This window comes from Allobosea sp. CCNWLY174, assembly GCF_037120455.1.
Taxonomy (GTDB): Bacteria; Pseudomonadota; Alphaproteobacteria; order Rhizobiales; family Beijerinckiaceae; genus Allobosea; species Allobosea lupini.
On the sequence record NZ_JBBBBQ010000004.1, the window covers coordinates 334,538 to 386,797 of the forward strand.

A 52,260-nucleotide genomic window follows, 5' to 3' on the forward strand; every position below is an offset into this window, starting at 1 on the left:
TCGGCTCGATGGACCGCTCGGTCGAGACGGTGATCTCGAACAATCCGGTGATCCGCCCGGGCGACGTCTACTGCCTGAACGCACCCTACAACGGCGGCACGCACCTGCCCGACATCACGGTCTGTACCCCAGTCTTCGACAACGAGGACCAGCAGATTCTGTTCTGGGTCGCTAGCCGCGGCCACCACGCCGATGTCGGTGGCACTGCGCCGGGCTCGATGTCGCCGCTGGCCACCAATATCGAGGAAGAGGGCGTCTATATCGACAATTTCAAGATCGTCGATCAGGGCCGCTTCTGCGAGGAGGAGCTGGTCAAGCTCCTGACCGGTGCGCGCTATCCGGTCCGCAATGTCGTCCAGAACGTCAACGATCTGAAGGCGCAGATCGCCGCCAACGAGAAGGGCGTGGCGGAACTGCGCAAGATGATCCGCTCCTTCGGCCTCGACGTCGTCCAGGCCTATATGGGCCACGTCCAGGACAACGCCGCCGAGAGCGTCGCGCGCCTTTTGACCCGCCTGCATGACTCCGAGTTCACCTATCCGATGGACCAGGGCTGCGCGATCAAGGTGAAGATCACCATCGATCGCGAGAAGCGCGAGGCGACCGTCGACTTCACCGGCACTTCGCCGCAGCGCGAGGACAATTTCAACGCGCCGGCGCCCGTCACCCGCGCCGCCGTGCTCTATGTCTTCCGCGTCATGGTCGACGATGCGATCCCGATGAATGCCGGCTGCCTGCGGCCGATCAAGGTGATCGTGCCGGAGGGCTCGATGCTGGCGCCGCGTTATCCGGCCGCCGTCGTCGCCGGGAATGTCGAGGTCAGCCAAGCCGTGACCAACACGCTGTTCGGCGCGCTGGGGGCGATGTCGTCCTCGCAGGGCACGATGAACAACCTGACCTTCGGCAACGACCAGTACCAGTACTACGAGACGATCTGCTCGGGCTCGCCGGCCGGGCCGGGCTTCAACGGCACCTCGGGCGTCCACGTCCACATGACCAATTCGCGCCTGACCGATCCGGAGATCCTGGAGACGCGCTTCCCGGTCGTGCTGGAGGACTTTCACATCCGCGCCGGCTCGGGCGGCAAGGGCGAATGGAATGCCGGCGACGGCACCAGCCGCACCATCCGGTTCCTCAAGACGATGGACTGCGCCATCCTCGCCTCGCATCGCAAGGTCAGGCCTTTCGGTATGAAGGGCGGCGAGCCCGGCGAGCTCGGCAGGACGCTGGTCCGGCGGCTTTCGGGTGAGATCGAAGAGCTGAAGCCATCGGACCAGACGCTGCTGCAGGCCGGCGAGGCTGTCACCGTGATCACGCCGACGGCCGGCGGCTATGGAAAGCCGAAGACCTGACGCTTAGGTCTGCTCTCTAAGACGGAGACCGACCATGCCCCAGACCTGGATGATCACCGGTGCCAATCGCGGCATCGGCCTGGCCTTGACGATGGAATTGCTGCGACGGGGCGACCACGTCGTCGCCGCGGCGCGCGATCCCTGGGGCGGGGCTTTGGCGGAGGTCGCCGGCGGGCAGGCCGGGACGCTGACGCCGCTGGAGCTCGACGTTACCTCCGACAGGAGCGTCGCCGCAGCCAAGCAGGCGCTCGATGGCCGCCCGATCGACGTGCTGGTCAACAATGCCGGCGTCTACGGCCCGCGCGACCGGCAGTCGGCGCTCGACATGGATTTCAACGCCTGGCGCGAGGTCTTCGAGGTCAATGTCTACGCGCCCTTGCGCGTGGCGCAGGCCTTCCTGCCCAATGTCGAGGCGGGCACCGGCCGCAAGATCGTCACGATAAGCAGCCGCATGGGCTCGATCGGCAGCAATCCCTCCGGCGCGATCGCCTATCGCTCCTCGAAGGCGGCGGTGAACATGGTGATGGTCGGTTTCGGCAATGCGGTGCGCGGCGGCGAGGTCGCGGTGCTGCTCTTCCATCCCGGCTGGGTCCGCACCGACATGGGCGGAGGCGGCGCCGACATCCCGCCGGCCGAGAGCGCCGCCGGGTTGATCGCCACGATCGACGCCTCTGGCATGCGCGAGACCAAGAGCTTCCGGAACTGGAAGGGCGACGAAATCCCCTGGTAGGGGTTCAGCTGCCGCGGGTCGAGGCGAGCCAGAGGCCGCCGCCGATCAGGAAGCCACCGCTGACCTTCGACATCAGCCGGACGCGCCGCTGCGACAGGAAGCGGCCGGCCCGGCCGGAGAGGATCGCATAGGCGCTGTCGCTGACCGCGGCGAAGAGCATGGCGGTCGCGCCCATGATTGCGATCTGGGTGGCATAGTCGCGGGCCGGGTCGAGGAACTGTGGGAAGAAGGCGCCGAAGAAGACCAGCGTCTTCGGATTGCTCAGCGCCACCAGCAGTCCCTGCAGGAAGAAGCCGCCGCGCGGCGGGCGCGCCTCGATGGCGTCGTCGGCCACTGCGCCGGCGCTGCGATACATCTTCCAGCCCAGCCAGATCAGATAGGCTGCGCCGGCGAGTCTGACCCAGTCGAACCAGTGGCCCATCGCCGCGATCACCGAGCTCAGCCCGATGCCGACGATCGCGATCATGATCAAGAGCCCGGCCTGCGTTCCTGCCATGTTGAGAAGCCCGGCGCGGCTACCATGGCGCAGGCTGTTGGCGATGATCAGCGTCACCGTCGGGCCGGGAACGATCACGATGACGAAGCAGGCGACGAGATAGGCGGCGAAGAGTTCGAGTGACATGGAGTAGCCTCCCGGCGGGCTTGGCGGTCGCCTCGCAGGCGGCGCATCATTCCTCTCCTGTTTGGGCCGGCCTGTCGAGAGAGGGAGGGGCGCTTGACAGAGACGGATTTCCGAGTCGTCCCGCTGACGCCGGAGCTTTGGCCGGCGCTCGAGGATCTCTTCGGCCCGCAAGGGCCCTGCTATGGCTGCTGGTGCAATCATTTCCGCATGCCGCCGAAATTGCGCAAGCCGTTGCTTGGCGAGGGAGCGCGCCAGCTCTTCGAGGAGCGGGTGTAGAAGGGGCCGCCGCCGGGCGTGCTAGCCTTCGCCGGCAATGTCGCCATCGGCTGGCTGCAGATCGGGCCGCGGGCGCATGTGCCCGAATGGAATAATCCGCGCCGGGCCTCGACGCCGCTGCCGGATGCGCCGGCACAGGATGAGCGCAACTGGGCGGCCTCCTGCTTCTTCGTCCGCAAGGGCTTTCGCGGCAAGGGCGTCACGGCGGTGCTGCTGGCTGGCGGGCTCGATTTCGCGCGGGCGAGCGGCGCATGTTTGGTCGAGGCCGCGCCGATGGACAACGAGGCCAGGCGCAGCGCCGACGGGCTCTATGTCGGTCCGGAGAGCGTGTTCCAGCGCGCCGGGTTCGTCGAGGTCGCCAGGCAGAAGCCGGGTCGACCGCTGATGCGCTGCGTGCTGTAGCGGAAGCGCCTTCGCAACGGTGTCGAAGGGTCGGTGTCAAGCCAAATATTTTATATTTTTTAGATACTTAGCTGGCTCCGTTAAGGATCTGTTTGTCTCGCATTTGCGAAAGCTCTGCTCGCTGACGAAGCGGTGAAGACGATGCGGCCGTTCGGGCTTACAGCCAAGATCACTGTCCTGTTCGCGATCTTCGGGGTCGCCGCTGCGCTCGGTTTGGCGAGCGCGGTCAGCGGGCTCGATTCCGTCCACGAGATCGACCGCGAGGCCTTCTCCGGACAGCAGCTCGCCAACAAGGCGGCGTTGCTGTCGAGCCGGGTCGCGCAAGCTTCGCTCCTCAGCCGTTTCGACGATGCGACGGAGCCGGGGGCGGTCGCAACCGCGCTCGACCAACTCGATGAAGCGGTCGAGCTTGTCGATGCCGCACGCGCCAATCTGCTGTCGTCGCTGCCTGCCGGCCAGCGCCAGGTCAATGCCGTGCTCGATCCTCGCATCAGGACCTTCATCGCCTTCCAGCGCGACATCGTCGATATCGGCCGGCGTGTCTCGCCCAAGGCGGCGCTGATCGAGGCCTCAGCCGCCGAGGCGCGCGAGAACGTCCGCCAGATCATCGCGGCGACGGCGCGGCTCCGCGACGATCTCGATCGCCAGGCCGGCCTCGCCGCTAGCCGCGCCCGCGCTCTGGCGCAGGAAGTCAGGCTGCGCGTGATCCTGATCGCAGCCGGTCTTCCGCTGGCGGGTGGTCTGCTCGCGATCCTGCTGCTGCGGACCTATCTGACGCGGCCCCTGCGCGTGCTGATGGAGACCATTGCGAAGGTCACCTCCTCGGATCGTGCAGTCGAGGTGCCCTACGGCAAGCGGCGCGACGAGATCGGCCAGCTTGCCCGCACCGTGCGCACGCTGAGCGAGGTCCGCGCCACTCTCGTCACCCGCGATGCCGAGGCCGATCTCGCACAGCAGCATCGGCAGCATCGGACGGAGGAACTGCACAGAATCGCCCAGGAGTTCGAGGCGCGCATCGGCCGTCTGCTCGCCGATATCGGCCGGCTGAGCGAGGGCCTGCGCGCTGCGCTGGACGCCTCCGCCCTCCGTGCAGGCCAGATCTCGCACAGCGGCAATGCCGCGGCGCAGGCCGTCGCCGGAGCCGGTGACGAGGCGATACGCATCGCCGATGCGGCGGTGCGGCTGGAAGCGGTCGTCGAGCAAATCAATCGCGAAGTCAGGCGCGTCTCCGAGACAGCGAGCCTCGCGACCCGCGACGCCTCCGGCACGGTCGGCCTGGTCGGCCGCTTGACCGAGAACGCCGGCAAGATCCGCGATGTCGTCCAGCTGATCGAGGCGATCGCGCGCCAGACCAACCTGCTCGCGCTCAACGCCACGATCGAGGCGGCTCGCGCCGGCACGCATGGCCGCGGCTTCGCCATCGTCGCCAGCGAGGTCAAGGCCCTGGCGACCCAGACCGCCGACGCGACGGCGCAGATCTCGATGCGGATCGCGACCGTCGACACGGCGCTGTCGCAGGCTGCGCAGGCGATCACCGGTATCGCGAGCCGCGCCGGCGCCGTCGAGCAGGCGAGCACCGAGATCTCGACCATGGTCGCCTCGCATACCGGCCTGCTGCAGGGGCTTGGTGAGACCATCGCGCGCATCTCGGTGGTCACCGGACAGGCGGCGGCCGCGGTGACGACGATCGCCGGCGCCGGTGTCCAGACCACGGCGCATGCCGAGCAGGGCGCGAGCGGCGCCCGCCAGCTCGACGAACGCATCTCGGCGCTGCAGGCCGAGGCCGACGAATTCGCCCGGCGCCTGCGCGCCGCCTGAACCGGCTTGCCTTGGCCGCCCGACTCGCGGCCTTGTGCGCCATGCCCAAAAGCATCTGCAACCTCCCATGAGCTGGTCGCCGCAGCAGGACGCGGCGCTCGCCGCCGTGGCCGATTGGCTGAAGGTCGGCTCGCCACAGCTCTTCCGCCTGTTCGGCTATGCCGGCACCGGCAAGACCACGCTCGCCCGGCATATCGCCGAGGGCGTCGACGGCACCGTCGTCTTCGCCGCCTTCACCGGCAAGGCGGCGCTCGTGCTGCGCAACAAGGGCTGCGAGGGCGCGCAGACCATCCATTCGCTGATCTACCGCTCGCGCGGGGTCGACGAGGAGAGCCCGACCTTCGTGCTCAATCGCGAGAGCACGGCTGCCAAGGCCAAGCTGATCATCATCGACGAATGCTCGATGGTCGACGAGGAGCTCGGGCGTGACCTGCTCTCCTTCGGCACGCCGGTGCTGGTGCTCGGCGACCCCGCCCAGCTTCCGCCGGTCAAGGGCGGCGGCTTCTTCACGGAAGGTCAGCCCAACGTGATGCTGACCGAGGTCCACCGCCAGGCGGCCGACAATCCGATCGTGCGCATGTCGATGATCGTGCGCGAGGGCGGGCGGCTCGAAACCGGCGACTATGGCGCGAGTCGGATCATAAGGCGCGCCGAGATCACGCCGGAGCTGGTGCTCTCGGCCGATCAGGTGCTGGTCGGCCTCAACAAGACGCGCCGGCTCTACAATGCCCGCATGCGCCAGCTCATGGGCCATACCGCCAATGTCCCGGCAGTCGGCGAGAAGCTGGTCTGCCTGCGCAACGACAAGAGCAAGGGCCTGCTCAATGGCGGCGCCTGGATCGTGCAGGAGCTCAAGACCTCGAAGAAGGGCCTCGTTACCATGCGGGTGACGCCGGAGGACGACACTGGCGGCAAGCCGGTCAAGGTCTCGGTCATGCCGAATTTCTTCGACGGCACCGAGGACGAGGTGCCCTGGGAACTGCGCCGCCACACCGACGAGTTCACCTTCGGCTATGCGCTGACCGTCCACAAGGCGCAGGGCTCGCAGTGGGACAACATCGTCATGTTCGACGAGGCCTTCGCCTTCCGCGAGCACCGGGCCCGCTGGCTCTACACCGGTCTGACCCGCGCGGCCGAGACGATCACGGTGGTGATGTAAGCTCTGCGAGCAGGCGGGCGCGCTCCAGATCCTTCGGGCGCCCGAACCCTGCGATGATGCGCCTGAGCTCATCCCGCTCGGGGATGTAGACGGTCGCCGAGCCGAGAGTGACGGCCTGACGCGTCACTGGCTGCACCGGATGCCAGGCATGGCCGACGCGATGCTCGAAGCCGGCCATGAGATCGACCGGCACGGGCTGCGTTGCCCATTTGGCCAGGACTTTGGACCTGAACAGCGGGCTCGGCGGCGCCGGATAGGGTTCGATCCCGATCAGCGGCAAAATACGGCCGATATCCTCGACGCTGAGCAGGACATCGACGTCGGCAACGGTGATCGGCCTGGCCCCATGCAGGGCCGCTGCGGTGCTGGCGATGATCCACCAGGGATCGCGTGCCGTTTCCATGATTCTTGCGACGGAATCGAGAGTCTCGATCAGGGGCGCGGGCAGGGGCATGAACCGCCTATAGCAGCCCTCGAGGTTCTGCGGCGAGCCCGCGCCAGACCGTCACGGTAGATGGGAATTGCGTGAAACGCTGCTGGCGGAGAAGATTTTTCTTGGTATGCGATGGTTTCGTGCTGGCCCGGCAATGCATCGGAACCTATGATGATCGCAGCTTCGACCTTTGATTTGCGCATCGACCGCCGCGGCAGCAACTGCGCCAAATGGGACAAGATGGAAGCCATCTACGGCGTGCCGGTCTCCGACGGCATCGCCATGTGGGTCGCCGACATGGATTTCCGCCCGCCGGCCTGCGTCCAGGCCGCGGTCGAAGCGATGGCCGCCCATGGCATCTACGGCTATTTTGGCCACGAGAAGACGAACAGCGACGCGATCCGCTGGTGGATGCAGGAGCGCCATGGCTGGAGCGTCGAACCGGAGGCGATCTTCACCACGCATGGGCTGGTGAACGGAACGGCGCTCTGCGTCGACGCCTATACCAGGCCGGGCGACGGCGTCGTGCTGATGACGCCGGTCTACCACGCTTTCGCCCGCGTCATTAAGGCGGCCGGCCGCCACGTCGTCGAATGCCGGCTGGCGCAGCAGGACGGCCGCTATGTCCTCGACATCCCAGCCTGGGATGCGCAGATGACCGGCAAGGAGACGATGCTGGTCCTGTGCTCGCCGCATAATCCGGGCGGGCGGGTCTGGAGCCGTGACGAGCTCCGCCAGATCGCCGATTTCTGCGTCCGCCACGACCTCGTCCTGGTTTCGGACGAGATCCACCACGACCTGGTCATGCCCGGCCACAAGCACATGGTCATGCCTCTTGCGGCACCGGAGATCGTCGATCGCCTGGTGATGATGACGGCGACGACCAAGACCTTCAACATCGCCGGCGCCCATGTCGGCAACGTCATCATCCCCGATGAAAAGCTGCGTGCCCCGTTCCGCGCCCGCATGAACGCGCTCGGCATCTCTCCGAACTCCTTCGGCATGGAGATGTCGACCGCCGCCTACAGCAAGGAGGGTGCCGCTTGGGTCGATGCGCTCGCCACCTATCTCGACGGCAATCGCCGGGTCTTCGACGCGGCGATCAACGCCATCCCCGGCCTGCGCTCGATGCCGCTGGAGGCGACCTATCTCGCCTGGGTCGACTTCTCCGGCACCGGCATGGAGCCGAAGGACTTCATCGCCCGCGTCGAAAAGCAGGCGAAGATCGCGGTCAACCACGGCAGCAGTTTCGGCGCCGGCGGCGACAGCTTCCTGCGCTTCAACCTCGCGACCCAGCGCGCCGTCGTGGTCGAGGCGGCCGAGCGCCTGAAGCAGGCCTTCGCCGACCTGCAGTGAAGGTAGCTTCGTTCAGAAATGCGCGAGATAGCCGCCGTCGACCGGTAGCGTCACGCCGGTGACATAGGCCGCTTCCGGCGAGCATAGGAAGGCGACGGCGCCGACCAGCTCGTCGGGAACGCCCCAGCGCCCGATCGAGGTCCGCCGCGCCAGCATCCCGGCGATGCCGGGATCGGCGACGAGGCCGGCATTGGCCTCTGTCGCGAAGAAGCCGGGCGCGACGGCATTGACCGTGATGCCGCGCGGGCCGAGCTCGGCCGCAAGCGCGCGCGTGAGCGCCTCCAGCCCGCCCTTGGTCGCGATATAGCCGGGGTCGCCGGCGCGCGCGATCGAGCCGGCGATCGAGGTGATGTTGACGATCCGCCCGCCATCAGGAATGTGCCGCGCAAGCCGCCGCACCAGGTCGAACGGCGCGACGAGATTGACCTCCAGCAGCGCCCGGAAGGCGGCGCGGTCGAGCGCATCGAGCGGCCGGCGATCGCGCAAGCCGGCATTGTTGACGAGGATGTCGATGCGGGGATGACGGGCGAGCAGCGCACCGAGCGCCTGCGCGGTCGCATTCTCGTCGGCGAGATCAGCAGCGAAGGTCGAGACCGCCAAGCCTTCCGCCGCCAATTCAGCCGCCGCGCTGTCGAGCGCTGCCTGGCTGCGGCCATGGATCACCACATCGGCGCCACGCGCGGCGAGCCCCTTGGCGATCGCGAGGCCGAGGCCCTTGCCGGCGCCGGTAATCAGGGCCGTTCGTCCGTTCAGATCAGTCATCGCCTCTCGCCGTCAGCCTTGCAGGCCGCCGAGCTTGCCGCACGGCCGCGTCCTGTCGCGTCAGCACCGGCCCCGTCCATCACAAGCGCTGCGAGGTCGTGCCCTTGGCGATGATCGGGCCGGTCGGGCGCCCGGTCGGCGAGCCCGACGCCGGCTCCAGCGTGATCTCGAAGAGCTGGCCGTTGCCGAGCGGCAGGTTGTCGAGTCGCAGGGGCGTCGAGCGCGCGCGGTCGATCAGGCCGACCGAGCGTGGCCCGACGGCACGATCCCACAGCGTCCAGATCTCGAGCGCCTTGCCGGCCGGCACGTCGATGCTCTGCAAAGGCAGCATCTCGACGCGCCCATCGGCGAAAGTGTTGACCACGGCGGCGGCGGCGTTGCCCTCGGTCAGCAGCACTGCGACCATCAGCGGCTGGCGCTTGGCGCGATCGAGCGCGCCGAAGAGGCCGACAGCCAGCAGCACGCTCGCCAATGCACCGGCGAAGGCTGCGCCGCGCCAGACGAACAAGCTGTTCCACCAGTTTGCGAAGCGGCTGGAGGTTGCCAAGGCCGGACGCGCGATCCCCGCCGAGGCGGTCGGCTGGATCAGCCCGGCGATCCCGGCCTCGATGCGGGACCAGAGATGGGCCGATGGTGTGATCGGTGTGGCCGTGGCGTCGAGCGCGGCGAAATGGCGGCGCCAGCGTTCGACCGCCGTCGCGAAGGAAATGTCCTGCTCGAGACGGTGCTCGGCGGCCTCGCGCTCACGGCCTTCGAGCAGGCCGAGGACATATTCACCCGCGAGCGCGATGGCTTCGGGGGAGGTTGCATCGGCGGCGGGGCTCATCCGAGGCACTCCTTCAGCGAGAGCAGCGAACGGCGGATCCAGGATTTCACCGTGCCGAGCGGCAGCTTGAGCCGCCCGGCGATCTCGCCATGGGTGAGGCCCTGGACGAAGGCGAGCAGCACGAGGCCGCGGCGCTGCGGCGAGAGCGTCTCCAGGCAGGCCCGCAGCGCGCTGGCGTCGGACAGTTTCGCCATCACGGTCTCGGGATCGTCCTCTTCGCTCGCCGTCTCCTCGGCGATCGGGGTATCGCTTGTCTCCGTACGCTTCTCATCGCGCAGGATCGAGAGGGAGCGGTTGCGCAGGATCGCGTAGATCCAGGTCAGGCCGGCGCCGCGCTCGGGATCGAAGCGGCCGGCATGCCTGAAGATCAGTACGAATGCGTCCTGCACCGCTTCCTCCGCCAGCGCCCGGCGCTTCAGCAAACGCTGCGCTACACCGAGCATACGCGGCGACTCGGCCTCGTAGATGCGGCGGAGTGCAGTTTTATCGCCAGCGGCGCAGGCGAGCAGCGCGGCTTCGATCTCGCCGGTCTGTCGCGGCTGCGTAGCGTCGGTCGCCATCCATCTCCCCGCTCTCCCGCCGTCCTCTCGGATGCGGCGAGCCCATTGATACGCGATACCTGCGGCCTTGGATGCTGCCGGAGGCCTTTATTTTTTCTTTCGCATCCGGTCCGGGAGTCCGCCGCTATCCGCCATGGGTGCCGCGCCGCAGGAGGCGTCGGCCAGCCCTTCAGAGATCGCGACACGAACCGGAGGACGTCACATGACCAAGGCTCGCAACCTGCTTCTCGCTTCCACCATTCTCAGCGCGGCTTTCGCGGCGACTGCAGCCCAGGCCGGCACGCTCGCCGTTCTGACCGGCGACGACACGCTGACCATGGTCGATACCGCCACCCAGAAGGCTGGCAAGTCGATGAAGGTCAGCGGCATCAACGGCAAGATCGCCGGCATCGATGTCCGTCCCGCCGACGGCATGCTCTATGCGCTCGCCGCCGACGGCACGATCTACACGGTCGACAAGGCCGGCAAGGCCACGATGAAGTCGAAGATGGACACGGTCCTGTCCGCCAGCACCTTGGCGACGGTCGACTTCAACCCGGCCGCCGATCGCCTGCGTGTCATCGGCGCCGATGGCACCAACCTTCGCGTCAACGTCGACGATGGCAAGACCACGGTCGACGGCAAGCTGAAATTCGCCGAGACCGACATGCACAAGGGCGAGACGCCGATGGTCGTCGCCGGCGCCTACAGCAATTCGGTCAAGGGCACCAAGGAGACGGCGCTCTACGACATCGACGGCAAGATTGGCGGGCTCCTGAAGCAGGCGCCGCCGAATGACGGCGTTCTTGGCGCGATCGGCAAGCTCGGCGTGACCCCGAAGGCGATCGCTTTCGACATCGAGACGGCCGCAGACGGCAGCAACACCGGTTGGCTCGTCGCCGATGGCGGCCTCTACAAGGTCGACCTCGCCACCGGCAAGGCTGCCATGGTCGGCAAGATCGCGGGGATCAGCGCAGCGGTGCGCGACGTCGCCGCGCTGCCGGCGATGTGAGCTGAACGCATCACCTGATTTCCAAAGGGCCGCCGTTCCCCCCGGGAGCGGTGGCCTTTTTCCATCGCGGAGACGGCCGGGCTTTCGCCATAGTTGCAGTGGAGTTTGCGGATGGCGACGCAGATGGCGGAGGCGAGGGCATGGCGGATTGGTCAGACCCACGCTTGAGGACGCAGGTTTTGCAACGCTTCGGCCTCGGCCCGAAGCCGGGGCAGGGCGGAACGGTTGCAGACGTTCGCGAGCGCCTGCTTGCAGAGATTAGCAGCGACGGGGCGCCGCAGCCGCGCGTCGGCTTCTCCGGTGCGGCGCCGATCGGCCGGGCGCTCTACGCTTTCGAGGACGAGGAGCGCGCCGCCCGCGAGGCAAAGCGCGTCGCCGTCCAGCAGGGCGGCGGGCAGCCGGCGATGGGGCAGGGCGTTCAGGTCGCGGCTGCATCGCCCATGCCTGGCCAGCCGCAGGGCTCGATCGCGGCACCGGCGCAGCCGGCCCCGCCTTTTCCGCAGGCGGTCTATCGCGAGGAGGTCGTCAGCCGCGTCCAGGGCGCGCTGGAGGCCGAGGCCGGCTTCGCCGAGCGGATGGTGCAGTTCTGGTCGAACCATTTCTGCGTCTCGGTCGCCAAGGGCAATTTCGTTCGTGCCATGGCCGGCGCCTTCGAGCGCGAGGCGATCCGCCCCAATATCTTCGGCCGTTTCGAGGACCTGCTGATCGCCGTTGAGAGCCATCCGGCGATGCTCAACTTCCTCGACAACCAGCTTTCGATCGGTCCGGATTCGCGCGCCGGCAAGCGCCGCGGCCGCGGCCTCAACGAGAACCTCGCCCGCGAGATCATGGAGTTGCACACGCTCGGCGTCTCCGGCGGCTATACGCAGGCCGACGTCACCTCGCTGGCGCGGATCATCACCGGCTGGACGGTGGTCGGGCGCGATGCGCGGTTGGGCTTCCCCGGCTCCTTCGCCTTCAATCCCGGCCTGCACGATCCTGGCGGCCAGAGGCTGCTCGGCAAGGTCTACCGGCAGGAGGGCAAGGAGAAGGGCATGGCGGCGCTCGCCGATCTCGCCCGCCATCCGAGCACGGCGAGCTTCATCGCCCGCAAGCTCGCCCGCCATTTCGTCGCCGACGACCCGCCGCAGGCGCTGGTGGCCGAGCTCGCGCGTGTCTTCCGCGACACGGGCGGCGACCTCGCCGCGCTCTCCCGGGCGCTGGTGACCTCGGAGCTCGCGGGCGTAGCGCCGGCGACCAAGCTGCGCACGCCGCAGGAATTCCTGGTCGCCGCGTTCCGGGCGCTCGGCCGCAAGCCGGATTATGGCCAGGTCGCCGGGCCGCTCGGCGTGATGGGACAGCCGCTCTGGCAGCCCTCCGGCCCGGACGGCTATCCCGACACGAACGCCGCCTGGGCAACGCCCGAGGGGATCAAGACCCGCATCGACGTTGCCGCCCAGCTCGGTCGCCAGGCAGCCGGTTCGGTCGCCGATCCGCGCGCGCTGGTCGAGGAGGTGCTCGGCCCGCTCGCGTCGTCGCAGACCCGGCAGGCGGTGGCGCGTGCCGAGAGTAAGCCGCAGGCGCTCGCCCTGCTGCTGATGTCGCCCGAATTCCAGCGGAGGTGAGCATGGCCGCCGATGATGATGACTGCGAACGGATGACGCCCTCGCGCCGGGCTGTGCTCGGGGCGGCCAGCGCGCTCTTTGCCTGGTCCTACATGCCGAAATTCGCCCATGCGGCCGCTGGCTCGCGCGATTCCCGCTTCCTGCTGGTGGTGCTGCGCGGCGCGCTCGACGGACTCTCGGCCGTGCCCCCGCTCGGTGACCCCGGTTACGCCGATCTGCGCGAGGGCATCGCACTGGCCAAGGACGGGCCGGAGGCGGCGCTGCCGCTCGACGGCTTCTTCTACCTGCATCCGGCGATGCCGAACCTGGCCCGGCTCTATGCCGAGGGACAGGCGGCGATCGTCCATGCCAGCGCGACCGGCTATCGCGAGCGCTCGCATTTCGACGGGCAGGATGTGCTCGAAAGCGGACAGGGCGGCCCGGGCAAGACCGATAGCGGCTGGCTCAACCGGCTGATCGCCAGCCTGCCGCCGGGTGAGGCGGTCTCGCGCCACGGCGCGCTCGGTGTCGGCGTGGTCCCCCCTCTGGTGGTGCGGGGCCAGGCGCCGGTGCTGGGTTGGGCGCCGCCGCGCATGGCGCGGGCCGGCGCCGACCTCGTCCAGCGCCTCGGTGATCTCTACGGCGAGCGCGATCCCGCTCTGGCGCTGGTGCTGAAGCGGGCGATCGAGACCGAACTGATCGCGAGTAAGCAGGGCGCCGAGCAGCCGCGCGGCGGCGGCGGGCCGGACAGCGCCGAGGGCATGAAGCGCATCGCCGAGGGCGCCGCGCGACTGGTCGGTGCCGAGGACGGTCCGCGCATCGCGGCATTGGCGTTCGAGGGCTGGGACACCCATGCCAATGAAGGCGGTGCCAAGGGAAGGCTCGCCACGCTGCTCGGCGGGCTCGACGGCGCGCTCGCCACCTTCGAGAGCGGGCTCAAAACCGTTTGGAAGGACACGGTGGTGATGGTCGTCACCGAGTTCGGCCGCACCGCCCGCGTCAACGGCACGGTCGGCACCGATCACGGCACCGGCACGGTCGCCTTCCTGGTCGGCGGCGCGGTCAGGGGCAGGCGGATGATCGTCGACTGGCCCGGCCTCAAGCCGGAGCAACTGCACGAGCAGCGCGACCTCAGGCCGACCACCGATATCCGCGCGGTTGCGAAGGGCGTGGTCGCCGACCTGTTCGGGCTCTCCGGCCCGGTGCTGGCCGAGAAAGTGTTCCCCGGCACCGGCGGGTTCGCGCCGATGCAGGGGCTGATCGTCTAGCCTCCTTCTCCCCTCGGGGGAGAAGGTCCGGCAGGGAATGAGGGCGTTATGACGGGGTGAGACACTACAAAAAGGGCCGCCTATGCGGCCCTTCCCTCATCCGTCTCGGCTTCGCCGAGCCACCTTCTCCCCCGAGGGGAGAAGGGAAGGTTACGCCCAGGCGCGGCCCTTCAGCTTCTCCTCATAGGCGTCGATCTTGCTCGACTTCTCCATGGTGAGGCCGATGTCGTCGAGGCCGTTGAGCAGGCAGTGCTTGCGGAACGGGTCGATCTCGAAGCGGACCTCGCCGCCATCCGGCCCCTTGATGCTCTGGTTGACCAGATCGACGGTCAGCGTCGCGTTGGAGCCGCGGTCGGCGTCGTCGAACAGCTTGTCGAGATCTTCCTGGCTGACCACGATCGGCAGGATGCCGTTCTTGAAGCAGTTATTGTAGAAGATGTCGGCGAAGCTGGTGGAGATCACGCAGCGGATGCCGAAATCGAGCAGGGCCCAGGGCGCGTGCTCGCGCGACGAGCCGCAGCCGAAATTGTCGCCGGCGACCAGGATCTCCGACTTGCGATAGGCCGGCTGGTTCAGAACGAAATCAGGGTTCTCCGACCCGTCGTCCTTGTAGCGCATCTCCGAGAACAGCGCGGTGCCGAGGCCAGTGCGCTTGATCGTCTTCAGATACTGCTTGGGGATGATCATGTCGGTGTCGACATTGATCACCTTCAGCGGGGCGGGGGTCGAGGTCAGGGTGGTGAAGGGCTGCATCGCGGATACTCCGGCAGGTCTTGTCTGGTCAGGTTGGGGCGACGGCTCAGTCAGAGCTGCGCCGTCAGGAGCTTGAAGCTGGCGAAGGTGAAGAAGGCGGCGAGGCAGGCTTCCGCCCGGCGGCGGATCCTGCGATAGCCCGCCACCATCGAGGCGGTCGAGAACAGGTAGGCATAGGTCTGGTTGATCGCGAGCGAGATCGTCAGGCATCCCAGGATGATGGCGTAGAGCACCACGGCCGGGGTCTCGGGACGCAGGCCGAGCGCGATGATCGCCGTCCAGCTCAGGATCGCTTTCGGGTTGGTGAGGTGCATCAGGTAGCCACGCAGATAGAGGCGGCGGCCCGAGCCGCTGGCTTTCGGCGGTGGCATCTCCGCCTGCATGGCCGAGTGCGCGGAGCGCCAGGCCAGGAACAGGAGATAGAGCCCTCCGACGATCTTGATGGCGTAGAGCGCGCCGGGATGGGCGACGATCAGTGCGGTGACGCCGACCGCGGCGAGGATGCCCCAGGTCAGCGATCCCGTGGTGACGCCGAGCGCCAGCGTCATCCCGGCTTTCCGGCCATGCTCCATCGAGGTCGCCATCACCTGGAGATTGCTCGGTCCAGGGCTGGCGACGGCGATGAAGAAGGCCGAGAAGACCAGAGCGAGGTCAGGCAGGTGGCGGATCAGTTCGTCGAGCATGTCTCTTATCCTGCCGCCTTCTCGATCGCGTCCATGTCGTCGTCGTCGAAGCCGAAATGGTGGCCGATCTCGTGGACGAGCACATGGGTGACGATGGCGCCGAGCGTCTCGTCATGCTCGGCCCAGTAGTCGAGGATCGGCCGGCGATAGAGATGGATGGTGTTGGGCATCTGGCCGGTCTGCGGGGCGTAGCCCTGCTGCGGCAGGCCGATCCCTGAAAACAGGCCGAGCAGGTCGAAGGGACTCTCGGCCTCGAGTTCCTTCAGCACGTCGTCCTCGGGGAACTCGGTGATGGTGATGACGAGGTCGGCGCAGAGCTTGCGGAAATCCTCGGGCAGGCGGTCATAGGCCGCCTGCGCCAGGATCTCGAACTCGGCGGTCGAGGGCGCGCGCACTCCGTCCCAGTCGAGGCCCTGCGAGGCCTCGCCCGAAGCGGTGGACTTGATCGAGGGAACGCTGCCCATCACCAGATCTTGAGTTGATGCCCGAGCCACCAGGACAGGCCGATGAAGGCGATCAGCGAGAGTCCGCGGCCGATTCTGCGGCCCCAGAGCTCGATGTTGTCGCCTTCCGGCGCGTCCTTGCCGGAGAAGTGGTCGGCCGCGCGCCCCATGGAGGAGCCGAGGAAGCTCTCATCGTCGCGCCGGACGCGATCGAGCGCTTCCTTGGCCTCCTTGGCGCGGGCGGCTTCGCGGGGATCGGTGCTCATGACGTCCTCCCGCGAACCGATCCGCCTCAGCCCAGCGTCCGCACGTCGACGAAGCGGCCGATCAGCGATGCCGCCGCCGCCATCGCCGGCGAGACCAGGTGAGTGCGGCCCTTGAAGCCCTGGCGGCCCTCGAAATTACGGTTCGAGGTCGAGGCGGCACGCTGGCCCGGCTTGAGCTGGTCCGGGTTCATGCCGAGGCACATCGAGCAGCCCGGCTCGCGCCATTCGAAGCCGGCGGCGATGAAGATCTTGTCGAGCCCCTCGGCCTCGGCCTGCTGCTTCACCAGGCCGGAGCCCGGCACGATCATGGCGTAGTCCAGGCTCTCATGGATCTTCTTGCCCTCGACGATCTTGGCGACCGTGCGCAGGTCCTCGATGCGGCCATTGGTGCAAGAGCCGATCCAGATCACATCGAGTGGGATGTCGGTCATCTTGGTGCCGGCGGTCAGGCCCATATAGTCGAGCGCCCGCTTCTTCGAGGCGCGCTTGACCTCGTCCTCGATCTGGTCCGGATCGGGCACGGCTCCGGTCACCGAGATCACGTCCTCCGGGCTGGTGCCCCAGGAGACGATCGGCGGCAGATTGGCGGCGTCGAGCTTGACGATACGGTCGAAATGCGCGCCCTCGTCGGTGCGCAGCGTCTCCCAGTAGCGCACGGCCTCGTCCCAGGCGGCGCCCTGCGGCGCTTTCGGGCGGCCTTTCAGGTAGGCATAGGCCTTCTCGTCCGGCGCGACCATGCCGGCGCGGGCGCCGCCTTCGATCGACATGTTGCAGACGGTCATGCGGCCTTCCATGGAGAGGCCGCGAATGGCCTCGCCGGCATATTCGATCACCGAGCCGGTGCCGCCGGCGGTGCCGATTTCGCCGATGATGGCGAGCGTGATGTCCTTGGCGCCGACGCCCGGGGCGGGCTTGCCGTCGACCTGGACCAGCATGTTCTTGGCCTTCTTCTGGATCAGCGTCTGGGTGGCGAGCACATGCTCGACCTCCGAGGTGCCGATGCCATGGGCCAGAGCGCCGAAAGCGCCATGCGTCGAGGTATGGCTGTCGCCGCAGACGATGGTGGTACCGGGCAGGGTGAAGCCTTGCTCGGGGCCGACGATGTGGACGATGCCCTGACGGATATCGAGCTCGTTGAAATACTCGACGCCGAATTCCTTGGCGTTCTTGGCCAGCGCCTCGACCTGGATCCGGCTCTCTTCTTCGGCGATGCCCTTGCTGCGGTCGGTCGTCGGGATGTTGTGGTCGACGACGGCCAGCGTCTTGCCAGGGGCATGGACCTTGCGGCCGGTCATGCGCAGGCCCTCGAAGGCCTGCGGGCTGGTGACCTCGTGCACGAGATGGCGGTCGATATAGAGCAGGCAGGTGCCGTCATCCTGACGATCGACGACGTGCTCCTCGAAGATCTTGTCGTAGAGAGTGGTGGGGGCCTTGGTCGCAGTCATGGCTTCATCGCCTTCGGTATGGAAATCGGGTAGCGGCCCGCCTCGGGGCCAGCACGCATCGCAATGGCCTGTCGCCGGCTGGACGGCCGGTCTCAGGCGAGCGTAAGGCCGGCTGCGAGCGAGGCCGTGAAGCGGCCGAAGAAGCGCCAGGGCAGGCGGGCATGGTCATGCAGCGCGGCGAAGCCCTGGGTGGTCGGAAAACGGCGCAGGTTCAGCGTGCGGCGCACGACGCGCCGGACTTCGCCCCTGTTCTGCCGCTTCACCGTCATGACGTGCTTCTACCAGTTCCAAACTGCACCGGCAACGCGCTGCGCCTGTCGCGGCGGCAGCCGCGTAGCGCGTTCAGTGCAGGGCTGTTATCTAGCGGCTCCCGGTGCGCCGCGAAAGAGCAGGTTGCGCCGGCAAACGGAACGGTGATGCGATGGCGCGCTTCTTTCCCTTCATGCTGCTGGCGGTCATCGCCTATGGCGTCACCGTCGCGGCGTTGGGCGTGCCGCTCTCGCGCGAGCTTCTCAATATCGGCCTGCCGTCCGGCACCGCCTTCGTGCTGACGGTCAGCGAGCTCCTGCTCGCGATCTCGACGGTGGTGCTGTTCTTCGAGATCATGAACGCGACCAGCGCCAAGTCGAGCTCGATCCTCAACCACGGCCTGTCCATGGTTGTGTTCATCGCTTGCGGGCTGATCTTCCTGTTCATACCCGGCTTCGGCACCGGCACCTTCGTGATCATCACGCTGATGGCGCTGGTCGACGTGATCGCCGGCTATTCGATCAGCATCCTGACGGCACGCCGGGACATGACCTTCGGGAACAACGAGTAAGAACCGGCACTCCAACCCACAGCCCTCATCCTGAGGAGCGGGCGAAGTCCGCGTCTCGAAGGATGTTCGAGCTGTCTCCGGAGCCTCCTGGAGCATCCTTCGAGACGCAGCCTGACGGCTGCTCCTCAGGATGAGGGCTGAGGAGGATCAAAGCTCGCTGCGCAGCTGCCAGAGCTCCGGGAAGAACGAGCGCTCCAGCGCCGTCCGCAGAAACTTTACGCCACTTGAGCCGCCGGTGCCTTGCTTGAAGCCGATGATACGCTCGACTGTCTTCATGTGGCGGAAGCGCCATTGCTGGAACTGGTCTTCGACATCGACCAGCTCCTCGGCGAGCTCGTAGAGATCGAAATAGGTGTGCGTATCGCGATAGATCGAAAGCCACACCGCCTTCACGCCCTCATTCGCGACATGCGGCTGGCTCCAGTCGCGCTCGATGCACTCGGCCGGGACCGGCAGGCCGCGCCGGGCCAGCAGCCGCAGCGCCTCGTCATAGAGGCTCGGCGCCTCCAGCAATTCCTTCAGATGGTCGTGATGCTCGGGGTGATGCTTATGCATCGCCAGCATGCGCGGATCCTTGGCGCCGAGGCGGAATTCGAAGGCGCGGTACTGATGGGACTGGAACCCCGAGGACTGGCCGAGCGCATCGCGGAAGGCGAGGTAGTCGGCCGGTGTCATCGTCGAGAGTACGTCCCAGGCACTGATGAGCTGCGCCTGGATGCGCGAAACGCGAGCCAGCGATTTGAAGGCCGGCTGCAATTCGTCGGCCCGGATCGCGGCGATGGCGCCGTCGAGCTCATGGGCGGCCAGCTTCAGCCAGAGCTCCTGCACCTGGTGGATGGTGATGAACAAGAGCTCGTCGGGCGCATCGCTCAGTGGCTTCTGTGCCGCCAGCAGCAGATCGAGGCCGAGATAGGAGCCATAGTCCATCCGCTCCTTGAAATCGGTCTGCATGCCCGGCTCGATCCGGCTCTGGTGATCGCCCGTCCCGCTGGTCATGATGCCGCCCTCGTTCGCCTCGCGCCTTGACTGGGGAGAGGCGCAAGATATTTTAAGCTTAAAGTATTTTGTCGGATCGGCAAGGTGGCGGAGCCTGATGATGGACCAGATGACGAAGGTTCCTGCAACGCTCGGCCGCCCGCCCTTCGACCTGTCGGCTGAGTTCTCGCGCTTCCGTCAAAACTGGCCTTCGAGCCTGCATTTCGCCGCGCACAGCCATCATTTCTGGCCGGACGCGACCCGGGATGCGCATTTGCGCGCCTGGGACGATGCCGCCCGCCTCGTCGACGGCAAGTGGCAGGAGGTGCTGGGGCCGGTCTGGCAGAAGGTCGCGCAGGGCGTCGCGCGGCATCTCAACCTGCCAGGGATCGACGGGCTCGTTCCTGCCAACAACACCCATGAATTCGTCAACCGGCTGCTCTCCTGCCTGCCGCGCGAGCGCAAGCCGCGCATGTTGACCAGCGACGCCGAATTTCACTCCTTCCGGCGCCAGATCGAGCGGCTCGCCGAGGACGGTTTGATCGAGCTCACCGTCGTGCCGGCCGAGCCCTTTGCCGGCCTGACCGAGCGGCTGGTCGCAGCGGCGCAAACCGGCCCCGGCCCCGACATGGTCTTCGTCAGCCAGGTCCATTTCAACTCCGGCTACGCTCTGACCGATCTGGAGGGGCTGGTCCACGGCGTCAGCGCTCCCGGCCGGCTCGTCGTCATCGACGGCTATCACGGCTTCCTGGCGCGGCCGACCGATCTCTCTGGGATTGCCGACAAGGCCTTCTACATCGCCGGCGGCTACAAATATGCGATGTCGGGCGAGGGCGCCTGCTTCATGCATTGCCCGCCCGGCTTCGCCATGCGCCCGCGCGACACCGGCTGGTATGCTTCCTTCGGCGCGCTCGCGGGCGCGCAGGGCGAGATCGGCTATGCTGAGAATGGCTGGCGCTTCATGGGCGCGACCTTCGATCCGTCCGGCCTCTATCGCATGGGTGCGATGTTCGACTGGCTGGATGCCAAGGGTCTGGATGCCGCCGCGATCCACGCCCACGCCCATGCCTTGCAAGCGATCTTTGCCGAGGGCTTGGCGCGGCAGCCCTGCGGCGTGCTCGCACTGGAGAATCTGGTCGTGTCGCTGGATGAGCCGGCGCGCGGCAATTTCCTCACCTTCCGCCACGCCGATGCGGCGGAGTGGCACGAGAAGCTGAAGCAGGCCGGCATTACCGTCGACCTGCGCGGCGACCGCCTGCGTGTCGGCTTCGGGCTCTACCAGACGGAGGGCGACGTTAAGCTGCTGCTGGAGCGGATGCTGACGTTGCGGTAGGCTCCTCTCCCGATCAGCCTGCATCCAGCGCTGATCGATCGGACGGAGCTGATGCATGAAGACTCTGCCGGCCCTGGCAATAGCTGCTGCTCTCGCCTCCCTCGCTCCCGCCTTCGCCCAGGCTCCCAAGCCGGCCACGGCTTCAGCGGCCGTGCAGAAGGAGTTCGGCGACTTCATCGGAAGGTTCCGCGCGGCATTGAAAGCCAATGATGCGGCAGCCGTCGCCGGCATGACGAAGCTGCGCTATATGGGCGATGCTTCCATCGCCGACGCCGCGCAGTTCCGCGCCAAGGTCTGGCTGCGTGACTTCAGCACGAAGAACCGCACCTGCCTGCAACGCACCAAGCCGGTCTACGACCGCGATGGCGCCAACAACGAAATCTACGCCATCGCCTGCGGCGGCAGCATCTTCACCTTCACCAGGACATCGGCCGGCTTCCAGCTCACCGATGTCGATATCGCCGACTGATCAGGTCATACGGCGCGTCAGCGCTGCGCGGTGTCGACGCTGACCACGACCGACATGCCGGGCGACAGCCGCTCCGCCAGCACCTGGCCGGGATCGATCGCGATCCGCACCGGCACGCGCTGGGCGATCTTGACGAAGTTGCCGGTGGCGTTCTCCGGTCGGATCACGCTGAACTCCGAGCCGGCCGCCGGTGAGAAGCGCTCGATCGTGCCGGTCAGCCGGGCATGGCGCAGCGCGTCGACGGTGAAACCGACCTTCTGGCCGATGCGCATGCCGGGGAGCTGGGTCTCCTTGAAGTTTGCGATCACCCAGACCTGGCTCGGCACCAGCGCCATCAATTGCGTACCGGCCGAGACATACTGCCCAAGCCGGGCCGAAACCTCGCCGAGACGCCCGTCCTGCGGGGCGGTGATGCGGGTGTTCTGCAGGTCGATCTCGGCGAGATGCACGGCGGCCTCGCCGCCCTGCACAGCCGCTTCCAGCGATGCCTTGTTGACGATGGCGCTCTGCACGTCCTGACGTGCGACGTCGACGGCCGCGTGGCTCGCCGTCAGGGCGGCCTTGGCCTGGTCGAGTGCCTGCTGGCTCTGGTCCGTGTTGGTCTGGCTGACGATGCCGCGCTCGCGCAACGGCTCGATGCGGCCCCAATTGGCTTCCGCCGTGCGCAGCGCGGCCTCGGCGCTGGCGACATTGGCCTCGCTGGCGCGTTGGCGTGCCTCGGCGGCGTGGCGGGCCTGCTCGGAATTGGCGAGCGCGGCATGCTGCGCCGCGAGACTGGCGCGGGCCTGATCGAGTCGTTGCTGGAAGATGCGCTCGTCGATGCGAACGAGGAGCTGGCCCTGCTTGACAGTGGCGAAATCCTGCACGGCGACCTCGGCGATGTAGCCGGCGAGCTGCGGCGCGATCACGGTGACCTGGCCGCGCACATAGGCGTTCTCGGTGGTCTCGATCGCGCTGGCGAAGGGCGGCAGCCGCCATGCGTAAAGGATGACGCCGATGCCGGCGAGGCCGACGGCGAGCGCGACATAGGTAGAGACTGAGCGAAAGATGCGGGTCATGGCTGGGGCGCGGGGGCGGGAGTGGTGGCGGGAGCGACGAAGCGTTCCCGCAGATGCAGGATGGCGAGATGGGTGAGGAGGCCGATCAGCGCGCTGCCGGCGATCACAGCGATCAGCAGGAAGGCGTCGTTATAGGCGAGCACGGTCGCTTCCCGCGTCGCCTGCTGGGCGAGCAGGGTGACGCCTTCGGCCCGGGTCAGCCCGAGATCGGTCAGGACGTGGCCATAGGCGCCGCCGAGCTGCTGGATACGGTCGGCGACGAGCGGATTGGCCAGCGAGAAATGCTCGGCGAGCTGGCTGTAGTGGAAGCTGGTCCTGAGCGTGATGAAACTGCCGAACAGCGCCGAGCCGAGCAGGCCACCGATGCTCTGGGTGAACAGGAAGATCACGAAGAAGCTGAGGATATAGACCGGTCCCCGCGCCAGCGCCGGGGCAAGGCCCTGTCCCATCGCCGCAGGCAGGAACAGCGCCGAGCCATAGGCCACCAGTGCCTGGCTGAGATGAATGTCGTCCGGCCGGGTCAGGTTGGTGGCGCTGCTGTCGAGCAGCGCGCCGGCCATGATGCAGACCAGCGCCGCTGCGTAGAAGGCATTCTCCCGGCCGGGACGCAGGAGCGTGGCACAGGTGAAGCCACCTGCCAGGATCGCCACGAGGATCACGCCATAGAGCGGCATGGTCTGCTCGTTCTGGAAGCCGAGCACCTGAAAGAAATTGGAGGCGCCGACCGTCTGCTCCGCCAGCACGATGCGGAAGAGCAGCAGCACGGTGGCGTAATGCAGCGTCGCCGGGCTGGTCAGCCAGCGTATGTCGATCAGCGGGCTCTGGCGGTGCAATTCGATGATCGCCGCCAGCGTCAGGCAAAGGATCGCGCCTGCGAAGAGCCAGCCGAGCCAGGGCGCTTCCAGCCACCAGTAGATCCGCCCGAGCGAGAGCGCGACAGCGATGGCGCCGAAGCCGAGCGCGATCAGGAGATAGCTCACGCCGTCGAGCGGCCCGATCACCTTGACCCGTGGCGGCGTGGTCAGAGGCAGGGCGTAGACCAGGCCGAATGCGACCAGCGCCAGCCCCATCTCGAACAGGGCCAGGCCATGGAAGCCGCCGATCTCGAGCAGCGACGGCGAGAGCAGCCGCGTGATCGGGATGCCGAGCGTGGTGTTGGTCAGCGCCAGCGACAGGCCGACCGTCAGCTTCTGGCGCGGCTGCAGCGGCTCGATCATGTAGAGAAAGGCCAGCGAGGACAGCGGCGCGGCGGCGATGCCGCTCATGAAGCGCACGACCAGCGCCGATTGCAGGTCGTGCACGAAGAAATTGAGCAGGGCGGCGATGACGAAGCCGGCGATGCTGATCTCGGCGAAATTGCGCAGCCCGTACTGCATCCGGATCTTGATCAGGGCGATCGAGAGCGAGACGTTCGGCGCCATATAGGCCGCGATCAGCCAGTTGGTCTCGGCGACGGTGGCGCCGAGCTCGCCCTGGATCTGGTAGACATTGGTCGTGACGAGATTGGCGCCGACCTGCTGCGTCATCGCCAGCATGGTCGCGGCCAGCATGTAGGCCAGCGCCCGCGGCCGGCTCATGCTCGCCGCCGCTGCGGGTGGTGGCGATCCGGCTTGCGGAGCGGCAGAGGAGGGCGCGTTCATCCCGCCGCCCCGCGATTGGCGACGATGTTCCGGGACATCCGCGAGAGCACGCGCAGGGCGACTTCCAGCTCCTCCTTGTCGATCCCGTCGAGCACATCGGCACGCAAATCGGTCAGGAAGGCAAGGATGTCCTCGGCCTGGGCGCGCGCAACTGGCGTCAGGAACACCCGCCGGGCTCGCCGGTCGCCTTCGGCTGCGCGGCGCTCGATCATGCCGGTACGTTCAAGGCCGTCGAGCAGGCGCACCAATGTCGGCTGTTCGATGTCGAGCAGCCCGGCGAGATCGGACTGGATCGGTCCGTCGGCCTTGGCGAGCTGCATCAGAAGGCGAGCCCGCGACAACGTGAGCCCCATGTCGCGGGCGCGCTCGTCGACCAGAGCCCTGAGCTTGCGGTTGGCTGATGCCAATTCGGCAGTGAAGGCGGCCTGAAGCTCCGGAGCGTTCATCGCATCCATATGAATAGCTTGCTAATGATATGCTGACATAGCAATGCGAATTATGCATTGCAATCGTGTTCTTGGCGATTTGATATGCGTATGAGGAATGTCTGTTCGAGCGACCCGTCAGTGCGAGCGCGGCGAAGCGATTCAGACAAAACCGGGCGCCAAGTCGTCTTGGAGCGCATCGTCGCCTGCGCTCCTCCCAATGACGGAAGCACAGGCAACAAAAAACGCGGCCCGAAGGCCGCGTTCCTGACGTCCCGAAGCGTGAAAAGGACGCTTACTTGCCGCCCTTGGCCGGCTTGGCATCGACGCGCTCGGCGATACGGGCCGACTTGCCGCGGCGATCGCGCAGGTAATACAGCTTGGCGCGGCGAACCTTGCCCTTGCGGACGACCTTGATCGAGTCGAGGTTCGGCGAATACAGCGGGAAGACGCGCTCGACGCCCTCGCCATAGGAAATCTTGCGGACGGTGAAGCTCTGGTTCAGGCCGCCGCCATTGCGGGCGATGCAGACGCCCTCATAGGCCTGAACGCGGCTGCGCTCGCCTTCCTTGACCTTGACGTTGACCTGCACGGTGTCGCCCGGCTGGAAATGCGGGATTTCCTTGCCGTCGGCGAGCTTGGCGATCTGCTCCTGGTCGAGCTGCTCGATGATGTTCATGGCTATCTCCATGGCCGTGTTCGCGCGGATGCGCGGGCTTTCGGCTCGCTGTTTTAAGTTGAGGGCGTGGCCATACAGCAGGGCGGCGGGTTTGTCGAGACGCTGCGACGGTCGAGCCGGGCCAGTCCTACTCATCTTGCGCAATGTCGTCGGCAAGGCCACGAGAATCAGCATGCCGGCCGAGATCCTGTCCTATGCCTCGCTGTTCACCCTGGCGGTCGGATTGATCGCTGGCACTGTCGGCGGCGTGGTCGGAACCGGCTCCTCGATCATGCTGTTGCCGGTGCTGGTCTGGTCGTTCGGGCCGAAGCAGGCGGTGCCGATCATGGCCGTGGCCGCGGTGATGGCGAATCTGGCGCGGCTCGCGGCCTGGTGGCGCGAGGTCGACTGGCGCGCCTTCCTCGCCTATGCGCTGCCCGGCATACCCGCGGCGATGCTCGGCGCGCGCACGCTGCTGCAATTGCCGGCGGCGGCCATCGATATCGGCCTCGGCCTGTTCTTCCTGCTGATGATCCCTGGCCGGCGCTGGCTGGCTGCGCGCCAGATCAGGCTCGGCCTCTGGCAGCTGGCGCTGGCCGGTGCGGCGATCGGCTTCCTGACCGGCCTCGTGCTCTCGACCGGGCCGCTCAGCATTCCGGCCTTCGCCGCTTACGGCCTGAGCAAGGGCGCGCTGCTCTCGACGGAGGCTGCGACCTCGCTGTTCATCTACCTCACCAAGGTCGGGACCTTCCGCAGCCTGGGTGCGATGCCGCTTATGATCTTCGCAAAGGGGCTCATCGTCGGCTCCTCGCTGATGCTCGGCGCCTTCATCGGCAAGGCGCTCGTCCGGCGCATGGACGAGCGTACGTTCCAGCTCCTGCTCGACGGGATGATGCTGCTATCCGGCCTGTTCCTGCTGCTGGCGGCGTTTCGCTGACTGCTTCCGGCCGGCCGTTCCGGGCTGTATGCAGAACGAAAGCCCCAAGATTGCGGAGCCGCGCCATGTCCGAGAATTCGATCAAGACTGCCCTCGTCACCGGGGCCGCGCGCGGGATCGGGCTCGCGACGGCGAAGCGCTTCCTCGCCGACAACTGGCGCGTTGCCTTGCTCGACATCGACGAGCCGGAACTCGCCAAGGCGATGGCCGATCTCGACGCGCCGACGGCGACGATGTCGATCGGTTGCGATGTTGCTATTCCCGGGCAGGTCGCCGAAGCGGTCGATGCGGTGGTCGAGCGCTTCGGACGGCTCGATGCCCTCGTCAACAATGCCGGCACCGCCGTTTTCAAGCCATTACTGGAGACGACCTACGCCGAGTGGCAGCGTGTCCTCGCAGTCAATCTCGACGGCCCCTTCCTGACGACGCAGGCGGCCGCGTCGGTGATGGCGGACAATGGCGGCGGCGCCATCGTCAACATCACCTCGATCTCGGGTTTGCGCGCCTCGACGCTGCGCGTCGCCTACGGAACCAGCAAGGCGGCACTCGCCCATCTCACCAAGCAGCAGGCGGCTGAGCTCGCCGGCCTCGGCATCCGCGTCAATGCCGTCGCGCCCGGCCCGGTCGAGACCGCCATGGCCAAGGCCGTGCACTCGCCTGAGATTCGCGCCGACTATCACGACGCCATCCCGCTCGCCCGATACGGTGCGGAAGAAGAACTCGCCGAAGCGATCTTCTTCCTGTGCAGCGAGCGGGCGAGCTACATCACAGGACAGGTACTCGCGGTCGACGGCGGCTTCGATGCGGTCGGCATCGGTCTGCCGACGCTGCGTGGGCAAAGGCGCAATCGCTAGCCCAGCAACCCGGCCAGCGCCTCCTTCAGCGTGACCTTGCTGCGGCGCGTCTCGCCGACATCCTCGAAACCGGCGCGCCCGGCGTTCATGGCGTCGTAGAGCGCGGCGAGCTCGCGCGCATGGCTTTCGCTCAAGCCCGCGGCGACGAGCCCCGGCTCCCATTCTTCGCGCGGCGTCGGCACAGCCACGACCGGTTTGCCGAACAGTTTGGTCAGCGCCTGTGCGGCCTCTTCGGGCGAATACTCCGCCGGCCCCTTCAGGTTGACGATCCACTCGCCGGCATGCGGACGGGCGAGCTCGGCCGCCGCCTGCCGGCCGACATCAATGGCAGAGACGGTCTCGCCGGCGGCGTCGAGCGGCAGGCGCATGCTGGGCAGGATGCCGTGCTCGGCCGCGACAGCAAGAACGCTGGCCCAGTTCTCCATGAACTCGGTGGCGCGGATGAAGGTCAGTGACGGAGCCGCCCCACGCAGCGCCTGCTCGAAATCGTGCAGCGCCCTGACGATGCCGGTGCCCTCCGTGCGATGTGCACCGCTCGACGACAGCGCCACCACATGCGGCACCCCGGCGCGGCGGATCGCCTCGGCGATCGCGGCACCGTTCCTTGCTGCCGCAGCGAAAACGTCCTCGGCAGCGTGCGGCACCGGGTTCAGGACGTAGACCGCGCTAGTGCCGGCAAAGGCGGCCGTCAGCGCCTCGACATCGTCGAAATCGGCCTTCGCCAGAACGGCCCCTTTGTCGGCCAGCGCCGTGGCGCGGCTCGGCTCTCGGACGATCGCCTTGACCGTCTGTCCTGCTGCAAGAGCAGCCGCCAAAGCCGCGCCGCCCGTCTGTCCCGTCGCTCCCAAGATCGCAAACATCGTGTTCTCCGTCGGTTGATGGAGACGAGGTAACAGGGCAGTATCGAAGACGTAAGTACGCACAATTTTTATACTTGATTGGAGCCGCCGATGCGCCCCTCGCTCAAGGACATCCCCTATGTCTGGTGCCCGGTAGAAGCGACGATCGACGTGATCGGCGGCAAGTGGAAGGCGCTGATCCTGTTCCAGCTGACGCAGGGGCCGCGCCGCTTCAACGCGCTGCGCCGGCTGCTGCCGCATGTGACGCAGCGCATGATGACCCTGCAGCTGCGGGCGCTGGAGGAGGACGGCATCATCTCGCGCAGCGTGCAGGAGACGGTGCCCCCCAAGGTCGAATATGCGCTGACCGAGCGGGGCTGGGCGCTGGCGCCGATCTTCGAGGCGATGACGCTGTGGGGACAGGCGCATGGAGCGCGCCGCTCGGCGCCGGCCTGAGCCGGCGGCAACATTCCGCTTGCGCCGCCCCCGGAACGGCGCGAACCTGCCCTCCGACATCCCTCTTCGACGGCCGCCCGACCCTGTCGGGCCTGTGCGACCGCCGCATTTCCGGCGTGGGCGCTCCATTCCCGTTCCCGCCGGTCAACCGCCGCCCCGGACGGGAAGCCGTCTAGGCCATCGTCCGTGCGCGGCCAGAACCGAAGGAGGACGACATGGCTGCGAGCGCCAGCACTGGAGGAAACCCGTCCGGCGTCAGAGGCAGGGGGCCGCGATGCATCGCGATCGTCGGTCCCTTCCAGAGCGGCAAGACCAGCCTGTTCGAGAGCATACTGGAGCGTTGCGGCGCCGTTTCGCGCGCCGGCTCGGTCAAGAGCAGGAACAGCGTCGGCGATGCCTCACCCGAGGCACGCGCTCACCAGATGAGCACCGAGCCCAATGTCGCCAGCGTCGACTTCATGGGCGAGCGCTACACCTTCATCGACTGCCCCGGCTCCGTCGAATTCCTCCAGGAGATGCGCCACGTCCTGCCGGCGGTCGACGCCGCGGTGGTCGTCTGCGAGGCCGATGACCGCAAGGCGCCGGCGCTCGAGTTGGTGCTGCGCGAGCTCGAGGAGGCCGACATTCCGCGCTTCCTCTTCCTCAACAAGATCGATTCCGCCTCGCGGCGCGTGCGCGAGACGCTCGGATTGCTGCAGCGCGCCTCGCGTACGCCGCTGCTGCTGAGACAGATCCCGATCTGGCAAGGCGGTATCGCCGTCGGCTTCATCGATCTCGCGCTGGAGCGGGCCTTCATCTACCGCGAGCATGCGCCGAGCGAGATCGTGCCGCTGGCGCCCGAGGAAGTCGAACGCGAGCGCGATGCCCGTTTCTCCATGCTGGAGAAGCTCGCCGATTATGACGACACCCTGATGGAGGATCTGCTCGGCGATATCGAGCCGCCGCGCGACCTGATCTTCGACGATCTCGCCCGCGAACTGAAAGAGCGTCATGTCGTCCCGGTGCTGATCGGCGCGGCCGAGCGCGGCAACGGTGTCACTCGCCTCCTCAAGGCGCTGCGGCACGAGGCGCCGTCCCTGGACGTGACGCGTGGACGGATCGGCGTGGTCGACAGCGGCACGCCGCTCGCGCTGGTCATGAAGACCTGGCAGTCCGGCCAGGGTGGCAAGCTCTCGCTGGCACGTGTGCTGCGCGGCCGGATGGCCGAAGGCGACGTGATCACCTCGTCCGGCGGCGTCGAGGCCCGCATCGCCAGCGTGCTCGAACTCAAGGGCGCCGAGCAGCAGCGCCGCCCGGCAGCGGAGGAGGGCGAGACCGTTGCTTTCGCCCGGCTGGAAGGTGTGCGCACCGGCGACGCAATCGCGGTCGGCAAGGTCCGGCCCGATGTCGTCAGCGCTGTCGCGCCGCCCGAGCCGGTCCATGCACTCTCGGTCGGCGTCAAGGATCGCAAGGACGATGTCAGGCTCACGACCGGCCTCGCCAAGCTGGTCGAGGAGGATCCGGCGCTCGCCCTCGAGCATCGTGCGGAGTTCGGCGAGATGCGCCTGTCCGGCCAGGGCGAGATGCACTTGCGCGTCGCGCTCGAACGGCTCGCGGGGCGCTATGGCGTCAATGTCGACAGCGGCGCGACGCAAATCGGCTATCGCGAGACCCTGCGCGGCAAGGCCAGCGCTCGAGGCCGGCATCGCAAGCAGAGCGGCGGCCATGGCCAGTTCGGCGATGTCGTGCTGGAGATCGCGCCGCTGCCGCGTGGCGAAGGCATCCGCTTCGTCGACCGGATCACCGGCGGCGTCGTGCCGAAGCAGTACATCTCCTCGGTCGAGGCGGGCGTGCGCGACTACTGCCAGCGTGGCCCGCTCGGCTTCCCGCTCGTCGATATCGAGGTGACGCTGACCGACGGCTCCTACCATACGGTCGATTCTTCCGACATGGCCTTCCGCCAGGCGGCGCGGATCGCGATGGGCGAGGCCTGCCCGCAGGCCAGGCCCGTGCTGCTGGAGCCGATCCTGGCGGTCGAGATCGTGATTCCCTCGGATGCGATGTCGCGGGCCTCGGCGATCGTCTCGGCCAGGCGCGGCCAGATCCTTGGCTATGATGCGCGGCCGGGCTGGCGCGGCTGGGACCAGATCAACGCGCTGATGCCTGAGGCCGAGATGGGCGGCTTGATCGTCGAGTTGCGCTCGGCGACAGCGGGTGTCGGCACCTTCAGCGCCCGCTTCGACCATCTCGCCGAGCTCGCCGGCAAGCCGGCCGACGTGGTGGTCGCGGCGCAGGCGATGGCGCAGGCACGCTAGAGCCCGCCTGAGCCAGACAGCGCCGCAAATCGGCGGAATGGAAATATTTAGACTAAAGTCTACGAACTAAAAGATGATGACGCTTCGCCGGCCAGGCCGTTCAAGCCTGACCGGGCTGCGCCCTGGCCTCGCGGTGGTGCTTGGCTTCCAGGCTCGTCGAATGCCGCCTTTATCGAGTTGCAGTGAGAAGGTTTATATGTAAACTTTCGAGCGGCGGGTGCTTGCGCCCGCCGCTAGGCTTGCGCAGTGTAGTGCCGAACAGTCAGAAGGTGCGGGTCGTGACCGGCGGACAGCCGGGCGTCCGCCGCGCGGCATCCAGGCCCGGCAACAGGGCGGACCGCAAAGGGGAGGATGGGGATGACGGTTCTTTCCGCGGCTCAGGCGACATCGGATGCGCGCCCCTGGCTGGCGCATTATCCGCCGGCCGTGCCGCCGGTGATCGACGAAGCCGGTGTCGGCACGCTTGCCGACCTGATCCGCAATGCCTGCGAGACCTATGCCGATCGCCAGGCCTTCGAGAGCTTCGGCAAGTCGATCACTTTCGCCGAGGTCGGGCGCGCCGCGCGCGCCTTCGCCGCCTGGCTGCAGGCGCAGGGCTTCAAGAAGGGCGACCGCATCGCGCTGATGATGCCGAACATCCTCGCCTATCCGGCTACGATCTTCGGCGCGCTGATCGGCGGCTTCACCGTCGTCAACGTCAACCCGCTCTACACCGCCCGCGAGCTGGCGCATCAGGTCAACGACGCCGAAGCGCGCGCGCTGGTGGTGATCGAGAACTTCGCCCATGTCGTCGAGGAAGCGCGGCCCAACCTCAAGCTCGACGCGATCCTCATCGCCACTGCCGGCGACCTGATGGGGTTCAAGGGGACGATCGTCAATTTCGTCGCTCGCAAGATCAAGAAGGTGGTGAAGCCCTACAATCTGCCGGGCTCGGTGCCGCTCAAGACGGTCTTCGCCCAGACGGGGACGATGAGCCCGGTCACGATCGCGCCCGGGGACGTCGCCTTTCTGCAATATACCGGCGGCACCACCGGCGTCTCCAAGGGCGCGACGCTGACGCACCACAACGTCGCCTCCAATGTCGCGCAATGCGCGCTCTGGCTCGGCTGGCAGCTCGAGGCGCCGCATGGCCGCAGCGACTATCAGCATGTCATGGTGACGGCGCTGCCGCTCTACCACATCTTCGCCCTGACCTGCTGCTGCATGTTCATGCTGCGCATCGGCGCCAAGAGCCTCCTGATCGCCAATCCGCGCGACATCGCCGGCTTCATCAAGATCCTGAAGGCGAGCCGGTTCACGCTCTTCTCGGGCGTCAATACGCTTTACAACGCGCTCGCCAGCCATCCCGAGATCAAGGACGTGAACTTCTCGGAGCTCAGCTTCGCCATTGCCGGTGGCATGGCGACCCAGGCCGCCGTGGCCAAGCGCTGGAAGGAGGTCACCGGCCGGCCGATCATCGAGGGATACGGCCTCTCGGAGACATCGCCGGTCGCCTCGGTCAACCGCACCGACATCACCGAGTTCAGCGGCACGATCGGCTACCCGCTGCCCTCGACCGACTTCGCCATCCGCGACGCCGAGGGCAACGACGTGGCGACCGGAGAAGCCGGGGAGATCTGCATCCGCGGGCCGCAGGTGATGGCCGGCTACTGGAACCGGCCGGACGAGACCGCCAAGGTGATGACGGCGGACGGCTATTTCCGCTCCGGCGACGTCGGCATCTTCCTGCCGGACGGGCAGATCAAGGTCGTCGACCGAATGAAGGACATGGTTCTGGTCTCCGGGTTCAACGTCTACCCGAATGAGGTCGAGGACGTGCTCGCCAAGCATCCCGGCGTGCTCGAATCGGCCGTGATCGGCCTGCCGGACGAGCATTCCGGCGAGGCGGTGACCGCCTTCGTGGTCAAGCGTGATGCGGCCGTCACCGCCGAGGATCTGCGTGCCTTCTGCAAGGAGAACCTGACCGGCTACAAGGTCCCCAAGCAGATCATCTTCCGCGAGGCGCTGCCCAAGACCAATGTCGGCAAGGTGCTGCGCCGGGCGCTGCGTGAGGAGATCGCTGCGCAGAAGGGGTGAACCCCCACCTTCACCGTGAGGAGACCGCGTTAGGGGCCGCCTCAAAGGTTGAAGTCCCGGGCGTTAGCGGGCCTATTCCGGCGCATGGATGGTCGCGCGCAGGGCCTTGAACTGCGGCAAAGCAGCGGCGAGGCTGGCCGGGTCGGTGGCGCAGATCAGGGCGGTGCGGCCCTTGGCCGTCTCCAGGGTCGAGGTGAACATGCGCACATTCTGCGCGTTCGGCCCGGCCTTGGGCGTCACGACCAGCTCGATGCCGGTGAAGCCCTGGTGTTCGAACAGCTTGAGGTCGGACACGGTGCCGATCGTCTCGAACATCTCGCGATAGAGCTGCTGCCATTCCGGCCTGGTCATCTGCTCGTTGACGATGTCGCGCGTCAGCTGGGCGTTCTGCGTGGAGGGCTTGAAGCCGAGCGTGCAGAGATGGCCGGTGGTGTTCACCGCCTTGGGCGTGCCGGTCTTCGAGGAGATGTCGATCGTCACGTCGAATTGCGGATGCGGCTTGCCGGCTTCCGCCTTGAAGCCGGCCGGCGGCGAAACCGAGAGGCCGCTCACGGAATCGCCATAGGATTGCGCGGCGGCGCTGGCGGCGGACAGGATGGCTGCGAGGGCGGCGGACAGGCGAAGCGATCTGGTCATGGTCACGGGCTAGTTCCCGATTGCGACGGCAGCGAGACGGATGAAGCGCTGCGGCTATGGCCGGGGAGGGGGGCCGGGTCAAGCAGCGAGCAATGATTTGCCGCTCCGGGCATGGCTGGTCACCGCCAGGATCTGACCGGGCGCGACGCTGTGGCCGAAGCGCACCAGCGTGAAATCCTCGGCCCGGCCGGTATCGCCGCGCTCGGTCAGGACGGAGAGCGGCCGGCCGATACGGGCGGAAAGATGCCGCCCATAGGCCGCCTCCGCGGCTTCCCGCAGGCGGGCCGCGCGTTCCTTGATTTCGCCGCCGGCAACCTGCGGCATGCGTGCCGCCGGCGTGCCGGGCCGCGGCGAAAACGGGAAGCCGTGGACATAGGACAGGCCGCACTCCTCGATCAGTGCGAGCGTGCGCGCGAACATCGCCTCGTCCTCGGTCGGGAACCCTGCGATCAGATCGGCGCCGAAGGCGATGTCGGGGCGTAGAACGCGCAACTCCTTGCAGAAGCTGATCGCGCCGGCGCGGCTGTGGCGGCGTTTCATCCGCTTCAGCACGAGGTCGTCGCCCGATTGCAGCGACAGATGCAGATGCGGCATCAACCGCGGCTCGTCGGCAATGAGATCGCGCAGATCGTCATCGACCTCGACAGCGTCGAGCGAGGACAGGCGCAGGCGCTTCAGCTCGGGCAGCGCCGCGAGGATCGCGCCGACGAGAGCGCCGAGCGTCGGTCCGTTCGAGCGCTCCCGGCCATAGCTCGTCAGGTCGACCCCGGTCAGCACGATCTCGCTCGCCCCTTCCGCGACGAGACGGCGGGCCTGCACGATGACCTCGGCGACATCAGCCGAGCGGGCATTGCCACGCCCGAGCGGGATGACGCAGAAGGTGCAGCGATGGTCGCAGCCGTTCTGCACCTGCAGGAAGCCGCGCGTATGCTGGCCGAGCGCCTGCGTGCGCTGCGGAGAGGCATCGCGTGCCTGCATGATGTCGCCGACCACGATCTTGCTCGTCACATCGGCCGACGGGCCAGCCCGCAGGCTGTTCGAGCTCGCGAGGGTCCGCCAGCGCGCCGGGTCGAGCTTCTCGGCATTGCCGAGCACCCGCGTCACCTCCGGCATGGCGGCAAAGCGTGCGGGCTCGATCTGCGCGGCGCAGCCGGTGACGACGATCGGCCGCTCGGGCCTCTCGCGGGCGAGCCGGCGGATCGCCTGGCCGGCCTGGCGCACGGCTTCCGCAGTCACTGCGCATGTATTGATCACCGCGATCTCGGAGAGGCCGGCAGCCAGCGCCTGCCGCTCGATCGTCTCGCTCTCGACGAGGTTCAGCCGGCAGCCGAAGGTGACGAGCTCGACGCCCATCAGGCGACGGCGGCGAAGAGGCCGGGCTCCAGCACGCCGTCCCAGTCGAGCGCGGCCGGCCCGGTCATCAGCACATGGCCGTCGCTCTCGCGCCATTCGATGACGAGGTCGCCGCCGGGCAGGCTGACGGTCGCCTTGCGCTCGGAAAGCTCGCGGCGCACAGCCGCGACCAGCGCCGCACAGGCGCCCGAGCCGCAGGCCCGGGTGATGCCGGCGCCGCGCTCCCAGACCCGCAGCACGATATGGTCCGGCGCCTTGACCGCGGCGAGGCCGATATTGGCGCGGTCCGGAAAGATCGGGTGGTTCTCCAGCAGCGGGCCGATCTGCTCGAGATTGAAGCGATAGGGATCGTCGACGAAGAACACGGTGTGCGGATTGCCCATGCTGACGGCGCAGGGCGTGTGCAGGATCGGATCGTCGATCGGCCCGATCTGCAGTTCGAAGCGGCTGGTGTCCTCGAAGGGCTCGGCCAGCGGGATCTCGTTCCAGGCCAGGCGCGGCGCGCCCATGTCGACGGTGAAGACGGCCTCCGACAGACGCGCCACCGGCAGCAGCCCGGCCTTGGTCTGCAGCAGGAGCCCGTCGCGGCCGGCTTGCCCCATCTCCGGGTCGGCGGTCATCGCCCAGGCGACGCAGCGCGTGCCGTTGCCGCAGGCGCCGGCCTCGGAGCCGTCGGTGTTGTAGATGCGGACATAGGCGTCGATGCCCGCCGCCTTTGCGTCGTGCAGGACCATCAACTGGTCGAAGCGGGTGCGCTCCTGGCTGGCGATGGCGCGGGCCTCGGTCTCGGAGACGATATGCGTCGTTCCGCGCAGATCCAGCACAGTGATCTCGTTGCCGAGCCCGTTCATCTTGAGGAACCGGCGATTGGCGAGGGCGTTCATATCGTCACAAGTCCATGATGCTGGCGGTATATGAGCGCGATGCCGAAAAATTGCCACCCTTCGCGATCTTCCTGCCGTTACGGGATCAGCGTAGTTTGCGGCACGGCGCGAATCGGTCGTGTCAGCTCGGGATATTCGGGTATGCGGCAGTCGAGATTCAGCGCGCTCCTTCTTGCGCTCGCCTTTGCCTGTCCGGCTGCCGCGCAGACGCGCGTGGCGCCGCCGACTGCCGTGGAGAGCACGCCGCTCACCGCGCCGCCGGGGACTGCGACGCCGGCGCAGAATGCCCAGCAGGCGCCGACCCAGAGCCAGGGCGGTCAGCCGGCTCAGACCGAACCGCAGCCGGTGCAGCCGCCGCCGGCGCTTCAATCACCCGTGACACCGCAGCCGGTCCAGCCCGCTCCTGCGGCGCCGGCCGAGCCGCAACCCGTCCAGCCGCCCCCGACTCTGCCCAGCCCGCAGCCCGCGCCCCCTGTGCAGCAACAGCAGACCGGCACGCCCGACTCGAATGCGACGCTCGCCGGCAAGAAGGGCGACCCCTCCGATGTCGACGAGGTGCAGCTGACGGCCAAGCCGGTATTGCTCTTCGCCGGGCAGGCGAGCTGGGATCAGGGTTTCCAGAAACTGGGGGAGACGATCGCTCTCCTGCGGGCCGAGGCCGACAAGGCCGGGCTCAAGGTCGCGGGCCGGCCGCTCAGCCTGTTCGTCGAGACCGACGACAACGGCTTCAAGTTCGAGGCGATGCTGCCGGTCGACAAGCCGGCTGCCACGGCGCTGGCGAATGGCGTGCGCAACGGCCAGTCACCGGTCGGTCGCGCGCTGCGCTTCGTCCACACCGCTCCCTATGACGATATCGATTCGACCTATGAGACGATCACGGCCTATCTCGAGGCCAAGAACATCGTCGTGAAGGACGCTTTCCTCGAAGAGTATGTCAGCGATCTCAAGGACGCCGGGGACCCGAACCTCGAGATCAACGTTTACGTCCAGCCGAAATAGGGCATACGTCTGGAGCAACGACGTGGGCATCCCGGACAAGCGGCGGTAGCCGCGCCGATCCGGAATCCATGCCTGAGCCTATCCGAAAAGGGTTCCGGGTCTCCCTCCGGTCGCCCGCGACGACCGAGTCGACTTAGGTGTTCACGCCTCCCACACCAGCCCAGGCCGCATCGGCCGGAAGCGCTCCTCGGGCAATCCAGCCTGCTGCAGCGCGACCGTAAGCGCCTCGGGTGGGCGGGTGACGCCTTCGTCCGTGAGCTGGAAAGTGCCCCAATGGTGACCGAGAGCCTGCTCGGCGCGCAGAGAGCGCATCACCTTGACCGCTTCCTCAGGGTTCATGTGGTTGTCGCTCATGAACCAGCGCGGCTCATAGGCGCCGATCGGCAGCGCCGCCAGGCGGAACGGGCCGTGCTCCCGGCCGAGCCGCTCATAGAGCGAGCCGTCATGATAGCCGGTGTCGCCGATATGGAAGAGCTTGCCGCCCGGGGTCTCGATCACGAAGGAGCACCACAGCGCCATGCGCCGGTCGAAGGCGCCGCGCGCCGACCAGTGATAGCTCGGCACCAGCGTGGTCGCGACCTTGTCGGACAATTCGAGCCGCGTATCCCAGTCATGCGCCTCGGCGCGAACGCTCGCCTCGCGCGCCTTGACGATCACATCGTTGCCGAGCGGCATGATCATGCGCGGGTTGTCGCGGGCATGGACCTGCGCCAGCGTCTCGACGTCGAGATGGTCGTAATGGTTGTGCGTCACCAGCACGACGTCGATCTTCGGCAGGTCGGCGAAGGCGACACCAGGGGCGTTCACGCGCTTGGGCCCGAAGAAGGAGAACGGGCTGGCGCGTTCGGAAAAGACCGGGTCGATCAGGATGTTGAGGCCGGCGACCTGGTAGAGGAACGAGGCGTGGCCGAGATGGACGACGCGCAAGCCTTCGACGCGAGCCGGCGGTTTGTCCTGCGGCGGGGCCTCGTATTGCGCCGGAAAGGCCTCGCGCTCGCGTTTCGAGAACTGCCAGCGCAGCACATCGGCCAAGCCCTTGGTGACCGGCCGGCCGTCGGTGAAGACCAGACCGTCGAAATGGTCGTTGACCGGGCCCTGGTAATAGGGATTGCGCGAGCGCGCATAGGAGGCCCAGGCGAAACCGGAGGAGCCAAGAAGGGCGGGGATGCCGAGAAGGCGCAGGAGCTTGCGGCGTGTCATGGCATAGTCAGGTCGTGCGCGTATCGCGCAGCGTCAAGACCGCGCCGTCGGTTTCAAGACAACTTGATCGCCGTCGCGTGCAGCCAGCGCGTCGGCTCCTGGTCGTAGCCGCCACCCAGATCCTCCTCGATATCGATGCGGCTCCAGCTGCCGTGGCCGTAGGCCGTGCGCAGCCAGTCGGCATCCGGATAGTTGTAGTAGCGGCCGAAGCGGTCGCGGCCTTCCGCCTCGCCGGCCTTGTAGCTGGCGTAGAAGACGCCGCCCGGCCGCAAGGCCCGGTGCACTCTCGCGACGATGCCGGGCAGGGCCGGCCGCGGGACATGCAGCAGACAGGCATTGGCCCAGACCCCGTCGAAGGCAGCTTCTGCCACGAGGTTTTCGAACAGCAGCACGGAGACCGGCCGGCCGAGGCGCTTTTGCGCCTGTGCGGCGAGTTCGGGCGAGCCGTCGGTCGGGCTGACGTCGAGGCCGAGCCCGAGCAGGGCTTCGCTGTCCTGGCCACCGCCACAGCCGAGTTCGAGCACCTGGCCGCCCGTTGGTATGATTTCGGTGAAGCGTCGCAACCGCGCTTCGCCGAGTTCGCGGGCGCGCCCGGCATAGACCTGTGCCTCGGCCGCGTAGAAGCCGAGCGTATCCGCGTCGCGTCCGCTCATGCGTGAGCCCTCAGTTGATGCCCGAGCGCACCGCGACGGTGGCGATGCCGGCGCCGATCAGCAGCGTGCCGCCGGCCTTGTTGAACAGACCTATCGCACGGGGATTGCCGACAAGCGTGCGGGCGCGCGAGGCGATCAGCGCGTAGCCGAAGGCGTTGGCGAAGGCGAGGGTGATGAAGGTCGCCTCGAAGATCAGCATCTGCGTCCAGAAATCGGCCTTCGGATCGAGGAACTGCGGCAGGAAGGCGACGAAGAAGGTGATGCTCTTCGGGTTCAGCGCCGTCACCAGCCAGGCATGGCCGAGCATTTTCAGCGCCGAGCTTGCGTCCCGGCGCGGTTCGGCATCGAGACTGCCGCCGGCCCGGAAGAGCTTGACGCCGAGATAGATCAGATAGGCCGCGCCCGCCCATTTCAACGCGGTGAAGATCGTCGCCGAGGTCGCCAGCAGCGCACCGACGCCGAGCATGGACAAGGTCATCGCGGTGAAGTCGCCGAGCGCGACGCCGACCGCCATCGGCAGCGCCGTGCGCCAGCCCTGGCCGAGTGCGTAGGAGATCACCAGGAGAATGGTCGGCCCGGGAATGACGAGGAGGACGGCTGTGGCGGCGGCGAAGGCGGCCCAGGCTTCGAAGGTCATGGTGTAGAGGCTCCGCTAAAGACCAGAGCCATCACCAGGACGGGATGTTTGTAAAGTGCTATTTTGCGCGCAGATAGCCGCTCATTGCCGTGATTACGTCGACAAGTTGCCCGTCGTCGACGCGGCCGATCGCCTGCGCATGGCGAGCCTCGATCGTGGCGATCTTGCAGGGGCGGATCGTCGATGGCGCCGGCAGGCCCGCTTCGCGGTATCGCGCTCCCAGTGGCACGTCACCGGGCCAGGGGCGGTTCTCGGCGCTCGTGATCATCGCGACCCAGAGTAGTGCCTCGCCGTCTCCAATGCCGCCGGCCGACACGACCAGTGCCGGCCGATGCTGGCGCGTCGCGCGATCGGTATAGGGAAAGGGGACGCGGACGACGTCGCCCTGCTCAAAGACCGGCATAAGCCTTCCGATCCGCCTCGCTGTCCCATTCGCCGAACGTCGCGAATGGGTCTTCGGCAGCCGGCGAGGTCGCCTTGCTGATCACGACATGATCGTCGGCGATCACATAGGCGATCTCGTCGCCATCCCTGAGCTTGAGGGCGGCGCGGACTGGTTGCGGGATCGTCGTCTGCGCCTTGCTCGTCAGCTTGCTCGTGATCATCGCAACCTCCTGTTGGATAGGTAAGGAATTTCCTTTCTTTCTGCAATCCGTCCGCGATGACGTCCTAAAGCGGCGCGCCCCAGCGAAAGGTCGTTGTCCCGCTGCCGCGCGCCGGCACCAGGGGCCCTGCCGACATCTCCTGCCGCTTCTCCGGATCGCCCGCCAGTACAAGCGTCCACCAGGCGCCGTAGCGGGTCTGCGGGTTCTTTGCGAGGGCAAGGCCGATGCGCGTCGCCTGCGGCATCGACAGGTTGGCTTCGTGGCCGGAGGATTTCTTCCAGCCGTCGAAGGCCTCTTGCGTCGAGTAGTAGCCGGCGCCGAGATTCTCCGCGGCGCGCACCGTGTCGAGGCCGGCGGCGCTGACGCGGGAATTGAAGCTGCCGGCGGCGCTGTGGGAAAGGTCGTCGCTGGCGGCCATCGCGTCGGACTGGCGCTGGGCCATCGTAGTCAGCGTCGAGTCGAGCCTCACTGGGCCGAGGCCCTTGCCGGCGCGATAGGCGTTGAGGATGCGCACCGCCTCGGCCGGATCGACCTTCACTGCGGCGAGGCGCTCGATCTTGCGCGGGCTCGGCGCCGTGGTTTCGCGCGGCGCCCCGGCGCATCCGGCCAGGAGCAAGGCGGTCAGGAAGGCTGCGCCCGAATGCGTCGTCATCTATGAGGGATCCTGTCAGGCACAATCGGCTGGCGTATCCGCCTAATGGCGGATTCTGGCAGGATTGTCGCGGCGCCGCCTGAGCGAGACGCCGCGTCTTGCGCAGGATCAGCCCTGCGCGCCGGAGATCACCCGGCAGAGCGCGTCGCGAACGTAACCTTCGGGAGCGACCTGGCCCTGCTGGACGACGAAGACCGCATCGACCCGCGTACCGCTGCCACTCTTGCGGGCGGTGATGCGCAGGGTCTGTGGCCGGCCGGAGCCCGAGGTCTCCTGAATGGCGAGGACGGAGCTGGTCGCATTGTCGATCCGCATGTCGGCGAATCCTTCGGCCGAGACGGCGGCGCCAAGATCCTTCAGCACCCGCGCCGGCGCGCGCTTCTGCACGATGTCCCAGGTCTTGTAGGTCAGGCCGGTCAGCATCGGCGTGCCGACCACGGAGAAATTGCCTTCGCAGGACTGCGCCTGCGCCTGGGTGAGGCCGAGCGCGAACAAGGCGGCGGCGAGGACCGGAAGCTTCATTGTATCTCCGTGATGAGGATCGCGCAGGGCTGGCGCAGCCGCCGCTTGTGCGCTTCAGCTTGACTTTCGCCGCATTTGTCCGCTTTAACGCGCGCATTCGTTTCGCCGACATCGCCGAAACCTCATCCGCCGACCGGGCCGCTCGCTGAGCTACCATGAGCCCGGAGGTCAACGCCCGACAGCGCGTCTGCGCCCTCGGGCGCGAAACCGTTTGGCGGTCATGTTGGTTCTTGCGGCCGACGCCGGCAAACAAGGATAGGGCAATCGCCGCATGTTCGGCACGCTGAGCGACAGACTTTCCGGCATCCTCTCGGGCCTGACCCGCAGGGGCGCGCTGACCGAGGACGACGTCAACGCCGCGCTGCGCGAGGTTCGCCGGGCGCTGCTCGAGGCCGACGTCGCGCTCGAGGTCGTGCGCAGCTTCACCGACAAGGTCCGCGAGCGCGCCGTCGGCGCCGAGGTGCTGAAGTCGGTCACGCCCGGCCAGCAGGTCATCAAGATCGTCAACGACGTCCTGATCGACACGCTCGGTGGCGAAGGCGAGGGCATCACCTTCGACGCCGTGCCGCCGGTGCCGATCCTGATGGTGGGTCTGCAGGGATCGGGTAAAACCACCTCCACTGCCAAGATCGCCAGGCGCCTGACCGACCGGGACAAGAAGAAGGTCCTGATGGCGTCGCTCGATACGCGCCGTCCGGCCGCGATGGAGCAGCTCGCCATCCTCGGCAAGCAGGTCGGCGTCGAGACGCTGCCGATCGTCGCCGGCCAGAGCGCCGTGCAGATCGCGCGGCGCGCCGTCGAGGCGGGCAAGCTCGGCGGCTACGACGTCGTCATGCTCGACACCGCCGGCCGCGTCACGCTCGACGAGGCGCTGATGGCCGAGGTCGCCGAAGTCAAGGCGGCGACGAACCCCCATGAGGTCCTGCTCGTCGCCGACGCGCTGACCGGCCAGGACGCGGTCAACACCGCCCGCGCCTTCGACAGCCGCGTCGGCCTCACCGGCATCGTGCTGACCCGCATGGACGGCGATGGCCGCGGCGGCGCCGCGCTCTCGATGCGCGCCGTTACCGGCAAGCCGATCAAGCTCGTCGGCACCGGCGAGAAGACCGACGCGCTCGAGGATTTCCATCCCTCGCGCGTCGCCAACCGCATCCTCGGCATGGGCGACATCGTCGGCCTGGTCGAGAAGGCGGCGGCCACGGTCGATGCCGACAAGGCGCAGGAACTGGCCCAGCGTCTGGCCAAGGGCAATTTCGACCTCGGCGACCTGCGCACCCAGCTCCAGCAGATGGAGAAGATGGGCGGGCTCGGCGGGTTGATGGGCATGCTGCCCGGCATGGCGCAGATGAAGAACCAGATCGCCAACGCCAAGATGGACGACAAGGTTATCGCCCGGCAGATCGCGATCATCAATTCGATGACGGCGGCCGAGCGCCGCAATCCCGACCTGCTCAAGAACAGCCGCAAGAAGCGCATCGCCGCCGGCTCCGGCACCTCGCCGGAAGCGATCAACAAGCTGCTCAAGATGCACCGCCAGATGGCGGACATGATGAAGCAGATGTCCCGCCAGAAGGGCGGCATGCTCGGCAAGCTCGGCAGCATGTTCGGGCTCGGCGGCGGCGGCATGCCGGCCGGTATGCCCGACCCCTCGAAGATGGATCCGGCCCAGCTCGCTGAACTGCAGAAGCAGCTGGGGGCCGGTGGCGGCCTGCCTTCGCTGCCTCCGGGCGGCTTCCCCGGTCTGCCCAAGGGCGTCACCCCGCCCGCCGGCATGATGCCGAAATTGCCCGGCCTCGGCGGTCTGCCCGGCCTCGGCAACAACCCGTTCAAGAAGAAGTAATTCTACCGCTCGAACCAAAGGAAGAAGAGCAATGTCCCTGAAGATCCGCCTGACCCGTGGTGGCGCGAAGAAGCGCCCGTACTACCGCATCGTCGTCGCCGACGCCCGCTCGCCGCGCGATGGCCGCTTCATCGAGAAGATCGGCGCCTATGACCCGATGAAGGCCAAGGACTCGCCGGAGCGCGTCATCCTGGATCTCGAGAAGGCCAAGGCCTGGCTCGCCAAGGGCGCCCAGCCGACCGACCGCGTCCTGCGCTTCCTCGACGCTGCCGGCGTGTCCAAGCGTCCGGCCCGCAACAACCCGAAAAAGGCCGTTCCCGGCGAGAAGGCCAAGGAGCGCGCCGAGAAGAAGGCCGAGAAGAGCGCTGCCCCGGCCGAAGCCGCGGCTGAGTGAGCTGCGTGAGCCTCTCCCGTCATGGTCGGGCTTGTCCCGACCATCCACGTCTTCCGTCCTGCAGGGTCGTGTTCAAGACGTGGGTGCTCGCCACAAGGGCGAGCATGACGAACCGGAGAGACGCTGCGGTCTTGTGGTCTGACGGTCTGTCCCGGAAGGGCCATCGATGAGCGACGACCTCGTCCTGCTCGGCATCGTCGGCGCGCCGCATGGCGTGCGCGGCGAGGTCCGGATCAAGACCTTCACCGCCGATCCGCTGGCGCTGGCCGAATACGGCCCGCTCGTCGACGAGAAGGGCCGGCGCTTCGAGATCGCCGATATCAGGCCAGCCAAGGAAGTGGTCGTCGCCCGGCTCAAGGGCGTGACCAGCCGCGAGGGCGCCGAGCTCCTGAACGGCGTGAAGCTCCATATCGAGCGCTCGCGCCTGCCGGCACCCGAGGACGAGGACGAGTTCCTCCAGGCCGACCTCGTCGGTTGTACGGTCATTGGCCCTGATGGAGCCGTCCTCGGCACGGTCACCGCCGTTGCCAATTACGGCGCCGGCGACCTCATCGACATCGAGACGCAAGATGGCCGCTCGGTGCTGATGCCTTTCACCAAGGCCTATGCGCCGCGCATCGACATCGCCGCAAAGCGCATCGAGGCCCTGCCTCCCGCCGGCCTGTTCGAGGATGACGATGCTGCCTGAGACGCCGGCCAAGGGCCTGATCTTCGACATGGATGGCACCATCGTCGACAATATGCGCTACCATGACGACGCCTGGGAGGTCTGGTACCGCAAGCACGGCCTGCCCTTCGAGCGTGCGACCTTCTCGGCGCGCACCGCCGGCATGGCTATCTCCGACATCATCGGCCCGCATTTCCCCGGCGTCGACGCGGCCGAGCTCGACCGGCTCGCCGAGGAGAAGGAAGGGCTTTATCGCGAGACCTACGGCCCGCTGGTCAAGCCGCTCGCGGGACTGATAGACCTGCTCGACCGGGCGCGCGAGCATGACGTGCCGATGGCGGTCGGCACCGCTGCGGCGCCGCCGAACATCGCGCTGATCCTCGATACGCTCTCCCTGCGCCAGCGCTTCGCCACCATCGTCTCGCCGAGCCAGGGCTTTCCCGGCAAGCCGCATCCCGACATGTTCCTTGCGGCGGCCGAGCGCATGGGCGTCAAGCCGGCCGACTGCATCGTCTTCGAGGATGCGCCGAACGGCGTCGAGGCGGCCCGCCGCGCCGGTATGCGCGCGGTCGCGGTGCTGACCATGCTACCGGCCGAGGCCTTCGCCGCTTTCGACAACGTCATCGCCAGCGTTGATGACTACGCGGCGCTGGACGGCAATCCGGCGCTGCGCTTTGCTTGAACGATGGCATTTCGCGCCTCGGTCCTGACCCTCTATCCCGAGATGTTCCCCGGCCCGCTCGGCGCCTCGTTGGCCGGCGAGGGCCTGCGCAGCGGGCTCTGGTCGCTGGAGACGCATCAGATCCGCGAGCATGGCATCGGGCGGCATCGCAATGTCGATGACACGCCGGCCGGTGGCGGTGCCGGCATGGTGCTGCGCTGCGACGTGCTGGCGGCGGCGATCGACGCTGCGGTTCCGGCCGACGATACCCGGCCGCGCCTGCTGATGTCGCCACGCGGCCGGCCGCTCAGCCAGCGCATGGTGCGGGACTATGTTGCCGGCGAGGGCGTCGTCATCGTCTGCGGCCGCTTCGAGGGCGTCGATGAGCGCGTGATCGAGGGGCGGGGGCTGACCGAGGTCTCGGTCGGCGATTACATCCTGTCAGGCGGCGAGATGGCCGCCATGGTGTTGCTCGATGCCTGCGTGCGGCTGATCCCCGGCGTGATGGGCAAGGAGGCCTCCGGCACCGAAGAGAGCTTCGAGAACGGCCTGCTCGAGTACCCCCACTACACCCGCCCGCGCGAATGGGAAGGCAGGGGCCTGCCCGAGGCGCTGCTCTCCGGCGACCATGCCCGCATAGCAAGGTGGCGGCGCGAGCAGGCGGAGCAGATTACAAGGGAGCGGCGGCCGGATCTCTTGAATCCTTCTCCCCTCGGGGGAGAAGGTGGCAGCGCGAAGCGCTGACGGATGAGGGAAGGAAGGCTCGATCTATCCTTCTCTCACCCGGTCGCACCGCCCTCATCCGTCTGCTTCGCAGACACCTTCTCCCACCGAGGGGAGAAGGAGGCGTGTCAGGGATAGCTCGTCACCGGCAGGCCTTCCGCCAGCCAGCCCTTGTCCTTGGGATTGCCGAGCAGCCCGCCGCGAACATCGACCAGCTCCTTCCAGCCGCGCGCCGCGAGCGTCTTCTGCAGGGTCGAGGTCCGGTTGCCGGTCCGGCAGATCAGCGCGATCGGCTTGCCGGGATGGTCGAGCTTCAGGGCTGCCAGCCTGACCTCGAAGGCGCTGCCGGTCATGTCGAGCTTGATCGCGCCCTCCGGCACGCCGGTATCGGCCCATTCCTCGGGCGTGCGGATGTCGACGAGGACGAGCTTGCCGGCCTTGGCTGCCTCATGCGCCTCGCGGACGGAGAGCGAGGGCAGGGGCGTCTGCGCCTCGGCAAGAGCAGGCAGCGAGCAGAGAGCGGCGAGCAGCAGGAATGCGCGACGATTCATGTCGGAGCGTTACCGAAAGGTGCGGGCCGCCGCAATTCACGAAGCCCGGATGGGACCGAGCCCACTCAAGGGCGCGTCGAGCGAAACCCTGTCCTGTCCACCGCCGTGATCGCGCGCAGCACCTTGCAGGGCACGCCTGCAGCGATCACGCCGGCAGGGATATCGCGCGTCACGACGCTGCCGGCGCCGATGATGCTGTCGTCGCCGATCGTGACGCCTTGCGTGATCTGGACGCCGCCGCCGACCCAGACCCGGTTGCCGATCTTGACCGGCCTGGCATAGCAGCCGCCGGCGACACGCTCGGCCGGGTCGATGGCGTGATTGGAGGTGTAGATGCCAACGCGCGGGCCGAGCAGGACATGGTCGCCGATGGTGATCTCGCCGCCATCAAGCATGACGCAGTCGAAATTGGCGTAGAAGCTGTGGCCGATCGAGATGTTGAAGCCGAACTCGCAGCGGACATTCGGTTCGAAATGGGCGCCGGGGCCGACATCGCGCAGGAAAGCCCGCAGCAGCGCCTCGCGCTCGGCCTGCGGCTTTCCAAAGCTGCGGTTGTAGGCGTCGGTCAGACCGACCGCCCGCGCCCGGGCTGCGATCAGCTCGGGCGTGAGGTCGTCATACATGCGCCCCGACAGCATCAGGGCGCGCTGCTCTTCCAATGTCATCGCGGATGAGGACGAGGCCGGCAGCCGAGCCGCCGGCCTTGCGATGTCTCAGCGCAGCTCGGCGCAGAAGCGCTGGATGCGGCGGCAGGCCTCTTCCAGCTTCTCGTCCGAGGTGGCGTAGGAGATGCGGAAGTTCGGGCCGAGGCCGAAGGAGGAGCCGTGCACGGCCGCGACCGCCTCGTTCTCCAGCAGGCCCATGACCAGGTCCTCGTCGGTCTCGATCTTTTTGCCGTTCGGCAGGGTCTTGCCGATCAGCTCCGAGCAGTCCGGGTAGACGTAGAAGGCGCCTTCCGGCGTCGGGCAATTCAGGCCGCGGGTCTGGTTCAACATGGAGACGACGAGGTCGCGCCGACGCTCGAACGCCTTCTTGAACACCGGGATGTGCTCTTGCGTGCCGTCGAGCGCCTCGACCGCGGCCCATTGCGAGATCGCCGACGTGCCCGAGGTCTGCTGGCCCTGGACCAGGTCCATGGCGTTGATCAGGTGCTGCGGACCGGCGGCGTAGCCGATGCGCCAGCCGGTCATGGCATAGGACTTCGAGACGCCGTTCATGGTCAGCGTGCGCTCGTACAGGCCAGGCTCGACCTGCGCCGGGGTGACGAATTTGAAGTCGCCATAGACCAGGTGCTCGTACATGTCGTCGGTCAGGATCCAGACATGTGGATGGCGCATCAGAACGTCGGTCAGCGCCTTCATCTCGGCATGGGTGTAGGCGGCGCCCGACGGGTTCGACGGCGAGTTCAGGATCAGCCACTTGGTCTTCGGCGTGATCGCGGCCTCGAGATCGGCCGGCTGGAGCTTGAAGTTGTTCTGGATGGTGGCTTCGCAGAAGGTCGGGGTTCCCCCGCAGAGCGCGACCATCTCGGGATAGCTGACCCAGTAGGGGGCGACGCAGATCACCTCGTCGCCCGGGTTCAGCGTGGCGAGCAGCGCGTTGTAGATGACGTGCTTGCCGCCGGTGCCGACGATGGTCTGCGAGGCCTTGTAGTCGAGGCCGTTCTCGCGCTTCAGCTTGCGCGTGATCGCCTCGCGCAGCTGCGGAATGCCGGCGACCGGCGTGTACTTGGTCTCGCCGCGGCGGATCGCGGCGATCGCCGCTTCCTTGATATTGTCCGGCGTGTCGAAATCGGGCTCGCCGACGGAGAGCGAGATCACGTCCTTGCCCTGCGCTTTCAGGTCGCGCGCCTTCTGCGTGATGGTGATGGTCGCAGACGGCTTCACGCGCTTCAGGGCGTCGGCAAGGAAAGCCATGATCCAGATCTCCGGGAGAACGATGGCGCCCGTCGCGGGCGCGGGGCGTGGTTTAGGCCCCCGGAGCGGGCACTGCAAGCAAGACTGCTTGATAGTGGCCAGAAACGACAGGAATGGCAGCGCGGCGTGCCGTCGACCGGGGAACGAAAACGGCCTGTCCGCGGCAGACGTCCGCAACCGTATCGCCCTGGCCCGAAACGTGCTTGGTAGAGCAAGCTGGGGAGCCAGAAGACGACAGCGCGCCGACGCGCAGAAGGCCCATGCATGAAACTCCGGATCGGCTACGAACTCGACTACGTTTTTCCACAGCCGACCCCGATGATCTTGATGCTGCACGTGCATTTCAGCCGGGTCTCCGATCTCTCGGCGCCGGATCACATGCGCATCCAGCCTCCGACGCCGGTCACTGCCTATCGCGACGGCTTCGGCAACTGGTGCAGCCGCCTGGTGGCGCCGCAGGGCACGATGCGCATTTCCGCCGATGCGGTGATCAGCGATAGCGGCCTGCCGGAGGCGTTCGACCGCAAGGCCGGGCAGGTACCGGTGGAGCGCTTGCCGGAAGAGTGCCTGGTCTTCCTACTCGCCAGCCGGTTCTGCGACAGCGATCGCCTGCTCGATCTCGCCTGGGAGCTTTTCGGTCATACCCCGCCGGGCGCGGCGCGGGTGCAGGCGATCTGCGACTTCGTCAACCAGCGCATCGCCTTCGACTATATGGACGCGAGCGTCACCCGCAGCGCCTCCGAGGCCTATCGCGAAGGGCGCGGCGTCTGCCGCGACTATGCCCACCTCGCTATCGCCTTCTGCCGGGCGATGAACATTCCGGCGCGCTACTGCACCTGCTATCTCGGCGATGTCGGCACGCCGCCACCCTGGCCGCCGGGCGATTTCGCCGCCTCCTTCGAGGCTTTTCTCGATGGCGGCTGGCAGATGTTCGATCCGCGCAACAATGTCCCCCGCATCGGCCGGGTGCTGATCGCACGCGGACGCGATGCTGCCGATGTCGCGATCGCCACCACCTTCGGACCGAACACGCTGACCGGGTTCAAAGTCTGGACGGACGAGGTCGCCGAGGCGGCCTGAGGCCGATTCGTCAGGACCTATCTGTCAAGGAGTGGGGCAGTCTTGGCCTTCTTCGCCCGCAGCGGCGTCTTGCGGACCAGCCCCTTGCGGGTGGCCGGAGGGGTGTCCTCCGGCACTGGCTCTGCCTGTACGGCTGCGACAGCGTGCACGGGAGCCGGTTGCGGTGCCGGCTTCTCGGGCTGGGTGGGGTCGATCGTGCGGAAGCGGATCATTTCTTCTTCGGACCCGCCGCTGCCTTGGCGACGGCCGATGCGAAGCCCGCCGGAGGGGTCGCGCTCGCCTTCGGCTTGTCCTTCTTGGGCTTCTTGGCCTCGCGATTGCTACGCTGCTCGCCTTTTGCCATGTCTCGTCTCCTTCGGTCGGAATGGCAGGCATCGCCGCTTCGAATCGAAGGGGTTTGAACCTGCGCTGAGCGGGTCGGGACGGCTGCGAGCTCAGGTCATGGCGGCCGGCTTCCGACTGCCACGGCCGGCCCGTGGACATCGGGCCGTGAAGTCGAAGCAGAAGGGGAGCCTAGGGCAGAGTCGCAGCGAGAGCACGCGCTTTCTTGGCGCGGCAGCACCCCATCCCCAGCGTGCCGGAGCGCCCAGCGGCGCTGCACCATGGCGACAGTGCCAGCGCCCCAGCGTGGCCGGCCGAAACAGGGAAAGCCGCGGCGGTTGAGCCGCCGGGCGATGTCGGCAGGATCGCCGATGCCGGCGCCGGCGAGTTGGTCGATCAGTGCGCCGGCGGCTTCCAGGAAGATGGCGAGCAGCGCCCTGTCGAGGTCGCGGCTCGCCTTGTCGGCACCGGGCATGCCCTCAATGGACGCCCAGACCATAGCTGGGCTCGACTCCGTTCGGGGAGATCAGCACGGCATTGGGATGGCCGCCCTCGGAAAGGGCGAAGCGAACCGCCTCCTTCTGGTTGCGGAAGATGCCTTCGCTGCGGCCTTCGAGGTCGCGCGCGACCCAGAAGCCGTGGCTCGACCGGCCGACCAGGAAGAGATGGCTCTCGCCATTGAGCGGCTGCAGCGGCTTGAATTGTCCCATGGCGGCGTCCTCAGTTCGGCAAGGCGAACCAGGCGCGCAGGCCGAGGACGGCGGCGGCGGCGAGTGCGAACACGGCGAGCGCGACCATCTCGGCACAGAGGATCCCCACGACCGGGCGGCGGCTGGCGACACTGTCATAGACGGCGCGGGCACGGCGCTGCTGGCTGGTGCGGAACAAGGCTTTGTTCATCGACATATCGACCTCCATCGATGCCGATGATGTAGGTCCGCCCCCGATAAGGCCGCCATGCGGAAGGCGCTTGCACGCATAAGGCGGGCATAAGGGCTTGCGTGGGGGCCGCTCGGCTGCGATGCCGGCGCCATGGATGCGCCCGCCAACACCATCGTGATCTATATCGACGCCGACGCCTGCCCGGTGAAGCCGGAGGTCTATCGCGTCGCCGAGCGGCACCGGCTCAAGGTCTTCGTCGTCGCCAACAGCTTCATGCAGGTGCCGCGCGAGCCCTGGATCGAGCGCGTCGTCGTGCCTGGCAACTTCGATGCCGCCGACGACTGGATTGCCGAGCGTGCCGCCCGCGGCGCGATCGTCATCACCGCCGACATCCCGCTCGCCGACCGCTGCATCAAGGCCGGCGCCGACGTGATCGGCCCGACCGGCAAGCCCTTCACCGAGGCCTCGATCGGCATGGCGCTGGCGACGCGCGACATGATGGAAGACCTGCGCGCCATGGGCAGCATCGGCGGCGGCCCGAAGCCGTTCTCGCAGAAGGATCGCTCGGCTTTCCTGCAGGCGCTCGACGTCGCGGTGCAGCGATTGAAGCGGGCGGGCCTTTCCGCCTAGATCTCGCTGAAATCGCCGCCGCGGCCCTTGCCGGCGGCGAAGCGGCCGGCGCCGGCCGCCCCTTCGGTCGCGATGGTATGGACGCCGCCTTCCCATTCGCGCGCCAGCGCCTCGCGGACGGGCAGGCCATGCCCGGCGATGACGCTGCGGCGGTCGACCAGCATGGCGCCGCTCGGGAAGCGCGCGATCTCCTGCGCCATTGCCTCGGCCGCGGCGCGTGCCTCGCCTCGGGCAACGACCTTCTCGCACAGCCCGATGCGCAGAGCCTCCTCGGCCTCGACCTTGCGGCCGGTCATGACGATCTCGAGCGCGCGGCCCTGACCGACGAGGCGCGGCAGACGGACCGTGCCGCCGTCGATCAGCGGAATGCCCCAGCGCCGGCAGTAGACGCCGAAATAGGCGTCCTGCGCCATCACCCTGACGTCGCACCAGAGCGCAAGCTCCATGCCGCCGGCGACAGCCGGGCCTTCCACGGCCGCGATCACCGGCTTGCTCATCTCCAGGCGCGAGGGCCCCATCGGCCCGCGCGGCGGCGGCGCATCGCCCGGCGGGAAGGCGAGGCCTTCGACGATCTCGCTGCGGAAGCGCTCGGCCTGCGTGAAGGCCTGAGCGTATTTCAGGTCCCATCCAGCGCAGAAGGCGCCGCCTTCGCCCCAGAACACGATCACGGCGGTTTCCGGATCGGCATCGAGCGCGACAAAGGCGTCGGTCAGGGCGATGGCGCTGTCCGGATCCATGGCGTTGCGAGCCTCTGGACGCGCATGGATCACGGTCGCGACCTTGCCGCTGCGTTCGATCCGGACCGTCATGGCATCTCGTCTCCCTCAAAGCCTCATTGCCAAAAAGGCTAAGACAGGACGCCACTTACGCGCCAGTCGCTGGACGCAAACCCGCTTTGCCCGTAATCCTCCCGCGAAAGCCCGTCTCCCAATCGGGCTCCCGGGAGGAAGTTCATGTCGCTGACCCGCCGTTCCACGCTTGGCCTCGTTGCCGGCGCCGTCTTCGCTCCGGCCATCGTCCGGGCGCAGAGCTATCCGTCGAAGCCGATCACCCTGGTCGTGCCCTATCCGGCCGGCGGGCCGACCGACGCGATCGCGCGCTTCGTCGCCCAGGATCTCTCGACCTCGATCGGCCAGAACGTCCTCGTCGATAACCGCGCCGGCGCTTCGGGTGCGGTCGGCACCCGCGCCGTCGCGCATGGCGCAGCCGACGGCCACACCTTCATCTTCGGCAACAACCAGACGCATGGGAACAACATGTTTCTGCTGAAGGACCCGGGCTACGACGCGGTCAAGGATTTCGCTCCGGTTGCCGGCGTCGGCGCCTTCGAGCATGCTTTCGTGGTGCGCAACGACCTGCCGGCGAAGACCATCAAGGAGCTGATCGCGCTCGCCAAGGCCGATCCCGGCAAGCTCAATTACGGCTCGACCGGCGTCGGCTCCGGCTCGCATCTCGCCATGGAGCTGTTCATGCAGCGCACCGGCATCAAGATGACGCATGTGCCGTTCCGCGGCGCGGCGCCGCTGGTGCAGGAGATAATCGGCGGGCGCATCGACATCGCCAATTCGACGCTGCCGTCCGTGCTGGAGCAGATCAACGCCGGCACGCTTCGGGCGATCGCGCTGGCGAGCCCGGAGCGCAATCCGCGCGCCAAGGACATCCCGACCCTGCGCGAGCAGGGCGTGACCGATGCCGACGCCGACAGCTGGGCCGCCTTCTTCGCGCCCGCCGCGACGCCGGCGCCGGTCCTCGATACCCTGTCGAAGGCCGTGCTGGCCTCGCTCGCCAAGCCGGCGATCGCCGAGCAGATCCTCAAGCTCGGCTTCACCCTCAAAATCCGCGACCCCGCCGCCTTCCGGCCCTACCATCAGCAGGAGATCGCGACCTGGGAG

At 67.5% G+C, this 52,260-nt stretch carries 62 protein-coding genes (2 of these 62 only partly in view); 28 read left to right on the plus strand and 34 right to left on the minus strand.

Annotation, left to right across the window (positions count from 1 at the left end):
- Together V7S63_RS15170 and V7S63_RS15175 are read left to right on the plus strand one after the other, a co-directional pair.
- Positions 1 to 1,352 carry the 3' end of a hydantoinase B/oxoprolinase family protein gene (locus tag V7S63_RS15170; protein ID WP_336530815.1) on the plus strand. The gene continues 2,248 nt to the left of window position 1, outside the view, so 1,352 of the gene's 3,600 nt are visible here — the last part of the coding sequence; its start codon lies beyond the left edge, outside the window; the stop codon is at positions 1,350 to 1,352.
- Between the two features lie 34 nt (positions 1,353 to 1,386).
- A complete protein-coding gene (locus V7S63_RS15175; protein ID WP_336530816.1) occupies positions 1,387 to 2,082 on the plus strand; it encodes an SDR family oxidoreductase in 696 nt (231 codons plus the stop codon).
- Between the two features lie 4 nt (positions 2,083 to 2,086).
- Here V7S63_RS15175 and V7S63_RS15180 read toward each other — a convergent pair whose 3' ends face one another.
- Positions 2,087 to 2,704 (minus strand): LysE family translocator, encoded by a 618-nt coding sequence (locus tag V7S63_RS15180; RefSeq protein ID WP_336530817.1) that lies wholly within the window; start codon positions 2,702 to 2,704, stop codon positions 2,087 to 2,089.
- A 93-nt stretch (positions 2,705 to 2,797) separates the two neighbouring features.
- On the opposite strand from V7S63_RS15180, the gene V7S63_RS15185 reads away from it, so the two are divergent.
- The 4 genes from V7S63_RS15185 (at position 2,798) to V7S63_RS15200 (ending at position 6,359) form a co-directional block, all read left to right on the plus strand.
- Complete coding sequence (locus tag V7S63_RS15185; protein ID WP_336530818.1) at positions 2,798 to 2,980, plus strand: hypothetical protein; 183 nt, start codon at positions 2,798 to 2,800, stop codon at positions 2,978 to 2,980.
- Between the two features lie 18 nt (positions 2,981 to 2,998).
- Positions 2,999 to 3,382 (plus strand): GNAT family N-acetyltransferase, encoded by a 384-nt coding sequence (locus V7S63_RS15190; protein ID WP_336530819.1) that lies wholly within the window; start codon positions 2,999 to 3,001, stop codon positions 3,380 to 3,382.
- 141 nt (positions 3,383 to 3,523) lie between these two features.
- Positions 3,524 to 5,200, plus strand: coding sequence for a methyl-accepting chemotaxis protein (locus V7S63_RS15195; protein ID WP_336530955.1), 1,677 nt, complete (start codon positions 3,524 to 3,526; stop codon positions 5,198 to 5,200).
- A gap of 67 nt (positions 5,201 to 5,267) precedes the next feature.
- Positions 5,268 to 6,359, plus strand: coding sequence for an ATP-dependent DNA helicase (locus V7S63_RS15200; protein ID WP_336530820.1), 1,092 nt, complete (start codon positions 5,268 to 5,270; stop codon positions 6,357 to 6,359).
- On the opposite strand, the gene V7S63_RS15205 is transcribed toward V7S63_RS15200, so the two are convergent.
- Positions 6,343 to 6,762 (minus strand): hypothetical protein, encoded by a 420-nt coding sequence (locus V7S63_RS15205; protein WP_336530821.1) that lies wholly within the window; start codon positions 6,760 to 6,762, stop codon positions 6,343 to 6,345. The genes V7S63_RS15200 and V7S63_RS15205 overlap by 17 nt on opposite strands.
- A 201-nt stretch (positions 6,763 to 6,963) precedes the next feature.
- Here V7S63_RS15205 and V7S63_RS15210 point away from each other — a divergent pair, with 201 nt between their 5' ends.
- Positions 6,964 to 8,148: a MalY/PatB family protein gene (locus V7S63_RS15210; protein WP_336530822.1), complete on the plus strand. Its 1,185-nt coding sequence runs from the start codon at positions 6,964 to 6,966 to the stop codon at positions 8,146 to 8,148.
- Positions 8,149 to 8,160: 12 nt separating this feature from the next.
- On the opposite strand, the gene V7S63_RS15215 is transcribed toward V7S63_RS15210, so the two are convergent.
- The 3 genes from V7S63_RS15215 to V7S63_RS15225 all read right to left on the minus strand — a co-directional run bounded on the left by V7S63_RS15215 (position 8,161) and on the right by V7S63_RS15225 (position 10,296).
- Positions 8,161 to 8,910 (minus strand): SDR family oxidoreductase, encoded by a 750-nt coding sequence (locus V7S63_RS15215; RefSeq protein WP_336530823.1) that lies wholly within the window; start codon positions 8,908 to 8,910, stop codon positions 8,161 to 8,163.
- Between the two features lie 79 nt (positions 8,911 to 8,989).
- Positions 8,990 to 9,736, minus strand: a complete 747-nt coding sequence (locus V7S63_RS15220; RefSeq protein WP_336530824.1) for an anti-sigma factor — start codon at positions 9,734 to 9,736, stop codon at positions 8,990 to 8,992.
- Positions 9,733 to 10,296, minus strand: coding sequence for a sigma-70 family RNA polymerase sigma factor (locus V7S63_RS15225; protein ID WP_091831558.1), 564 nt, complete (start codon positions 10,294 to 10,296; stop codon positions 9,733 to 9,735). Before V7S63_RS15225 ends, V7S63_RS15220 begins: the two co-directional genes overlap by 4 nt.
- Positions 10,297 to 10,498: 202 nt before the next feature.
- Here V7S63_RS15225 and V7S63_RS15230 point away from each other — a divergent pair, with 202 nt between their 5' ends.
- From V7S63_RS15230 to V7S63_RS15240, 3 genes are all read left to right on the plus strand, one after another.
- A complete protein-coding gene (locus V7S63_RS15230) occupies positions 10,499 to 11,287 on the plus strand; it encodes a DUF4394 domain-containing protein (protein ID WP_336530825.1) in 789 nt (262 codons plus the stop codon).
- A 179-nt stretch (positions 11,288 to 11,466) separates the two neighbouring features.
- A complete protein-coding gene (locus tag V7S63_RS15235; protein WP_336530826.1) occupies positions 11,467 to 12,891 on the plus strand; it encodes a DUF1800 domain-containing protein in 1,425 nt (474 codons plus the stop codon).
- Between the two features lie 2 nt (positions 12,892 to 12,893).
- Positions 12,894 to 14,138, plus strand: a complete 1,245-nt coding sequence (locus tag V7S63_RS15240) for a DUF1501 domain-containing protein (protein ID WP_336530827.1) — start codon at positions 12,894 to 12,896, stop codon at positions 14,136 to 14,138.
- A gap of 150 nt (positions 14,139 to 14,288) precedes the next feature.
- On the opposite strand, the gene leuD is transcribed toward V7S63_RS15240, so the two are convergent.
- The 6 genes from leuD to V7S63_RS15270 form a co-directional block, all read right to left on the minus strand.
- The gene (leuD, locus tag V7S63_RS15245) at positions 14,289 to 14,891 is read right to left on the minus strand and encodes a 3-isopropylmalate dehydratase small subunit (protein WP_100965388.1); all 603 of its coding nucleotides are present in this window, start codon (positions 14,889 to 14,891) and stop codon (positions 14,289 to 14,291) included.
- A gap of 50 nt (positions 14,892 to 14,941) precedes the next feature.
- Entirely contained in the window at positions 14,942 to 15,574 is a 633-nt protein-coding gene (locus tag V7S63_RS15250) for a LysE family translocator (protein ID WP_336530828.1), read from the minus strand.
- Positions 15,575 to 15,579: 5 nt separating this feature from the next.
- Complete coding sequence (locus tag V7S63_RS15255) at positions 15,580 to 16,038, minus strand: metallopeptidase family protein (protein ID WP_091831549.1); 459 nt, start codon at positions 16,036 to 16,038, stop codon at positions 15,580 to 15,582.
- Positions 16,038 to 16,283, minus strand: coding sequence for a hypothetical protein (locus V7S63_RS15260; RefSeq protein WP_091831547.1), 246 nt, complete (start codon positions 16,281 to 16,283; stop codon positions 16,038 to 16,040). Before V7S63_RS15260 ends, V7S63_RS15255 begins: the two co-directional genes overlap by 1 nt.
- Positions 16,284 to 16,309: 26 nt before the next feature.
- Positions 16,310 to 17,728, minus strand: a complete 1,419-nt coding sequence (leuC, locus tag V7S63_RS15265) for a 3-isopropylmalate dehydratase large subunit (protein WP_336530829.1) — start codon at positions 17,726 to 17,728, stop codon at positions 16,310 to 16,312.
- Between the two features lie 92 nt (positions 17,729 to 17,820).
- Positions 17,821 to 17,997 carry a hypothetical protein gene (locus V7S63_RS15270; RefSeq protein ID WP_158673640.1) on the minus strand — a complete coding sequence of 59 codons (177 nt, stop codon included), beginning with the start codon at positions 17,995 to 17,997 and terminating at the stop codon, positions 17,821 to 17,823.
- A gap of 152 nt (positions 17,998 to 18,149) precedes the next feature.
- Here V7S63_RS15270 and V7S63_RS15275 point away from each other — a divergent pair, with 152 nt between their 5' ends.
- Positions 18,150 to 18,548, plus strand: coding sequence for a hypothetical protein (locus V7S63_RS15275; RefSeq protein ID WP_091831542.1), 399 nt, complete (start codon positions 18,150 to 18,152; stop codon positions 18,546 to 18,548).
- A gap of 147 nt (positions 18,549 to 18,695) precedes the next feature.
- Here the strand turns inward: V7S63_RS15275 and kynA are convergent, their stop codons facing one another.
- A complete protein-coding gene (gene kynA, locus V7S63_RS15280; RefSeq protein WP_336530830.1) occupies positions 18,696 to 19,544 on the minus strand; it encodes a tryptophan 2,3-dioxygenase in 849 nt (282 codons plus the stop codon).
- Positions 19,545 to 19,644: 100 nt separating this feature from the next.
- On the opposite strand from kynA, the gene V7S63_RS15285 reads away from it, so the two are divergent.
- Together V7S63_RS15285 and V7S63_RS15290 are read left to right on the plus strand one after the other, a co-directional pair.
- On the plus strand, positions 19,645 to 20,856 hold the full coding sequence (locus V7S63_RS15285; protein ID WP_336530831.1) for an aminotransferase class V-fold PLP-dependent enzyme: 1,212 nt from the start codon (positions 19,645 to 19,647) through the stop codon (positions 20,854 to 20,856).
- A 55-nt stretch (positions 20,857 to 20,911) separates the two neighbouring features.
- Positions 20,912 to 21,325, plus strand: a complete 414-nt coding sequence (locus V7S63_RS15290) for a hypothetical protein (RefSeq protein WP_336530832.1) — start codon at positions 20,912 to 20,914, stop codon at positions 21,323 to 21,325.
- A gap of 17 nt (positions 21,326 to 21,342) precedes the next feature.
- On the opposite strand, the gene V7S63_RS15295 is transcribed toward V7S63_RS15290, so the two are convergent.
- The 4 genes from V7S63_RS15295 to rplS form a co-directional block, all read right to left on the minus strand.
- Positions 21,343 to 22,383 (minus strand): HlyD family secretion protein, encoded by a 1,041-nt coding sequence (locus V7S63_RS15295; protein ID WP_336530833.1) that lies wholly within the window; start codon positions 22,381 to 22,383, stop codon positions 21,343 to 21,345.
- On the minus strand, positions 22,380 to 23,960 hold the full coding sequence (locus V7S63_RS15300; protein WP_336530834.1) for an efflux MFS transporter permease: 1,581 nt from the start codon (positions 23,958 to 23,960) through the stop codon (positions 22,380 to 22,382). The genes V7S63_RS15295 and V7S63_RS15300 overlap by 4 nt, the downstream gene beginning before the upstream one ends.
- 59 nt (positions 23,961 to 24,019) lie before the next feature.
- Entirely contained in the window at positions 24,020 to 24,478 is a 459-nt protein-coding gene (locus V7S63_RS15305) for a MarR family winged helix-turn-helix transcriptional regulator (protein ID WP_336530835.1), read from the minus strand.
- 265 nt (positions 24,479 to 24,743) lie between these two features.
- Complete coding sequence (rplS, locus tag V7S63_RS15310; protein WP_091831534.1) at positions 24,744 to 25,127, minus strand: 50S ribosomal protein L19; 384 nt, start codon at positions 25,125 to 25,127, stop codon at positions 24,744 to 24,746.
- A gap of 172 nt (positions 25,128 to 25,299) precedes the next feature.
- Between rplS and V7S63_RS15315 the strand changes: the two genes are divergently transcribed.
- On the plus strand, positions 25,300 to 26,043 hold the full coding sequence (locus V7S63_RS15315; protein ID WP_336530836.1) for a sulfite exporter TauE/SafE family protein: 744 nt from the start codon (positions 25,300 to 25,302) through the stop codon (positions 26,041 to 26,043).
- 65 nt (positions 26,044 to 26,108) lie between these two features.
- On the plus strand, positions 26,109 to 26,897 hold the full coding sequence (locus V7S63_RS15320; protein ID WP_091831530.1) for an SDR family NAD(P)-dependent oxidoreductase: 789 nt from the start codon (positions 26,109 to 26,111) through the stop codon (positions 26,895 to 26,897).
- On the opposite strand, the gene V7S63_RS15325 is transcribed toward V7S63_RS15320, so the two are convergent.
- Positions 26,894 to 27,757, minus strand: a complete 864-nt coding sequence (locus tag V7S63_RS15325) for an NmrA family NAD(P)-binding protein (protein WP_336530837.1) — start codon at positions 27,755 to 27,757, stop codon at positions 26,894 to 26,896. The two genes, V7S63_RS15320 and V7S63_RS15325, sit on opposite strands and share 4 nt — an antisense overlap.
- A gap of 90 nt (positions 27,758 to 27,847) precedes the next feature.
- Between V7S63_RS15325 and V7S63_RS15330 the strand changes: the two genes are divergently transcribed.
- The 3 genes from V7S63_RS15330 to V7S63_RS15340 all read left to right on the plus strand — a co-directional run bounded on the left by V7S63_RS15330 (position 27,848) and on the right by V7S63_RS15340 (position 32,562).
- The gene (locus V7S63_RS15330) at positions 27,848 to 28,192 is read left to right on the plus strand and encodes a winged helix-turn-helix transcriptional regulator (RefSeq protein ID WP_091831526.1); all 345 of its coding nucleotides are present in this window, start codon (positions 27,848 to 27,850) and stop codon (positions 28,190 to 28,192) included.
- Between the two features lie 215 nt (positions 28,193 to 28,407).
- Positions 28,408 to 30,486, plus strand: a complete 2,079-nt coding sequence (locus V7S63_RS15335) for an elongation factor G (RefSeq protein WP_336530838.1) — start codon at positions 28,408 to 28,410, stop codon at positions 30,484 to 30,486.
- A gap of 357 nt (positions 30,487 to 30,843) precedes the next feature.
- Positions 30,844 to 32,562, plus strand: a complete 1,719-nt coding sequence (locus V7S63_RS15340) for an AMP-binding protein (RefSeq protein ID WP_336530839.1) — start codon at positions 30,844 to 30,846, stop codon at positions 32,560 to 32,562.
- Between the two features lie 72 nt (positions 32,563 to 32,634).
- Here V7S63_RS15340 and V7S63_RS15345 read toward each other — a convergent pair whose 3' ends face one another.
- The 3 genes from V7S63_RS15345 to dapF all read right to left on the minus strand — a co-directional run bounded on the left by V7S63_RS15345 (position 32,635) and on the right by dapF (position 35,435).
- Complete coding sequence (locus V7S63_RS15345) at positions 32,635 to 33,198, minus strand: hypothetical protein (protein WP_336530840.1); 564 nt, start codon at positions 33,196 to 33,198, stop codon at positions 32,635 to 32,637.
- A gap of 78 nt (positions 33,199 to 33,276) precedes the next feature.
- Positions 33,277 to 34,551 carry a tRNA (N(6)-L-threonylcarbamoyladenosine(37)-C(2))-methylthiotransferase MtaB gene (gene mtaB / locus V7S63_RS15350; RefSeq protein ID WP_336530841.1) on the minus strand — a complete coding sequence of 425 codons (1,275 nt, stop codon included), beginning with the start codon at positions 34,549 to 34,551 and terminating at the stop codon, positions 33,277 to 33,279.
- A complete protein-coding gene (dapF, locus tag V7S63_RS15355) occupies positions 34,551 to 35,435 on the minus strand; it encodes a diaminopimelate epimerase (protein ID WP_336530842.1) in 885 nt (294 codons plus the stop codon). Before dapF ends, mtaB begins: the two co-directional genes overlap by 1 nt.
- A 141-nt stretch (positions 35,436 to 35,576) precedes the next feature.
- On the opposite strand from dapF, the gene V7S63_RS15360 reads away from it, so the two are divergent.
- Positions 35,577 to 36,434, plus strand: coding sequence for a GyrI-like domain-containing protein (locus tag V7S63_RS15360; RefSeq protein WP_336530843.1), 858 nt, complete (start codon positions 35,577 to 35,579; stop codon positions 36,432 to 36,434).
- A gap of 141 nt (positions 36,435 to 36,575) precedes the next feature.
- Here the strand turns inward: V7S63_RS15360 and V7S63_RS15365 are convergent, their stop codons facing one another.
- The 7 genes from V7S63_RS15365 to V7S63_RS15395 all read right to left on the minus strand — a co-directional run bounded on the left by V7S63_RS15365 (position 36,576) and on the right by V7S63_RS15395 (position 40,703).
- Positions 36,576 to 37,634 carry an MBL fold metallo-hydrolase gene (locus V7S63_RS15365; protein ID WP_336530844.1) on the minus strand — a complete coding sequence of 353 codons (1,059 nt, stop codon included), beginning with the start codon at positions 37,632 to 37,634 and terminating at the stop codon, positions 36,576 to 36,578.
- A 53-nt stretch (positions 37,635 to 37,687) separates the two neighbouring features.
- Positions 37,688 to 38,287: a class I SAM-dependent methyltransferase gene (locus V7S63_RS15370; RefSeq protein WP_336530845.1), complete on the minus strand. Its 600-nt coding sequence runs from the start codon at positions 38,285 to 38,287 to the stop codon at positions 37,688 to 37,690.
- A 10-nt stretch (positions 38,288 to 38,297) separates the two neighbouring features.
- Positions 38,298 to 38,924, minus strand: a complete 627-nt coding sequence (locus V7S63_RS15375; protein ID WP_336530846.1) for a LysE family translocator — start codon at positions 38,922 to 38,924, stop codon at positions 38,298 to 38,300.
- 58 nt (positions 38,925 to 38,982) lie between these two features.
- A complete protein-coding gene (locus V7S63_RS15380; protein ID WP_091831505.1) occupies positions 38,983 to 39,327 on the minus strand; it encodes a type II toxin-antitoxin system PemK/MazF family toxin in 345 nt (114 codons plus the stop codon).
- Positions 39,314 to 39,529 (minus strand): AbrB/MazE/SpoVT family DNA-binding domain-containing protein, encoded by a 216-nt coding sequence (locus V7S63_RS15385; RefSeq protein WP_091831502.1) that lies wholly within the window; start codon positions 39,527 to 39,529, stop codon positions 39,314 to 39,316. Before V7S63_RS15385 ends, V7S63_RS15380 begins: the two co-directional genes overlap by 14 nt.
- A 64-nt stretch (positions 39,530 to 39,593) precedes the next feature.
- Positions 39,594 to 40,181: a CAP domain-containing protein gene (locus V7S63_RS15390; RefSeq protein ID WP_336530847.1), complete on the minus strand. Its 588-nt coding sequence runs from the start codon at positions 40,179 to 40,181 to the stop codon at positions 39,594 to 39,596.
- Between the two features lie 108 nt (positions 40,182 to 40,289).
- Entirely contained in the window at positions 40,290 to 40,703 is a 414-nt protein-coding gene (locus V7S63_RS15395; protein ID WP_100965406.1) for a hypothetical protein, read from the minus strand.
- Between V7S63_RS15395 and V7S63_RS15400 the strand changes: the two genes are divergently transcribed.
- The 6 genes from V7S63_RS15400 to trmD all read left to right on the plus strand — a co-directional run bounded on the left by V7S63_RS15400 (position 40,703) and on the right by trmD (position 45,009).
- Positions 40,703 to 40,852: a hypothetical protein gene (locus tag V7S63_RS15400; protein WP_158673646.1), complete on the plus strand. Its 150-nt coding sequence runs from the start codon at positions 40,703 to 40,705 to the stop codon at positions 40,850 to 40,852. The two genes, V7S63_RS15395 and V7S63_RS15400, sit on opposite strands and share 1 nt — an antisense overlap.
- Positions 40,853 to 40,974: 122 nt before the next feature.
- A complete protein-coding gene (ffh, locus tag V7S63_RS15405; RefSeq protein WP_336530848.1) occupies positions 40,975 to 42,543 on the plus strand; it encodes a signal recognition particle protein in 1,569 nt (522 codons plus the stop codon).
- A gap of 31 nt (positions 42,544 to 42,574) precedes the next feature.
- Positions 42,575 to 42,937 (plus strand): 30S ribosomal protein S16, encoded by a 363-nt coding sequence (gene rpsP / locus V7S63_RS15410; RefSeq protein WP_091831494.1) that lies wholly within the window; start codon positions 42,575 to 42,577, stop codon positions 42,935 to 42,937.
- Between the two features lie 166 nt (positions 42,938 to 43,103).
- Complete coding sequence (gene rimM / locus V7S63_RS15415; protein ID WP_336530849.1) at positions 43,104 to 43,625, plus strand: ribosome maturation factor RimM; 522 nt, start codon at positions 43,104 to 43,106, stop codon at positions 43,623 to 43,625.
- Positions 43,615 to 44,286 carry an HAD family hydrolase gene (locus V7S63_RS15420; protein WP_336530850.1) on the plus strand — a complete coding sequence of 224 codons (672 nt, stop codon included), beginning with the start codon at positions 43,615 to 43,617 and terminating at the stop codon, positions 44,284 to 44,286. The genes rimM and V7S63_RS15420 overlap by 11 nt, the downstream gene beginning before the upstream one ends.
- A 3-nt stretch (positions 44,287 to 44,289) precedes the next feature.
- Entirely contained in the window at positions 44,290 to 45,009 is a 720-nt protein-coding gene (gene trmD / locus V7S63_RS15425) for a tRNA (guanosine(37)-N1)-methyltransferase TrmD (RefSeq protein WP_336530851.1), read from the plus strand.
- Between the two features lie 107 nt (positions 45,010 to 45,116).
- On the opposite strand, the gene V7S63_RS15430 is transcribed toward trmD, so the two are convergent.
- From V7S63_RS15430 to V7S63_RS15440, 3 genes are all read right to left on the minus strand, one after another.
- Positions 45,117 to 45,539: a rhodanese-like domain-containing protein gene (locus V7S63_RS15430; RefSeq protein ID WP_336530852.1), complete on the minus strand. Its 423-nt coding sequence runs from the start codon at positions 45,537 to 45,539 to the stop codon at positions 45,117 to 45,119.
- 65 nt (positions 45,540 to 45,604) lie between these two features.
- On the minus strand, positions 45,605 to 46,177 hold the full coding sequence (locus V7S63_RS15435; RefSeq protein ID WP_336530853.1) for a sugar O-acetyltransferase: 573 nt from the start codon (positions 46,175 to 46,177) through the stop codon (positions 45,605 to 45,607).
- Positions 46,178 to 46,252: 75 nt separating this feature from the next.
- Positions 46,253 to 47,455 carry a pyridoxal phosphate-dependent aminotransferase gene (locus V7S63_RS15440; RefSeq protein ID WP_336530854.1) on the minus strand — a complete coding sequence of 401 codons (1,203 nt, stop codon included), beginning with the start codon at positions 47,453 to 47,455 and terminating at the stop codon, positions 46,253 to 46,255.
- Positions 47,456 to 47,719: 264 nt separating this feature from the next.
- Here V7S63_RS15440 and V7S63_RS15445 point away from each other — a divergent pair, with 264 nt between their 5' ends.
- Positions 47,720 to 48,535, plus strand: coding sequence for a transglutaminase-like domain-containing protein (locus tag V7S63_RS15445; protein ID WP_091831478.1), 816 nt, complete (start codon positions 47,720 to 47,722; stop codon positions 48,533 to 48,535).
- Between the two features lie 208 nt (positions 48,536 to 48,743).
- On the opposite strand, the gene V7S63_RS15450 is transcribed toward V7S63_RS15445, so the two are convergent.
- From V7S63_RS15450 to V7S63_RS15460, 3 genes are all read right to left on the minus strand, one after another.
- Entirely contained in the window at positions 48,744 to 48,878 is a 135-nt protein-coding gene (locus V7S63_RS15450) for a hypothetical protein (protein WP_274532916.1), read from the minus strand.
- A 457-nt stretch (positions 48,879 to 49,335) separates the two neighbouring features.
- Positions 49,336 to 49,566 carry a hypothetical protein gene (locus V7S63_RS15455; RefSeq protein ID WP_091831472.1) on the minus strand — a complete coding sequence of 77 codons (231 nt, stop codon included), beginning with the start codon at positions 49,564 to 49,566 and terminating at the stop codon, positions 49,336 to 49,338.
- Positions 49,567 to 49,576: 10 nt separating this feature from the next.
- Entirely contained in the window at positions 49,577 to 49,762 is a 186-nt protein-coding gene (locus tag V7S63_RS15460; RefSeq protein ID WP_336530855.1) for a hypothetical protein, read from the minus strand.
- A gap of 126 nt (positions 49,763 to 49,888) precedes the next feature.
- On the opposite strand from V7S63_RS15460, the gene V7S63_RS15465 reads away from it, so the two are divergent.
- Entirely contained in the window at positions 49,889 to 50,368 is a 480-nt protein-coding gene (locus tag V7S63_RS15465) for a YaiI/YqxD family protein (RefSeq protein WP_336530856.1), read from the plus strand.
- On the opposite strand, the gene V7S63_RS15470 is transcribed toward V7S63_RS15465, so the two are convergent.
- Positions 50,365 to 51,177 carry a crotonase/enoyl-CoA hydratase family protein gene (locus V7S63_RS15470; RefSeq protein ID WP_336530857.1) on the minus strand — a complete coding sequence of 271 codons (813 nt, stop codon included), beginning with the start codon at positions 51,175 to 51,177 and terminating at the stop codon, positions 50,365 to 50,367. The two genes, V7S63_RS15465 and V7S63_RS15470, sit on opposite strands and share 4 nt — an antisense overlap.
- 144 nt (positions 51,178 to 51,321) lie before the next feature.
- Here V7S63_RS15470 and V7S63_RS15475 point away from each other — a divergent pair, with 144 nt between their 5' ends.
- Positions 51,322 to 52,260, plus strand: partial view of a Bug family tripartite tricarboxylate transporter substrate binding protein gene (locus tag V7S63_RS15475; protein WP_336530858.1) — the 5' portion only. 36 nt of this gene lie beyond the right edge of the window; only the first 939 of its 975 coding nucleotides appear in the window; its start codon is at positions 51,322 to 51,324; the stop codon falls past the right edge of the window.

Bases quoted from the DNA above. Each gene is read 5' to 3' on its own strand.
- V7S63_RS15175 (WP_336530816.1), top strand. From the start codon at position 1,387: ATGCCCCAGACCTGGATGATCACCGGTGCCAATCGCGGCATCGGCCTG.
- V7S63_RS15180 (WP_336530817.1), bottom strand. From the start codon at position 2,704: ATGTCACTCGAACTCTTCGCCGCCTATCTCGTCGCCTGCTTCGTCATC.
- V7S63_RS15195 (WP_336530955.1), top strand. From the start codon at position 3,524: ATGCGGCCGTTCGGGCTTACAGCCAAGATCACTGTCCTGTTCGCGATC.
- V7S63_RS15200 (WP_336530820.1), top strand. From the start codon at position 5,268: ATGAGCTGGTCGCCGCAGCAGGACGCGGCGCTCGCCGCCGTGGCCGAT.
- V7S63_RS15205 (WP_336530821.1), bottom strand. From the start codon at position 6,762: ATGGAAACGGCACGCGATCCCTGGTGGATCATCGCCAGCACCGCAGCG.
- V7S63_RS15210 (WP_336530822.1), top strand. From the start codon at position 6,964: ATGATCGCAGCTTCGACCTTTGATTTGCGCATCGACCGCCGCGGCAGC.
- V7S63_RS15215 (WP_336530823.1), bottom strand. From the start codon at position 8,910: ATGACTGATCTGAACGGACGAACGGCCCTGATTACCGGCGCCGGCAAG.
- V7S63_RS15220 (WP_336530824.1), bottom strand. From the start codon at position 9,736: ATGAGCCCCGCCGCCGATGCAACCTCCCCCGAAGCCATCGCGCTCGCG.
- V7S63_RS15225 (WP_091831558.1), bottom strand. From the start codon at position 10,296: ATGGCGACCGACGCTACGCAGCCGCGACAGACCGGCGAGATCGAAGCC.
- V7S63_RS15230 (WP_336530825.1), top strand. From the start codon at position 10,499: ATGACCAAGGCTCGCAACCTGCTTCTCGCTTCCACCATTCTCAGCGCG.
- V7S63_RS15240 (WP_336530827.1), top strand. From the start codon at position 12,894: ATGGCCGCCGATGATGATGACTGCGAACGGATGACGCCCTCGCGCCGG.
- leuD (WP_100965388.1), bottom strand. From the start codon at position 14,891: ATGCAGCCCTTCACCACCCTGACCTCGACCCCCGCCCCGCTGAAGGTG.
- V7S63_RS15250 (WP_336530828.1), bottom strand. From the start codon at position 15,574: ATGCTCGACGAACTGATCCGCCACCTGCCTGACCTCGCTCTGGTCTTC.
- V7S63_RS15255 (WP_091831549.1), bottom strand. From the start codon at position 16,038: ATGGGCAGCGTTCCCTCGATCAAGTCCACCGCTTCGGGCGAGGCCTCG.
- V7S63_RS15260 (WP_091831547.1), bottom strand. From the start codon at position 16,283: ATGAGCACCGATCCCCGCGAAGCCGCCCGCGCCAAGGAGGCCAAGGAA.
- leuC (WP_336530829.1), bottom strand. From the start codon at position 17,728: ATGACTGCGACCAAGGCCCCCACCACTCTCTACGACAAGATCTTCGAG.
- V7S63_RS15270 (WP_158673640.1), bottom strand. From the start codon at position 17,997: ATGACGGTGAAGCGGCAGAACAGGGGCGAAGTCCGGCGCGTCGTGCGC.
- V7S63_RS15275 (WP_091831542.1), top strand. From the start codon at position 18,150: ATGGCGCGCTTCTTTCCCTTCATGCTGCTGGCGGTCATCGCCTATGGC.
- kynA (WP_336530830.1), bottom strand. From the start codon at position 19,544: ATGACCAGCGGGACGGGCGATCACCAGAGCCGGATCGAGCCGGGCATG.
- V7S63_RS15285 (WP_336530831.1), top strand. From the start codon at position 19,645: ATGGACCAGATGACGAAGGTTCCTGCAACGCTCGGCCGCCCGCCCTTC.
- V7S63_RS15290 (WP_336530832.1), top strand. From the start codon at position 20,912: ATGAAGACTCTGCCGGCCCTGGCAATAGCTGCTGCTCTCGCCTCCCTC.
- V7S63_RS15295 (WP_336530833.1), bottom strand. From the start codon at position 22,383: ATGACCCGCATCTTTCGCTCAGTCTCTACCTATGTCGCGCTCGCCGTC.
- V7S63_RS15300 (WP_336530834.1), bottom strand. From the start codon at position 23,960: ATGAGCCGGCCGCGGGCGCTGGCCTACATGCTGGCCGCGACCATGCTG.
- V7S63_RS15305 (WP_336530835.1), bottom strand. From the start codon at position 24,478: ATGGATGCGATGAACGCTCCGGAGCTTCAGGCCGCCTTCACTGCCGAA.
- rplS (WP_091831534.1), bottom strand. From the start codon at position 25,127: ATGAACATCATCGAGCAGCTCGACCAGGAGCAGATCGCCAAGCTCGCC.
- V7S63_RS15315 (WP_336530836.1), top strand. From the start codon at position 25,300: ATGCCGGCCGAGATCCTGTCCTATGCCTCGCTGTTCACCCTGGCGGTC.
- V7S63_RS15320 (WP_091831530.1), top strand. From the start codon at position 26,109: ATGTCCGAGAATTCGATCAAGACTGCCCTCGTCACCGGGGCCGCGCGC.
- V7S63_RS15325 (WP_336530837.1), bottom strand. From the start codon at position 27,757: ATGTTTGCGATCTTGGGAGCGACGGGACAGACGGGCGGCGCGGCTTTG.
- V7S63_RS15330 (WP_091831526.1), top strand. From the start codon at position 27,848: ATGCGCCCCTCGCTCAAGGACATCCCCTATGTCTGGTGCCCGGTAGAA.
- V7S63_RS15335 (WP_336530838.1), top strand. From the start codon at position 28,408: ATGGCTGCGAGCGCCAGCACTGGAGGAAACCCGTCCGGCGTCAGAGGC.
- V7S63_RS15340 (WP_336530839.1), top strand. From the start codon at position 30,844: ATGACGGTTCTTTCCGCGGCTCAGGCGACATCGGATGCGCGCCCCTGG.
- V7S63_RS15345 (WP_336530840.1), bottom strand. From the start codon at position 33,198: ATGACCAGATCGCTTCGCCTGTCCGCCGCCCTCGCAGCCATCCTGTCC.
- mtaB (WP_336530841.1), bottom strand. From the start codon at position 34,551: ATGGGCGTCGAGCTCGTCACCTTCGGCTGCCGGCTGAACCTCGTCGAG.
- dapF (WP_336530842.1), bottom strand. From the start codon at position 35,435: ATGAACGCCCTCGCCAATCGCCGGTTCCTCAAGATGAACGGGCTCGGC.
- V7S63_RS15360 (WP_336530843.1), top strand. From the start codon at position 35,577: ATGCGGCAGTCGAGATTCAGCGCGCTCCTTCTTGCGCTCGCCTTTGCC.
- V7S63_RS15365 (WP_336530844.1), bottom strand. From the start codon at position 37,634: ATGACACGCCGCAAGCTCCTGCGCCTTCTCGGCATCCCCGCCCTTCTT.
- V7S63_RS15370 (WP_336530845.1), bottom strand. From the start codon at position 38,287: ATGAGCGGACGCGACGCGGATACGCTCGGCTTCTACGCGGCCGAGGCA.
- V7S63_RS15375 (WP_336530846.1), bottom strand. From the start codon at position 38,924: ATGACCTTCGAAGCCTGGGCCGCCTTCGCCGCCGCCACAGCCGTCCTC.
- V7S63_RS15380 (WP_091831505.1), bottom strand. From the start codon at position 39,327: ATGCCGGTCTTTGAGCAGGGCGACGTCGTCCGCGTCCCCTTTCCCTAT.
- V7S63_RS15385 (WP_091831502.1), bottom strand. From the start codon at position 39,529: ATGATCACGAGCAAGCTGACGAGCAAGGCGCAGACGACGATCCCGCAA.
- V7S63_RS15390 (WP_336530847.1), bottom strand. From the start codon at position 40,181: ATGACGACGCATTCGGGCGCAGCCTTCCTGACCGCCTTGCTCCTGGCC.
- V7S63_RS15395 (WP_100965406.1), bottom strand. From the start codon at position 40,703: ATGAAGCTTCCGGTCCTCGCCGCCGCCTTGTTCGCGCTCGGCCTCACC.
- ffh (WP_336530848.1), top strand. From the start codon at position 40,975: ATGTTCGGCACGCTGAGCGACAGACTTTCCGGCATCCTCTCGGGCCTG.
- rpsP (WP_091831494.1), top strand. From the start codon at position 42,575: ATGTCCCTGAAGATCCGCCTGACCCGTGGTGGCGCGAAGAAGCGCCCG.
- rimM (WP_336530849.1), top strand. From the start codon at position 43,104: ATGAGCGACGACCTCGTCCTGCTCGGCATCGTCGGCGCGCCGCATGGC.
- V7S63_RS15420 (WP_336530850.1), top strand. From the start codon at position 43,615: ATGCTGCCTGAGACGCCGGCCAAGGGCCTGATCTTCGACATGGATGGC.
- trmD (WP_336530851.1), top strand. From the start codon at position 44,290: ATGGCATTTCGCGCCTCGGTCCTGACCCTCTATCCCGAGATGTTCCCC.
- V7S63_RS15430 (WP_336530852.1), bottom strand. From the start codon at position 45,539: ATGAATCGTCGCGCATTCCTGCTGCTCGCCGCTCTCTGCTCGCTGCCT.
- V7S63_RS15435 (WP_336530853.1), bottom strand. From the start codon at position 46,177: ATGCTGTCGGGGCGCATGTATGACGACCTCACGCCCGAGCTGATCGCA.
- V7S63_RS15440 (WP_336530854.1), bottom strand. From the start codon at position 47,455: ATGGCTTTCCTTGCCGACGCCCTGAAGCGCGTGAAGCCGTCTGCGACC.
- V7S63_RS15445 (WP_091831478.1), top strand. From the start codon at position 47,720: ATGAAACTCCGGATCGGCTACGAACTCGACTACGTTTTTCCACAGCCG.
- V7S63_RS15450 (WP_274532916.1), bottom strand. From the start codon at position 48,878: ATGGCAAAAGGCGAGCAGCGTAGCAATCGCGAGGCCAAGAAGCCCAAG.
- V7S63_RS15455 (WP_091831472.1), bottom strand. From the start codon at position 49,566: ATGGGACAATTCAAGCCGCTGCAGCCGCTCAATGGCGAGAGCCATCTC.
- V7S63_RS15460 (WP_336530855.1), bottom strand. From the start codon at position 49,762: ATGTCGATGAACAAAGCCTTGTTCCGCACCAGCCAGCAGCGCCGTGCC.
- V7S63_RS15465 (WP_336530856.1), top strand. From the start codon at position 49,889: ATGGATGCGCCCGCCAACACCATCGTGATCTATATCGACGCCGACGCC.
- V7S63_RS15470 (WP_336530857.1), bottom strand. From the start codon at position 51,177: ATGACGGTCCGGATCGAACGCAGCGGCAAGGTCGCGACCGTGATCCAT.